This window comes from Segetibacter koreensis DSM 18137, assembly GCF_000374045.1.
Taxonomy (GTDB): Bacteria; Bacteroidota; Bacteroidia; order Chitinophagales; family Chitinophagaceae; genus Segetibacter; species Segetibacter koreensis.
This window is the reverse complement of the sequence record NZ_KB893320.1, coordinates 115,344-158,805: the sequence shown is the minus strand read 5'-3', so window position 1 is coordinate 158,805 and position 43,462 is coordinate 115,344. Positions and strand designations below refer to the sequence as shown.

35 protein-coding genes (1 of these 35 running past the window's edge) are annotated in these 43,462 nt (G+C 37.7%); 20 read left to right on the top strand and 15 right to left on the bottom strand.

Annotated features, from left to right (window positions below):
• The 3 genes from B154_RS33805 to B154_RS30055 all read right to left on the bottom strand — a co-directional run.
• Nucleotides 1–175 (bottom strand): phage integrase N-terminal SAM-like domain-containing protein (locus tag B154_RS33805; protein WP_425423104.1); only part of this gene is annotated, 175 nt, incomplete at its 3' end.
• 221 nt (nucleotides 176–396) lie between these two features.
• Nucleotides 397–747 carry a tyrosine-type recombinase/integrase gene (locus B154_RS33695; RefSeq protein WP_018613390.1) on the bottom strand — a complete coding sequence of 117 codons (351 nt, stop codon included), beginning with the start codon at nucleotides 745–747 and terminating at the stop codon, nucleotides 397–399.
• Between the two features lie 14 nt (nucleotides 748–761).
• A complete protein-coding gene (locus tag B154_RS30055; protein ID WP_051084289.1) occupies nucleotides 762–1,571 on the bottom strand; it encodes a phage integrase N-terminal SAM-like domain-containing protein in 810 nt (269 codons plus the stop codon).
• 1,580 nt (nucleotides 1,572–3,151) lie between these two features.
• Here B154_RS30055 and B154_RS0108460 point away from each other — a divergent pair.
• The gene (locus tag B154_RS0108460; protein ID WP_018613388.1) at nucleotides 3,152–6,685 is read left to right on the top strand and encodes a T9SS type B sorting domain-containing protein; all 3,534 of its coding nucleotides are present in this window, start codon (nucleotides 3,152–3,154) and stop codon (nucleotides 6,683–6,685) included.
• Here B154_RS0108460 and B154_RS0108455 read toward each other — a convergent pair.
• Nucleotides 6,669–7,184, bottom strand: coding sequence for a phage integrase N-terminal SAM-like domain-containing protein (locus tag B154_RS0108455; RefSeq protein ID WP_018613386.1), 516 nt, complete (start codon nucleotides 7,182–7,184; stop codon nucleotides 6,669–6,671). The genes B154_RS0108460 and B154_RS0108455 overlap by 17 nt on opposite strands.
• 240 nt (nucleotides 7,185–7,424) lie before the next feature.
• Here B154_RS0108455 and B154_RS0108450 point away from each other — a divergent pair, with 240 nt between their 5' ends.
• From B154_RS0108450 to B154_RS0108380, 13 genes are all read left to right on the top strand, one after another.
• Nucleotides 7,425–7,745 carry an ArsR/SmtB family transcription factor gene (locus B154_RS0108450; RefSeq protein WP_018613385.1) on the top strand — a complete coding sequence of 107 codons (321 nt, stop codon included), beginning with the start codon at nucleotides 7,425–7,427 and terminating at the stop codon, nucleotides 7,743–7,745.
• 1 nt (nucleotide 7,746) lies between these two features.
• Complete coding sequence (locus B154_RS0108445) at nucleotides 7,747–8,211, top strand: SRPBCC domain-containing protein (RefSeq protein WP_018613383.1); 465 nt, start codon at nucleotides 7,747–7,749, stop codon at nucleotides 8,209–8,211.
• Between the two features lie 6 nt (nucleotides 8,212–8,217).
• Nucleotides 8,218–8,604: a DoxX family protein gene (locus B154_RS0108440; RefSeq protein WP_018613381.1), complete on the top strand. Its 387-nt coding sequence runs from the start codon at nucleotides 8,218–8,220 to the stop codon at nucleotides 8,602–8,604.
• Between the two features lie 9 nt (nucleotides 8,605–8,613).
• Nucleotides 8,614–9,171: a DUF4256 domain-containing protein gene (locus B154_RS0108435; protein WP_245542568.1), complete on the top strand. Its 558-nt coding sequence runs from the start codon at nucleotides 8,614–8,616 to the stop codon at nucleotides 9,169–9,171.
• 22 nt (nucleotides 9,172–9,193) lie between these two features.
• Entirely contained in the window at nucleotides 9,194–10,057 is an 864-nt protein-coding gene (locus B154_RS0108430) for a class I SAM-dependent methyltransferase (protein WP_033411365.1), read from the top strand.
• Nucleotides 10,058–10,066: 9 nt separating this feature from the next.
• Complete coding sequence (locus B154_RS0108425; protein ID WP_245542567.1) at nucleotides 10,067–10,669, top strand: YdeI/OmpD-associated family protein; 603 nt, start codon at nucleotides 10,067–10,069, stop codon at nucleotides 10,667–10,669.
• A 350-nt stretch (nucleotides 10,670–11,019) separates the two neighbouring features.
• The gene (locus B154_RS0108415) at nucleotides 11,020–13,779 is read left to right on the top strand and encodes a DUF1553 domain-containing protein (protein WP_018613371.1); all 2,760 of its coding nucleotides are present in this window, start codon (nucleotides 11,020–11,022) and stop codon (nucleotides 13,777–13,779) included.
• Between the two features lie 152 nt (nucleotides 13,780–13,931).
• Complete coding sequence (locus tag B154_RS0108410) at nucleotides 13,932–15,437, top strand: DUF1501 domain-containing protein (RefSeq protein WP_018613370.1); 1,506 nt, start codon at nucleotides 13,932–13,934, stop codon at nucleotides 15,435–15,437.
• A 118-nt stretch (nucleotides 15,438–15,555) separates the two neighbouring features.
• Nucleotides 15,556–16,485, top strand: coding sequence for a sugar phosphate isomerase/epimerase family protein (locus tag B154_RS0108405; protein WP_018613368.1), 930 nt, complete (start codon nucleotides 15,556–15,558; stop codon nucleotides 16,483–16,485).
• Between the two features lie 790 nt (nucleotides 16,486–17,275).
• Nucleotides 17,276–20,467, top strand: a complete 3,192-nt coding sequence (locus tag B154_RS0108395; protein ID WP_018613363.1) for a SusC/RagA family TonB-linked outer membrane protein — start codon at nucleotides 17,276–17,278, stop codon at nucleotides 20,465–20,467.
• 22 nt (nucleotides 20,468–20,489) lie between these two features.
• A complete protein-coding gene (locus B154_RS0108390) occupies nucleotides 20,490–22,160 on the top strand; it encodes a RagB/SusD family nutrient uptake outer membrane protein (RefSeq protein WP_018613360.1) in 1,671 nt (556 codons plus the stop codon).
• A gap of 704 nt (nucleotides 22,161–22,864) precedes the next feature.
• The gene (locus B154_RS0108385) at nucleotides 22,865–24,025 is read left to right on the top strand and encodes a zinc-dependent alcohol dehydrogenase (protein ID WP_018613359.1); all 1,161 of its coding nucleotides are present in this window, start codon (nucleotides 22,865–22,867) and stop codon (nucleotides 24,023–24,025) included.
• A gap of 10 nt (nucleotides 24,026–24,035) precedes the next feature.
• On the top strand, nucleotides 24,036–24,584 hold the full coding sequence (locus tag B154_RS0108380; protein ID WP_018613357.1) for a hypothetical protein: 549 nt from the start codon (nucleotides 24,036–24,038) through the stop codon (nucleotides 24,582–24,584).
• A gap of 164 nt (nucleotides 24,585–24,748) precedes the next feature.
• On the opposite strand, the gene B154_RS0108375 is transcribed toward B154_RS0108380, so the two are convergent.
• A complete protein-coding gene (locus B154_RS0108375) occupies nucleotides 24,749–25,888 on the bottom strand; it encodes a hypothetical protein (RefSeq protein WP_018613354.1) in 1,140 nt (379 codons plus the stop codon).
• Nucleotides 25,889–26,046: 158 nt separating this feature from the next.
• Between B154_RS0108375 and B154_RS0108370 the strand changes: the two genes are divergently transcribed.
• Nucleotides 26,047–26,325 (top strand): hypothetical protein, encoded by a 279-nt coding sequence (locus B154_RS0108370; RefSeq protein ID WP_018613352.1) that lies wholly within the window; start codon nucleotides 26,047–26,049, stop codon nucleotides 26,323–26,325.
• A 236-nt stretch (nucleotides 26,326–26,561) separates the two neighbouring features.
• On the opposite strand, the gene B154_RS28035 is transcribed toward B154_RS0108370, so the two are convergent.
• From B154_RS28035 to ribD, 3 genes are all read right to left on the bottom strand, one after another.
• The gene (locus B154_RS28035; protein WP_018613349.1) at nucleotides 26,562–27,008 is read right to left on the bottom strand and encodes a four-helix bundle copper-binding protein; all 447 of its coding nucleotides are present in this window, start codon (nucleotides 27,006–27,008) and stop codon (nucleotides 26,562–26,564) included.
• A gap of 283 nt (nucleotides 27,009–27,291) precedes the next feature.
• Complete coding sequence (locus B154_RS0108360) at nucleotides 27,292–27,681, bottom strand: response regulator (RefSeq protein ID WP_071595267.1); 390 nt, start codon at nucleotides 27,679–27,681, stop codon at nucleotides 27,292–27,294.
• 236 nt (nucleotides 27,682–27,917) lie between these two features.
• Nucleotides 27,918–28,961, bottom strand: coding sequence for a bifunctional diaminohydroxyphosphoribosylaminopyrimidine deaminase/5-amino-6-(5-phosphoribosylamino)uracil reductase RibD (gene ribD, locus B154_RS0108355; protein ID WP_026260052.1), 1,044 nt, complete (start codon nucleotides 28,959–28,961; stop codon nucleotides 27,918–27,920).
• Nucleotides 28,962–29,001: 40 nt separating this feature from the next.
• Here ribD and prmC point away from each other — a divergent pair, with 40 nt between their 5' ends.
• On the top strand, nucleotides 29,002–29,865 hold the full coding sequence (gene prmC / locus B154_RS0108350; protein WP_018613343.1) for a peptide chain release factor N(5)-glutamine methyltransferase: 864 nt from the start codon (nucleotides 29,002–29,004) through the stop codon (nucleotides 29,863–29,865).
• A gap of 9 nt (nucleotides 29,866–29,874) precedes the next feature.
• On the opposite strand, the gene B154_RS0108345 is transcribed toward prmC, so the two are convergent.
• From B154_RS0108345 to B154_RS0108325, 5 genes are all read right to left on the bottom strand, one after another.
• Nucleotides 29,875–30,279, bottom strand: a complete 405-nt coding sequence (locus B154_RS0108345; protein WP_018613341.1) for an ExbD/TolR family protein — start codon at nucleotides 30,277–30,279, stop codon at nucleotides 29,875–29,877.
• 203 nt (nucleotides 30,280–30,482) lie between these two features.
• Nucleotides 30,483–31,184: a MotA/TolQ/ExbB proton channel family protein gene (locus B154_RS0108340; RefSeq protein ID WP_018613339.1), complete on the bottom strand. Its 702-nt coding sequence runs from the start codon at nucleotides 31,182–31,184 to the stop codon at nucleotides 30,483–30,485.
• A gap of 222 nt (nucleotides 31,185–31,406) precedes the next feature.
• Nucleotides 31,407–31,736, bottom strand: a complete 330-nt coding sequence (locus B154_RS0108335; RefSeq protein WP_026260051.1) for a HesB/IscA family protein — start codon at nucleotides 31,734–31,736, stop codon at nucleotides 31,407–31,409.
• A 75-nt stretch (nucleotides 31,737–31,811) separates the two neighbouring features.
• A complete protein-coding gene (gene iscU / locus B154_RS0108330; RefSeq protein WP_018613335.1) occupies nucleotides 31,812–32,231 on the bottom strand; it encodes a Fe-S cluster assembly scaffold IscU in 420 nt (139 codons plus the stop codon).
• A gap of 108 nt (nucleotides 32,232–32,339) precedes the next feature.
• Complete coding sequence (locus tag B154_RS0108325) at nucleotides 32,340–33,557, bottom strand: IscS subfamily cysteine desulfurase (protein ID WP_018613333.1); 1,218 nt, start codon at nucleotides 33,555–33,557, stop codon at nucleotides 32,340–32,342.
• A 134-nt stretch (nucleotides 33,558–33,691) separates the two neighbouring features.
• On the opposite strand from B154_RS0108325, the gene mce reads away from it, so the two are divergent.
• The 3 genes from mce to B154_RS0108310 all read left to right on the top strand — a co-directional run bounded on the left by mce (nucleotide 33,692) and on the right by B154_RS0108310 (nucleotide 37,236).
• The gene (gene mce, locus B154_RS0108320) at nucleotides 33,692–34,096 is read left to right on the top strand and encodes a methylmalonyl-CoA epimerase (RefSeq protein WP_018613331.1); all 405 of its coding nucleotides are present in this window, start codon (nucleotides 33,692–33,694) and stop codon (nucleotides 34,094–34,096) included.
• A gap of 212 nt (nucleotides 34,097–34,308) precedes the next feature.
• A complete protein-coding gene (locus tag B154_RS0108315) occupies nucleotides 34,309–36,027 on the top strand; it encodes a glycoside hydrolase family 26 protein (protein ID WP_018613330.1) in 1,719 nt (572 codons plus the stop codon).
• A 66-nt stretch (nucleotides 36,028–36,093) separates the two neighbouring features.
• Nucleotides 36,094–37,236, top strand: a complete 1,143-nt coding sequence (locus B154_RS0108310) for an acyltransferase family protein (protein ID WP_018613328.1) — start codon at nucleotides 36,094–36,096, stop codon at nucleotides 37,234–37,236.
• A gap of 554 nt (nucleotides 37,237–37,790) precedes the next feature.
• Here the strand turns inward: B154_RS0108310 and B154_RS32730 are convergent.
• Nucleotides 37,791–41,576, bottom strand: a complete 3,786-nt coding sequence (locus tag B154_RS32730; protein WP_018613326.1) for a glycosyltransferase — start codon at nucleotides 41,574–41,576, stop codon at nucleotides 37,791–37,793.
• Nucleotides 41,576–42,910, bottom strand: a complete 1,335-nt coding sequence (locus tag B154_RS0108300; RefSeq protein WP_018613324.1) for a glycoside hydrolase family 2 TIM barrel-domain containing protein — start codon at nucleotides 42,908–42,910, stop codon at nucleotides 41,576–41,578. The genes B154_RS32730 and B154_RS0108300 overlap by 1 nt, the downstream gene beginning before the upstream one ends.
• A gap of 426 nt (nucleotides 42,911–43,336) precedes the next feature.
• Here B154_RS0108300 and B154_RS30050 point away from each other — a divergent pair, with 426 nt between their 5' ends.
• A protein-coding gene (locus tag B154_RS30050; protein ID WP_211217470.1) for an NAD(P)-dependent oxidoreductase crosses the window boundary here: on the top strand, nucleotides 43,337–43,462 show its 5' portion. Its footprint extends 486 nt past the window's final position; the window shows 126 of its 612 coding nt (coding positions 1–126); it begins with the start codon at nucleotides 43,337–43,339; its stop codon lies off the right edge, out of view.

The window sequence follows — 43,462 nt, the reverse complement described above, 5'->3', positions numbered from 1 at the left end:
TGCATCCTAAAGTCTTAGCCAGGTAGAGAAGATACTCCATCAGCATATCTTCTGTAAAATCTGACGGACTTACCTCTGCATAGTAGACCAGCAAATAACGAAGCTCTGATAAATAATTACGAACTGTGTGAATACTGTAATGACCAAGAGATAAATACTGATCGGTCTTTTCCAGTGCCGCAAGTGCCCGCGGACTTAAAGTTTTTTTTCCATGATCTTTTAGTTTTAAATAAAAAGGTACAAAAAGATCATCATCGATTTCTCATCGCCTGAATAGGCGATGTTGGTTCAACACCTAAATTGCCGCAGGTGCTAAATTTTATTGATTTTCTATGTATCTGATTATCATCAGTATTGCTTTGGCTTTTTTCAATTGTAGTTGCGCCAATTGATTTTTTACCATTCTATTCCTCCTTTCTTCCACAGGTCATCCAAAGGGCTCACTATTGTAACTAATTGATCCTTTCTTACATGTAAATATCGCTGCGTCGTTTTAATATTAAAATGCCCTAAAATATCTTTTATATACATTACATCAATTCCCTTTTCAAGCAGATGAGTTGCAAAGCTATGCCTCAGCGCATGAAAGCTTACATCCTTTTTTATGCCTGCCCTTTCTTTGGCCATTCGAAAAACTTCCTGCGAACTACGAGGGGAATAAGCAATACCAGGTTGCACACTCTCGAATAGATATTTGACGGGCCTTGTTTTACTGCTTTTTATGTAAGCCCTTAAAATATCTAACAATACCGGGCTTAACCCTACATATCTGTCCTTTTTACTTTTGCCCCTTCTATAAACAACTGCATCCTGTCACTGTCTACGTGCTTTAACTGCAACTTCACTACCTCTGACACACGCAAGCCTGCACTATAAGCAGTAAACAATATCGCTTTATGTTTTAAATTGGTAAGAGCCCTAAACAAACCGCTCAGTTCATTTTCACCTAAAACCTTTGGTAGTATCAAAGGCATCTTAGGCCGCGGAAGCTCTATTAGCATTCTTTCTCGTCCCAATACCTGTTCAAAATAAAACTTTATTGCGTTGATACGGCTATTGGCAGTTGCCTCACTTAATTTATATCTGTCAAGGCAATAATACATATACCGTCTGATGTGTTCGCAAGTAAGGTTACTAACCGGTATCTTCTTTAATTCTTTCAGCAGTTGAAAAAACTCATTTTTGTAGGTGCGTATGGTAGACGGAGAGTAAGCTTTTAAAATCAAAGTTTCAATATAACGTTCGAAAGCTTCGATATTTTCTGTGCACAACTGGCTGAGTTCCGGCTTGTGACTGATTTTTCGCACAATCACTGGAAGTTGTTTTTTAGCAACTAACTGCTGCCTTAATTCACATAGGTCTAATACTGCAATTTCTTTGACCCTCTCTGCAAATAGTTGTACCAGTTCCTTAACGACAGGCAAGTGCCAGCTTTTATAAGTAGAACTATATTTTGCGCCGGGTATCTCTCTGATTAATTTGTTTATGCCGTCATTGTAATCATAAAATGCAAAAATTCTTTCTACATTTTTATGTGACCGCAGGGTTAACCGAACTATTATTTTTTGCATCCTATAGATGTAGGTTTTGCTCAAAATAGTCGTTTTTGAAAAACTAAGATCAGTGCAGAAATATCACCTTAACATATAGGAGCAATTATAAAACCTTTTTAATGCTATTTCATATACTTCATTTTATATTTATAGTAAGATAATTAATAAGTTACGGCTGCCTTTGTCCTGCTTTTTAACTATTATTAAAAAAAGATTAAAAACAATTTTTTGAAGTATAATTTATCCTTTTGTCTCTAGACATGCTTTCAGCACTCTCAGTCACATATGCAACTACAGAAAAATTTTTTCAGCTTAAGTAGAAAACGTCTTTTGTTGAGGAAAAAGTATTTTTCTGGTGACAAAAAATAATTTTAGGCACTGAAAGAATGTAATACGATATTGAAACTTGTATCAAATCAATGATCGCATTTTGATTGCAACTAACTCAGATAAAGACCTTCCAAATAATTTCTGTCTAGACTATAAAAAAGACTAAACTATCATTAGACGGTGAGTATTAATGTTTCTCAGTGCTGAACCTTATGCACGTACTTGAGGCAGGATGAGTGACTTGTCTTTTCTCAATCATCCTTACTATTTTTATTTCTGTTAGTGTTCATAATGCTCATTCAAAACTTATAAAACCACGCATATTTTGTATTCGCCATTTAACAGATATATAGTTCGATTTTATCCTGTCTGTTATTTAAAACTGACACTGTCTTATCCTAATTTTCTTTAAGCCCTGTTGTTGTAAGTTCTGATAGTCCCCTTGTTTGATCCACTCTTATCAATATTAGATACTTTCGTGCAAGTTGCTCAGGGAAGGACATTAAAGCCTGTAAAAGTTCGATTAAGGAAATCACTGTCTCTGTCAATTTGCTGAACGCAGCAATAGTTTGTCTAATAGAATGAAGATTTTTACAAATTTTATTAAAAGAGCGATGAGAGTCATAGCGAGAGCTTGGAGCTAATCACAAGATCCTTTTGATCAAGCCTTTTCACTTCAGCTTTTACGAAACCTTTTCGCTGAATCTGAAGTGGTATTAAAAGCGTCAATCATAAAACGCTTTAAGCCGCTCCAAGGGTTTTTATAAAATTGCAAAATTCGAAAAGTGGTTCGCCCAGGAGTTCCTCAGCTCCACAATTAAAAGGATAAGTGTTGTAAATCAATTACTTATCCTTTTGTTTTTATAGCAGTAGCAAAAATTAAAAAAAAAGTAATTGGTTTAACACAGTCTGTCATCATACTGCTTGCGTAGAAAGCTTCATCAGGTGGAATAATGTAACCAACCTATGGATGCTTTACGCATCTTTAAAATTACTTGCTTCCAGGCTACGCCTTATGTTGATTAATGCGAAAGGCACACATCATCGGTTACCAGAGGCTGAGGTGCTTTTCGATCGTGTGCCACTTTTATTAAAGCCATCGCCTTCCCCTTCTGGTAGGTTTTGTAAATCTCCCCCAACAGTCCTGACTATGTTCTTTCCTTAACATCTTTTAATTCCTGATTTTTTCTTTTGAAAAATAAGATTGCTAGTTATAATTCGTTATTGATATTATCATTTTCAAATTACAGGAGTTCTAATTCGTTATAGTGAAAAAACTAACATTTTTATCAGATTTAATAGTACTTAAAGTTTTATGGAATAGAATTATCTATCCACTTTTTTTCATTTCAATTCTTTTTTCAAATTTGTGCAATGCGCGGGCCGATATCTACGCTTTTTCACCATATTCTAAAACTCAGTCTACTGAATCAAATCATACGGAAAACACTCTTATCAATGTTTTTAAACCATCTTTCCGGCTGATTCAAAATGTTCTGTCTACCATAGCATTACGGGAAAATGCCAACTTGAACGATCAAACCATCTTTAGCAACCGAGGCAATAACGATGTGACAACTCCTGAAGATCAGCTGACAATTACTTCCGTAAAGCAAGTATCATCCTGCACCGAGTCATTAATAACAATTACAGGAACCAATTTTAGTGGTGTAACCAAAGTAAATTTTGGAGGAACGCCACCTAAATCATTTGTAGTACTATCTCCCACACTAATTAATGCAATCCTGAACAAGGGAGTGACAGGAGATGTAACTGTTACCGCCCAAGCCGAAACCGCAGTGTATAAGGGTTTTATTTATGTCGCTCCGGTAGCGCCTTCAATACATATTTCCGCTTCGTCAACTGCCATTTGTGCTGGCACACCGGTCGCTTTTACAGCTGCTGTTAACAATGGCGGTTCAAAGCCGACTTATCAATGGAAGCTTAATCGCCAGGCAATTGGCGTAGATAGCAACACGTATAGCTCATCTACCCTTAGTAATAACGATACAATTACGTGTGAAATCATTGGCGACGCATCTTGCTACAGCATTACAACTGTCACGAGCAATTTTATAAAAATGATAGTAAAGCCTACAGCAGAAGTAAAAGTTTTGGGAGATAGCTGCCTAGGTGACACGTTAACGGTAAGCAGCGACGTTACGCCTTCATCACTGGCCTGGGTGGTAAATGGCACGTCAGTAGTAGCGAGTGCAGAACTTGGCTTGAGTCGAAATGCGGTGACTGTTGCTGGGGGCAACGGAGCTGGAGACGCCCCAAATCAACTGAATAACCCGGACAGATTTTTTGTTGATAAAGAAGGCAACATTTATGTAGCAGATATGTCGAACAACCGAATCCAAAAATGGGCGCCTGGAGCCACATACGGCGTAACAGTTGCGGGAGGGAATGGTCCCGGCTCCGGGGCTAAACAATTTAATAAACCTACAGATGTAGCAATGGATAGTAAGGGAAATCTTTATATCACAGACCAGGGTAACAACAGAATTCAAAAGTGGGCTCCGGGGACTACTACCGGTACCACCTTTATTAGAATGTCATATTCTCCGACCTCGATATTTATAGATGCCTATGACTTTGTTTACGTTGCTGAACAGCAAATCGATCACATTATGGTGTATCCGCCAAACAGTCGTAGTAACGAAATCGGCAGCAATGCTGCCGGTTATAGGGGTAGTGTAGCAAATCCGCTAACTTTAAACGGTCCTACCGGAATATTTCCTGATGCTTCGGGTTTTATTTATATATGCGATACAAATAATGACCGGATACAAAAGTGGGCTCCCTATGGCCGTTATGGTGTTACCGTAGCAGGTGGTAACGGACATGGTTCTGCGCCAAATCAGCTCGCCAATCCCCTTGGAGTTTTTGTTGACAAAAATCGTAGTGTTTACATTGCCGATTACAATAATGCCCGCGTCCAAAAGTGGGGTTTGAATGCAACGAAAGGCGTTACTATAGCTGGCGGAAATGGCGCGGGAAATGGTGCAGATCAGCTAGACGGACCACAGGACGTTTGGGTTACCGCTAACGGCGACTTGTTAGTCTCAGATTTTCATAATCATAGAATTCAGAAATCTTCAAACTCGATCACTACAACTTATACTACACAGGCGGCAGGAGTATATACTGCCAAAGTTGCCCTTTCTAACGGATGTTCAGTTACATCAAACCCTGTGAGCGTAGTGGCTGCCAAAACACCCGTAGTAAGCATACGAACAGACACTACAACGGTATGTGCAGGCGCTAAAGTTACTTTTACTGCTGTCGCTGAAAATGGTGGCGATAATCCTTTATACCAGTGGAAAATAAACAATGTAAATATAGGGGCAAACAGTAGCAAAAGTTTTTTTTCTTCCAGCTCGCTTAAAACTGGAGATGTAGTTATTTGTGAAATGACAAGCAATGCAACTTCTTGTGTAACAGCAGAAACGGCGATGAGTAATAAGATAGTTATGGATGTAAAATCACCAGAGACAACGTCAATAATTATTAGCGCAAGTGACACTGTTATATGTCCGGGTGCGAGGGTAAATTTTACCGCAACTGCTACCAACGCAAGAGAAAAGGTTTTGTATGAATGGAGAGTAAACGATGTTATTCGTGGGACGGGGTCGCAGTCCGGTTTTTTAGTTAGCGACTTAAAAAATGGGGATGTTGTTAGTGCTAAAATAACCAGCTCCGGTTTTTGCGCAACGCAATTAACAGCAATAAGTAATGTTATTCCAATTCAGGTTATAACACCCCCGGTGTTATCAGTAACGCTTGTTGCCAGTGATTCTGCTATATGTGCCGGTGTGAATGTAAATTATACTGCAACTGCTATTAACGCCGGCGAAAAGGTTTTGTATGAATGTAAAGTAAACAATTTTAGCCGTGCCACGGGTACGCAGCCTAGTTTTTCAGTTAACGACTTAAAAGATGGTGATGTTGTAAGTGCCAAAATAACCGGCTCCGATTTTTGTGGAACGGAGTTAACAGCGGTAAGCAATGTTATTCCAATTCGGGTTATAACACCACCAGTCTTATCAGTAACGCTTAAAGCGAGCGATTCTGCTATATGTGCGGGTGCCACGGTAAATTTCACAGCAGTTACTATCAACGCAGGAACTAATCCAACTTATAATTGGAAAGTAAATAATACAATTATCCAAACAAGTAGCACTGTTTACGTTAATAGCTCAATAAACGATGGCGATGTTGTGAACGTTATTATAACACCCACACAGAAATGTGCAATGTCTCCTGTAGTGTCTAATACCCTGAAGATGGTAGTAGATCAAATTCCAACAGTTAAACCGAGGGCAGATACAACCATTCTTACGGGAAGCAGTGTAAGACTGCGGACTACAGTTACCGGAAATATCACAACTTATCTTTGGACGCCTTCTGCTACTATCGACAATAACATTATTGCAAGTCCGTTGGCAACCCCAACTAAAACTACAAAATATAAGGTCGTTGTTACCACGCCAGCAGGGTGTACTGCAGAAGGGAATGTGTTAATTACAACTATCGACGAGGTGACAATACCTAACGCTTTCTCCCCAAATAATGACGGAATAAACGATATTTGGAACATCACCGGGCTGTATTCTTATGCTGACTGCTCCATTGATGTGTTCAATCGAAATGGCCAACCGGTATTTCATTCATATAATTATAAAGACCCTTGGAATGGGACGTTCAATGGTTCGCCCTTACCAGTGGGCACGTATTATTACATCATTAAGTCAAAAAAATTTGGAACCAAAAGTGGTCCGGTTACTCTCTTACGGTAGTTAAAATTTCTTTTCGAGCATCCCTACCCTTCAGCATGAAGCCGATCCTTGCCTGGTACGTCAACGAAAAAGGATATGGAGATATTTCACCCGTTGTAAAAAGCAAAGGCATCTTAGGCCGCGGAAGCTCTATTAGCATTCTTTCTCGTCCCAATACCTGTTCAAAATATAACTTTATTGCGTTGATACGGCTATTAGCAGTTGCCTCACTTAATTTATACCTGTCGAGGCAATAATACATATACCGTCTGATATGTTTGCAAGTAAGGTTACTAACCGGTATCTTCTTTAATTCTTTCAGCAGTTGAAAAAACTCATTTTTGTAGGTGCGTATGGTAGATGGAGAGTAAGCTTTTAAAATCAAAGTTTCAATATAACGTTCGAAAGCTTCGATATTCTCTCTGCACAACTGGCTCAGTTCGCCTTTTGTTGACGAAAAGTATCTAGTCGTCCGAAAAATAATTTCCAGAAGTGAAATATGTAATAAAACGATAAGCATTAATTCAATAAGTTAAGCAGCTAGAAAGTTCCTGCTCGCAGTTTATTTCTTCTTTTTTGTTTTTCAGAAGAAAAATTAACCTATCAAAATGTTCAATTTCCTTCGCTAACCTTTAAAAAATAACGGCTGATACTCTTTCAGACTTACAAGTAACAACACAACAAAAATTCTTGAGAAAAATCAAAGAAAAATTTGCGTAGCCAAATAACTACAGTATTTTTGTAGTCAAATAGCTACACAATGAATTTAAGACGAGACGTATTTCAAGCCATAGCAGACCCAACCAGAAGAGCGATACTTCTGCTGGTTGCTTCACAATCGATGACAGCAGGTGCAATAGCCGCAAACTTTGACACGGCAAGACCCACTGTTTCAAAACACCTGCAAATACTTACCGAGTGCGAATTGCTTACACAAGAACAAAACGGCAGGGAGATTCACTATCATATTAATGCAAAAAAAATGAAAGAAGTAGCTGACTTTATTGAGCCCTTCCGACAAATGTGGGAAGACCGTTTCAACAAATTAGAAGCCCTTATGAAAAAACATAAACCTAAATAATATGGAACAAAAAACAAAAATTTATGCCGAAGACGGCAAACAGGAACTAGTGATTTCAAGGGAATTTGATTTGCCATTGGAATTGCTCTTTAAAGCATATGTGGAGCCCGATATTGTTGAACAATGGATGGGAACGAAAGTGTTGAAACTGGAAAACAAAAAGCATGGCAGTTATCAATTTGAAACAACCGATCCTAAAGGAAACAAATACGGTTTCAATGGTGTAATTCATGAGTTCATCCCGAACCAAAAGATCATACGGACATTTGAAATGGCGAATACACCTTTTGGTGTTCAGCTTGAGTTCTATGAATTTGAACAACTTACCGACGACACCAGCAAACTGATGATGCATGTAATATACGAATCGGTTTCACAAAGGGACCAGGTGCTGCAGTTGCCATTTGCAAAGGGCATAAACATGGCACATAACCGGATACAAGACATCTTAACCAAAGTAAAATGACCTGTCATGGAAAAGAGAAAATTAATGATCTATTGGGTAGCCACAGCGTTACTGGCTTTTGGCATGCTGGTGAGTGGCTTGCAACAAATATTTCATGCAAAAGCAATAGTTGATATCATTGCGCCTTTAGGTTATCCATCATATTTCCTTTACATCATTGGTGTTTGGAAAATACTTGGAGTAATAGCTATTTTAATTCCACGATATAAACTAGTTAAAGAATGGGCCTATGCAGGTTTATTTTTTGTTATGACGGGGGCGCTTGTTTCGCATCTGGCAAGCGGGGATGATAGCATAAAGGGAATTATTGGGTCATTTATGCAGACAATTTTTATTATTTTGTCATGGTATTTCAGACCTGCTGATAGAAAAATCCTCTTAGCGAACCAATAAATGCAAAGCATGAAAAAGGAACTGCTACCAAAGCAACACGAAGAACTAATCAGTACATTAAAAGCACGTTTTGAGAAAAACATGAGCCGCCATAAAGATATTGAATGGGCTACAATACAAGCAAAGCTTGATGCCAACACTGAAATACTGTGGACGCTAAATGAAATGGAAAGAACTGGCGGTGAACCAGATGTTATTGGTATTGATAAAAAAACAGGCAAATTCATTTTTTGTGATTGTTCAGCGGAAAGTCCTAAAGGCCGCAGAAGCTTTTGTTACGACCGTGAAGCGCTAGAGGCAAGGAAAGAATTTAAACCAGAAAATACCGCTATTGATATGGCTGCTGCTATGGGCATTGAGCTTTTAACGGAAGAACAATACCGGGAGCTGCAGCAACTCGGAAACTTTGATTTGAAAACATCGAGCTGGGTGAAAACGCCTACTGATATCAGGAAGCTCGGGGGCGCCCTCTTTTGTGATCGTCGCTACGACACTGTCTTCGTGTATCACAACGGTGCAGAATCTTACTATGCAGCGAGGGGATTTCGTGGTTCAGTAAAGCTTTAAATTTGTAAGCAACTGTTGACAAATGAATAGCACAATTCCGAAGCAGCAAAACAAAAAGATGACGGAACCTGATACTACCGCAGTAAGAACAGCTTTATGGAGAGCTCTGCACGCACAAGTAGACGCAAAGCCTCACATACTTGAAGATGAAATTGGCTTACAATTGATAGCTCCACCAGATGATTGGCAGCAGCGTCCTGATATGAAATTTACAAAACGCCTTCGCGCTTCTGTTATAGCTCGCGCCCGTTTTATTGAGGATTTAATTATTGAACAAAGCAGTCATGGAATTAGCCAGTATGTTATTCTTGGGGCAGGACTTGACACATTCGCACTACGCCGACCAGATATTGCTTCCAAGTTGCATGTATATGAAGTTGACCAACCTGGCACCTTGGCCTGGAAGCAACAACGATTAATTGAACTTGAATTTAGCGTTCCGAAATATTTACATTTTGTACCTGTTAGTTTTGAAACTTCTTCGTGGTGGGAACAGTTACTAAAAGCCGGATTTGATATTCGCAAAGCTGCAGTTATTGCCTGTACAGGCGTTAGTCTGTACCTTACAAAAGAAGCGATTACTTCTACGCTACATCAAATTGCGGCACTTGCGACAGGTTCAAAACTCGCTATGACTTTTTACTTACCGATCGAGCATCTTGATGAGGAAGATAAACCTATGCAAGAAATAGCAGAGAAAGGCGCTCGTGCGGCAGGAACTCCATTTATGAGCTTTTTTACGACAGACGAAATATTGACTTTGGCTCGCGAAGCAGGTTTTAAAGAAGCAAAAACAATATCAACAAAAGATATGGATTATTTTACGAACAGAACCGACGATCTTTTGCCTGCAAGCGGAGAAGTATTTTTATTGGCAACAACATAAAAAACAAGTTTGAAAAACATACAAGCAAACATCATGAATCCTAAGGTTGATTTCTTTTTTAATAAAGCCGAAAAGTGGCAGAAAGAATTTGAGTATTTGAGAATGATCGTTCTTGACTGTGGGCTAGCCGAAGAACTGAAGTGGGGTTGTCCTTGTTACACGTTTCAGGAAAGCAACATTGTTTTAATACATGGGTTTAAAGAATATTGTGCGCTCTTGTTTTTCAAAGGCGCGTTGTTAAATGATCCTAATGGTATTCTCATTCAACAAACGGAGAACGTACAGGCCCCACGACAGGCCCGGTTCACTACCCTTCAGGAAATCGTGGAAATGCAACCAATTTTGAAATCGTATATCTATGAAGCGATTGAAGTAGAAAAAGCAGGTTTGAAAGTGCCGTTGAAAAAGGCTACAGAATTCTCCATTCCAGAAGAATTTCAACATAAACTAGATGAAAGCCAGGCCTTAAAAATTGCTTTTGATGCATTAACACCCGGAAGGCAAAGAGCATACATTCTTCATTTTTCTGCACCAAAACAATCCAAAACCCGAGAGGCAAGGGTCGTAAAATATATGCAGCAAATTCTCGATGGAAAGGGACTAAATGATTAGAACCTTTGACGAGGAAACTACACCAAACTATACCAACCAGCAAATTGAACTCTTTCGTTAGATAAAGTCGATGAAATCAAAGTTTGCCTAAAATCAATTAAAACTTTAATATCGCCGTTGTCAAACAAATTTATTTACCATTTGAAATCATACTTTTTTTTAAGGCTTCCGTTAACATACCAATTATAGTAATATAATCCATCATAAACAATAAATCATCCATTGTCTTTCTTTTTTATACCCCTAGCTTTGGTGATTGCGGTTATTGTAACGTAAATTTTATGAGTAGTTTTGTTACTCCTAATTGAGATTTACGATTATTGCCGATCTCCAAACAAATATGCCATATAATGATGCGATTGCTATCATCAAAACTTCTATTTGTTGCCATATTAATTATTGTAACTGCCAGTTCATTTATATTTCTTACGCATGATTCTCATGTTGACTTTACAACCCAGGTAAAACCAATTATAAACCGAAGCTGCATTACATGTCATGGAGGTGTCAGGCAAAAAGGTGGATTTAGTTTATTGTTTCGGGATGAAGCTTTGGCAAAAACAGAATCAGGCAAACGGGGTATAGTTCCGGGTGATCCTAATAATAGTGAAATGATAAGACGCATCAATCTGAAAAACCCAGAAGAGAGGATGCCTTATAAACACGACCCATTAAGCAAAGACGAAATAGATATACTTACCAAATGGGTCAAAGAAGGCGCACCATGGGGAGAACATTGGGCGTACGTTCCTGTAAAAGAAATTGCAGTACCTCAACCAACCTCTTTTTTAGGTTTGATACATTCTAAAAGTGATTGGGCAAAAAATGCTATTGATAATTTTATAGAACAAAAACTCAACGAACAGGAATTAAAGCCTTCTTCAAAAGCAGATAAAAACACCTTGTTACGACGAGTAAGCCTTGATGTAATTGGTATGCCTGCTCCCAAACCCATTGCCGAAAAGTATTTGTCTGATAGTAGTGATAAAGCTTATCCCGAGCTGGTAGATTCCTTATTGGCTTTACCAAATTACGGTGAAAAATGGGCTTCTATGTGGCTGGATATTGCCCGCTATGCAGATAGCAAAGGTTATGAGCGAGATGACAGTCGCAATATCTGGAAATACCGCGACTGGCTCATCGCATCTTTTAATAACGACAAGCCCTATAATCAATTTTTAACCGAACAGATTGCAGGCGATCTTTTACCAGCCGCAACAGATGATGATTACATAGCTACCGCTTTTCACAGAAATACCATGACCAATGATGAAGGCGGCACTGATAATGAAGAGTTCAGAACATCGGCTGTTTTAGACAGGGTAAACACAACATGGCAGGGAATAATGGGTACAACCTTTGCGTGCGTGCAGTGTCACAGCCATCCTTACGACCCCTTCAAGCACGAAGATTATTATAAGTTCATGGCCTTTTTTAATGATACCAGGGACGAAGACACGCAGGCCGATTATCCCTTGCTGCGCGACTATAATGACACACTGCAACAAGAAGTTTCAAATGTTGTAAAATGGGTAAAAACAAATGTTTCTCTACAAAAAGCCAAAGAGGTAAATACATTTTTAAAAACATGGCAACCATCTTACAACTCATTGACTTGCGACAGTTTTTCGAATAGCGAGTTGAATGATACCAAATGGTTAGCCTTTCGGAACAAAGCAGTTTGCCGTTTAAAAAAAGTTGATTTGCAAGATAAAACCGAACTTATCTTTCGATACCAGGCTTATACTAAAGGCGGGGTATGGCAAATTCATATAGATGAGCCTGCCGGAGAAGTGATAGCGACCATTCCCTTACCTCTTACTAAAAATGGATGGACAATTACTAAAACGAACCTTTCTGCTGCCAATGGAACACATGATCTCTTTTTTACCTACATCAACAATAATTTAAAAAAACCTACTGACAATGGTGCTTTATTTGACTGGTTTTATTTTACTGAGGAATTTCCCGGCCAGGACAAACAAGGATATGCGGAAGTAAAAAACGAATTCTGGAAATTGTTGACCGCAAACGTTTCCGCCACCCCTGTTATGATGGATAATCCCACTGATATGCACAGGGCCTCCTTTGTATTTGAACGGGGCAACTGGCTGACCAAAGGTAAAATGGTGCAGCCTGATGTTCCAAAGTCATTAAATCCATTTCCTGCAAAAGCCCCCCGCAACCGACTTGGTTTAGCTATGTGGCTAACATCAACAGAAAATCCGCTGACTGCACGTACAATGGTGAACCGGGTATGGGAACAAATTTTTGGAACAGGCATAGCCGAAACGCTGGAAGATTTAGGATCACAAGGTATTGCACCGTCTCATGTTGAACTGCTAGACTGGCTTAGCTACCAGTTTATGCACGATGATAAGTGGCGCTTAAAAAAATTGCTACGCAAAATTTTATTAAGCGCCACCTATCAGCAGGATTCAAAAGTATCACAGGAATTATTACAAAAAGATCCATACAATAAATATTATGCGCGCGGGCCGAGAATTCGTTTATCAGCAGAGCAAGTGCGTGACCAGGCGTTATGCATCAGCGGGCTTATAAGCAGCAAAATGTATGGCCCCAGTGTTTATCCTTTTCAACCAAAAGGCATATGGCTCTCTCCCTGGAATGGCGCAGAGTGGACACAGAGCAAAGGTGAAGACCAGTATAGAAGGGCTGTTTATACATATTGGAAGCGTTCTGCTGCCTACCCGTCTATGCTTACTTTCGATGGTGTTTCACGCGAAGTGTGCACTGCCCGCCGTATACGAACCAATACTCCTTTGCAGGCACTCGCAACCTTAAATGATTCTGCTTATATAGATATTGCAAGGCATTTTGCTTTGAGAATGCAAAGTGGAGCAGCGCAGGATGTTACAAAACAAATAAGTACAGGATATACCCTTGCAACCAATCATGCTATTGACGACAAGCGGATAAAGGCACTAAAAAATTTATATTACGTTGCGTATAACAAATTTAAAAATGCCCCTGACAAGACTTGTGAAATGATAGGCGAAATGGGAGACAACACAAATGCTGAAACAGCAGCATTGACAGTAGTTGCTAATGCAATATTAAATTTAGACGAAGTGGTAACAAAGAACTAACTATCAATTATAGCAAAAAGAAGATTCTTTGGAACGAATTTCGGGAATTTGATCAAGCTTTCGTTGTGTCACTCACTTGTACGGTAACAATTCTATTCGCCAAACAAATAGAATGCATTTTTATTTTATAGTTAAGCTCATAAAAATAAATAATGACACAAAAGGAATTACATAATCAGCGGCTGGTAAAGGAAGCAGAAAAAGCCGTTTTACAAATGAAANCCCGCCGTCACTTCTTAAAGGAGAGTGCTATGGGTCTGGGCGCGTTGGCGCTTGGTTCGTTATTTGGCAGCTGCAGCAGTAAAACTTCTCACAACAGTGTCATATTTGATCCTGCACATCCCCTTTTGCCAAAACTGCCCCCATTTGCAGCTAAGGCAAAAAGTGTAATCTACTTACATATGGCTGGCGCACCGTCACAGTTAGAATTATTTGACTACAAACCTGAGCTAATGAAAATGGATGGCCAGGACTGTCCTCCATCACTTCTTGCAGGTAAGCGGTTTGCATTTATACGCGGAGTACCTAAAATGCTTGGCCCACAGGCAAAGTTTGAGCAACATGGCGAATGTCGTGCTTACGTAAGCGAGCACATGCCGCATTTAGCAACTATTGTTGATGAGTTAAGCTTTTTGAAAGCAGTAACTACCGACCAGTTTAATCATGGCCCTGCTCAATTATTTGTACATACCGGCTCACCAAGACTGGGAAGACCGAGCCTTGGCTCATGGGTAACGTACGGATTGGGAACAGAAAATCAAAACCTACCAGGATTTGTTGTTTTAACCAGTGGAGGGAAAAATCCCGATGCTGGCAAGAGCGTTTGGGGTAGTGGGTTTTTACCTAGTGTGTACCAGGGCGTTCAATGTAGAAGCGAAGGCGACCCTGTGTTGTTTATAAAAGATCCTAACGGTATGGATAGGGATGTAAGGAAAGCATCGATTGATGCAATTAATCAAGTAAATGAAGAAGAATACAAGCAATACAACGATCCCGAGATTTTATCAAGAATTTCTCAATACGAGATGGCGTATAAAATGCAAATAGCAGCGCCGGAAGTAATGAACATTAACAACGAGCCAGCATATATACACGAAATGTACGGAACGAAGCCAGGTGAGGCGTGTTTTGCAAACAACGTACTGCTTGCAAGAAAACTGGTTGAAAAAGGTGTTCGGTTTGTTCAGCTATTTGACTGGGGATGGGATAGTCATGGTACAGACTCAAGCCTCGCTATTGACATTGGCTTTATTAATAAGTGCCGTCAGGTTGACAAATGTATTACTGCATTAATACTAGATTTAAAGCAACGGGGTTTATTAGATGAAACACTGGTCGTTTGGGGAGGGGAATTTGGTCGGACCCCAATGATGGAAAACAGGGAAGGCAAACAAAACCCTTACAAAGGAAGGGACCATCATACAGAAGCATTTACTATGTGGATGGCTGGCGCAGGTATAAAAAAAGGTTTTAGCTATGGAGAAACAGATGAGATTGGTTATAGTGCTATAAGCGGTAAAGTCGAACCTTTTGATGTGCAGGCCACTATTCTTGACCAGCTTGGCTTTGACCATGAGAAGTTTACGTACGATTTCCAAGGAAGGCCTTTCCGGCTAACCGATACAAGAGGAAAAGTGATAAATGAAATTTTAGCATAAAAAGATTAACACACCTGTATACCAGAAACATTCAAAGCACATAGATAAAAATGACTTATTAAGATTAAACGAAGTACACTATTCTTAATAATGATTGTATTTGTTGAAAAAAAATCAAATGACAGTTAACCGAAGAAAATTTTTACAAACAACAACCTCTGCATCAACAGCATTACTGCTTTCATCATTAAATGTATTAGCCGCACCAATGTCAGCGACTGACAGTGACTCTAATTTTAAGCTTAAACTTCTGGCTACTAACTGGGGGTTTAATGGAACGCTGGATGAGTATTGCGCTAAGGTAAAAAAAGAAGGATATGATGGTATAGAAATTTGGTGGCCAACACAAAAGGCTGAACAGGATACGTTGTTTGCATTATTGATAAAATATCAATTAGAAGTTGGCTTTTTAACAGCGGGAAACGAAAGTAATTACAAAGATCATTTTGATACCTTTAAGAAAATGATTGATGCTGCGGCTCGCAATACAACGCAAAAACCATTATACATCAACTGCCATTCAGGCCGCGATTATTTTAGTTATAAAGATAACAGAACCTTTATTGACCATACCACTTTGCTGGCAAAACAAACAGGTATTAAAATTTGTCATGAAACGCACCGTTCGCGAATGTTATATTCAGCGCCGGTGGCAAGAAGATTTATAGAAACTCTCCCTTCACTACGAATCACATTTGATGTGTCGCACTGGTGTAATGTACATGAAACGTTGCTGCAAGATCAACAGGATACTGTTGGTATGACGCTACAAAGAGTCGACCACATTCACGCGCGGATTGGCCATCCTGAAGGGCCGCAGGTAAATGATCCACGGGCACCTGAATGGGACAATGCAGTAAAAGCTCATTTTAAGTGGTGGGATAAAGTAGCGGAAATAAAGAAAAATAAAGGAGAAGTATTAACGATCCTGACTGAGTTTGGACCTCCAGATTATATGCCAACTGAACCTTACTCAAGAAAACCCCTGTCTGATCAATGGGCTGTTAATGTATATATGATGCAATTATTAAGGAAGAGATATAGCTGATCGAGAGCTACCAGGCTCACTATTTTAAAAATAAATAAGGGTCGTAATTGTAAAAACCTAAAAATAATTCCGGCTGCAATATTGAATGTTTAACAAAACTTGACTTTTTCGCTGATTATATGTAGATAAAGAAATTACTAGAATTATTAAATTGTCTGACAGAAAATTTTAACTAAGGAATGCCCCTTTCAGGTAGCGAATACAGAAAAAAAACACTCATTAAAATCAGCAAAGACTTTCCCTGTAAAAAGTATTTATTTACAAGCTTTTCAATTTTAAGATTAATAAAATATTCCAAAGGTAAAAAGCCTATTGTTTTTTAAACAGATTAGAAAAAGATAAAAATCAATGTGCGCAAAGTAAAGGGAGATATATTACAATTAGATTATTTAGACATTGCTAAGATAAATTTTCCGCGGTATTACAATGGCTTTTTGTCCAGCAAGGCATTGTTCTCTTTTATAAATTCGTAAGCGATACATGGAAATGATAACGAAAAATTTAACTAGTTGACTAAGGAAGAATATTAACAATAAATGCATTAAAATAAACTTTTTCTTACAATTCTGAGCGTCATAATACCTACTGTTTTAAAAGTTAACCAGCAATAACAACTTAATATTTCAACGTAATATAATCCATCATAAACATTAAATCGTCCATTATCTTCCTTTTTTATACATATATATTTGATAGTAGCCATTATCGTACTATACATTTTACGAGCTGATTTTGTTGCTCATAAAAAATATCTAACGATTCTCACAATCTAAAAACCAAACGCGCCATTATGAAAAAACACACCCATCTGTATTATGTATGCAGCTTTAATTTGCTAACGCATATTCCCTATCTAACTTTCAAAAAAATCCTGCTTGTTTCACTCCTTTTAATTTCTTTTACCATTGCATCAGCACAAAATAAAGTGCATATTAGAGGTGTGGTAACTGATGAAAAAAATATTCCTTTAGCTAATTGCAGCGTTACTATAAAAGGAGCTGCTTCAGGTGTGAGCACTGACTCAAAAGGAGCCTTTGTCATAGATGCCAATAACTCAAAATCAGTATTGATTGTTTCTTATATAGGTTACATAACTCAAGAGGTTCCTGTTGGAAAAGGAAGCAACTTAAATATAAAGCTAACTGCTTCTTCCACTGCTTTGAACGATGTTGTGGTTGTAGCCTATGGCACCCAGAAGAAAACATCTGTTACAGCGGCAGTATCAACTATAAAAGGAGATGCAATTGCAGAGCAACCAGTAGCAAATATCAGCAACAGCATTGCAGGGCGGGTTACAGGAGTTATTGCTACACAAGGCAGTGGTGAACCGGGTACAGATGGTTCCAGGATTTTAATAAGGGGCATAAGCACTACCGGAAATACAGAACCTTTGGTAATAGTAGATGGAATACCCAGAAATTATACCCAATTAGATCCAAATAGTATTGCTTCAATAAGTATTTTAAAAGATGCTGCTGCAGTGGCGGCATATGGCATGGGGGGAGCAAATGGCGTAATTTTAATTACAACCAAAAAAGGGAAAACGAGTGCTCCAAGCTTGTCTTATTCTACCTACTCTGGTTTGCAAAATCCTACGCAGCTAACAAAATTTGTAAATGCTTATCAATATGCTACCTTGTTCAATGCAGCTAATGACAACGAGGGTACGCCCCACGCCTATTCGCAAGAGGACCTTCAAAAATTCAAAGACCACAGTGATCCTGATGGCCACCCTGATCACAACGTATTGAAGGAATTAATCCATCCAAATACTTTAATCATGAGTCACAATCTTTCTCTTTCAGGTGGAGGGGAAAGAATAAGATATTATACCGGAGTTGGTTTTCTCTCTCAAAATGGAGCATGGGGGCCAACAAACTATAAACGTTATAATCTGACAGCAAATATTGATGCAGATGTAACCGCCACCACTAAAGTAAGCCTATCCATAAATGGAAGAGTAGAAGACAGGCATTTTCCTGGTCGTTCTTCGAGCCCGTCTGTTGGCGATCTCAGCATTTTTAACCAGGCATTCAGAACTCCACCAATTGCACCCCTAACCTTCACAAACGGCTTATGGGGCGGATATATTGGACGGTCTGCATACGGAAATGTATATCACAGCGGCTATAATCAAACTACTGGTTATACTCTTTTGAATCAAATTTCTATAGAACAGCAGTTGCCATTTATTAAAGGTTTAAGTGTAAAAGGGGTAGTAAGTTATGATTTCAATCCTTTTAATCCAACTGATCCAAACAATCCTTCTGCTGCCATTACCTCTTTCAATAGGTCATGGCTTACTCCTATTCCTTATTACAGTTATGATCCTGCTACACACACATATCCTCTTGCAGGAACTGATGGCCCTGCAAAACCCACTTATTCAGTTTCCTACAATCAAAGCCAGGCATTTACTTACCAGGGATATATCACTTATCATAACACCTTTGGCAAACATGATCTTTCAGGGCTAATCGTTTTAGAGACGAGGAATACGAAATCATCCATTTTTGGCGCGGGCAGAGTTAATTACAATGTTACTGTCCCTGAATTAAATAATGGCAGTTCCAACTCCACCGATATTAGTAATTATGGCTATTCAGCGGAAGCAAAACAAAAATCAGCAGTATATAGAGTGACATATGGGTATAACAATAAATATTTGCTGGAGGCTTCAGGAAGGTATGATGGCAACTATTTTTTTGCTCCCGGTAATCGCTTCGGCTTTTTCCCGGCGTTTTCTGCAGGGTGGAGGGTGTCTGAAGAAGATTTTATTAAGAATAATCTACCTTGGATAACTAACTTAAAAATCCGGGGGTCATACGGAGAATCAGGGGCTCTTGCAGGTTCACCTTTTCAATACTTAAACTCCTATACTTTATACGGAAATGCATCTGTACTAAATGGAGTTACAACACAGGGTCTATATGAAAATGCGGAACCTAATCTTAATATTACATGGGAAAGAGCTAAAAAAACAGATATAGGCATGGAAGCCAACCTCTGGAACGGGCTTTTGACTATAGAAGCAGATTATTTTACAGAAAAAAGAACAGACATGTTGTTTGCGCCTACGATAACTGTACCTACGGAATATGGGGTTGGACTATCACAAGTAAATTCTGGTGCAATCAAAAATCATGGTATCGAATTAACAATTGGAACATCTCACCGGTTATCAAATGATCTTAATGTTAGTTTAAATGCAAATGTAACTTATGCGAGAAATACTTTATTGCAAGTATATGAAACTAAGGCAACTTATGATAATCCAAATCGACGTATCACCGGAAGACCACTTGGTACCCAATTTGGCTACCAGGCATTAGGTTATTTTAAGGCTGAAGATTTTGCTTCAGATGGAACATTGAAACCGGGCATCCCAACCCAGCCTTGGGGGCAGGTTCATCCAGGAGATTTGCGGTATGCAGATTTAACAGGGCCAGGAGGAAAACCGGATGGTAAAATAGATGACATGGATCAAAAACCTATTGGCCATCCAGCTATACCTGAAATCCTGTATGGATTTTCACCTCGTATTACTTTTAAAGGTTTTGATCTGACACTTTTGTTTCAGGGAGCAACGAGCAGAAATTTTTATTTAAGTGGCCAGGCCGTCTGGCCTTTTGTTAACTCAGCGTCCGCAGTTATAACTACCCTCGATTATTGGACTCCCACTCATACAGATGCTACAAATCCGAGAGTCACTACACAGCCTACTCAGAATAATACTCAAACTTCATCCTGGTGGATCCGCAATGGATCTTATTTAAGATTGAAAACAGGCGAACTTGGGTACACTATTCCAGTAAGTGTTATGAACCGGATTAAAATTCAGTCTATCCGTTTTTATGTTTCAGGACAAAACCTGTTAACATGGAGCGCAATCAAAAATTTTGATCCTGAAGTAAACGTAAGTACTGGTCAATATTATCCACAGCAAAGAGTTGTTTCATTGGGTCTTAATGTTACATTTTAATAAAATATTTTAAAGAAATAAGATGAAGAATATAAATATCAAAAACTGCAGCAGCTATGTGTTGCTAACCCTGTTAACGATAATGAGTTATTCCTGTAATAAATCATTAGACGAGACGCTGGACGTTACGCCTCATGATAGGCTGACAGATAATGCTGTTTTTTCAGATGCAAATACAGCAGATCTTTTTCTAAATGATATATATGGCCAGCTTCCTGATGGTAATAATATGTATGATCCTTTTGACAACTGGTCTGATAATTCTATTTGCGGTTTTAGCTGGCCCTTATCCAGAACAATTGGACAACAGGCAAACTATACACCGTCTACTTTAGCTTTCTGGACTGGTCTTCCTTATGATTGGAGTCAGAATTATATTAACATAAGAAAAACGAACTTATTTATAAATAAAATTGCTTCTTCTGGTTTCACCGATGACTACAAGAAAAAAAGGACAGCCGAAGCAAAATTTCTCCGGGCTTTTTTTTATCACCAGGTATGGATGGCTTATGGCGGAGCCGCCATCATTACAAAACCGGATAATTTAGCAAAGGGCGGGGATTCTATATTTCATTCAAGAAGTTCTTCAGATGAAACAGTAAAATTTATAACGGATGAACTAAGTGCGGCTTCCGCTGATTTGCCAGAAGTAAATGAGCCTGGAAGAGTTACTAAAGGCGCAGCTCTTACTTTAAAAGGCTGGTGCGAATTGTTTGCTCATAAGTTTGCTGAGTCTGCGGCAACTAATAAACAAATTATTGAGCAACTGGGAAATGGCAACGTATATGATCTATATCCCAACTATCAAGTTCTGTTTTTAAATGAAGGTAATAGTAATAAAGAAGGAATATTATATCGACAGTATATACCAAGAGTAAAAGGTGGAAGTATTGAAGGTGTAACCGGCCCTACGTTTACAAAAGGAGGTGTGGAAACAAGTTGGGGAGGTGTAAATCCTACGCAGAATTTGGTTGATGATTATGATATGGATAATGGGTTGCCAATTACTGATCCGGCTTCCGGCTACAATCCTCAACAACCTTATACTCACAGGGAAAAAAGATTTTACCAGTCAATTGTTTATGATGGGTCTTACTGGTATAACGATACTATTTATACGCGCCAGGGAATAGGTAGTCCTAACGAAATCGATTTGTCTGATCATAATGATGCCGGACAAACAGGTTATTACCTGCGTAAGCGACTTAGTGATAAAATAACACTAGGAGCAGATAATTGGGATGGCCACAGTAGCGGTCAAAATTATTATATTTTCCGGTATGCCGAAGTGTTGTTGAACTATGCCGAAGCACAAAATGAAGCGGTAGGTCCTGACCCTACTGTGTACGACGCTGTAAATAAAGTTAGGGCAAGATCAGAATTGATTGGTTTACCGGCAGGTTTAAGCCAGGACCAGATGCGACAAGCTATACGTAGGGAAAGGAGAGTGGAACTTGCATTTGAAGATAAAAGGTATTGGGATTTGATTCGCTGGCATATCGCTCACATAAATCTGAATAAGCAATTATATGGCATTTCCATCAAGGCCGGTTCAAACGGTAGTTTAATCTATACACCTGTGACGGTGCCCGGCGGTGATAGAAAATTTAATGCTGCAAGTAATTATTTATTTCCTATACCCCAAATTGCTATTGACCAAAACAAGGAACTGCTTCAAAACCCTGGATATTAATATTTAATTGCTATTAAAGCTGCGTTGAAGAAAAGAGGAAAAATCGTTATAAGCTGAGGTCATTTTAATTTCATAGGTTTAATATTCATTAACCTTCACAAAGAAAAGGATAAGCATATTAAAGGTAATTGCTTATCCTTTTCTTTTTCATATAGGCAGCAAAACTTATTCCTACAATCCTTTGCCCAGGATGATTTTAAAATATTTAAAACATTGTTCTATTATCAGTACCCAAGTTGTAGAATGAATTAACCAGGTTGGCTAACGGACATAACCAATGTTATTAACAAAATTAAAAGTTATGAATAAGTGAAGCATCTAATTCTAAGTTGTAGGTAAAACAGTATTACACCTCAAAGAATTGAAAAGTGTTGTCGTTTAAGCAATTAGTGGCTTTTGAACTTTCCTAAATAAAATAGTTAACTCAATTCTTTATTAATCATATTTGCTGCAACTCTTTGACTTGCGGAATCCCCTTTCTTCTATACTATATAAATTATAAAGGCACCCCAAAGAATGAAAGCAAATTTGCTAACAATCATGCTTCAGCATCCAACTCCTTGGGAATAAATTTTGCATCAAAACATTTTAATATTTATTCAAGTACCTACCGGTTATCACAATTGTTTCAAAAAAACTGGTAATTAAAACTTTCATTTCTAAAGCCGATTTCAAAACAATTCAAAAAAAGAAAGGAGGATTTTATGTTAGCAATGAATTTCCGTGGACCTTACAGGATACGTGCTGATCGTAACAAACCTTATCCTGAAATTAAGCATCCTTACGATGCTATTGTTCGTGTAACCCGTTCCTTAATCTGTGGGTCTGATCTTCACCTGTATCACGGACTGGTTCCTGATACCCGTGTCGGTATGACTTTTGGCCATGAATTCACCGGTATTGTAGAAGAAATCGGGTCAGGCGTACAAAAATTAAAAGTGGGCGACCATGTACTTGTGCCCTTCAACGTGGCGTGTGGCACGTGTCCGTTTTGCAAGCAGGAGTTGTATGGCAACTGCCATGAATCAAATCCGGAGGCAACAGCAGTAGGTGGCTTTTTTGGCTATGCTCATACCGGCGGCGGATACGATGGAGGCCAGGCAGAGTATGTTCGCGTGCCTTATGCTGATGTCAGCCCAATGATCATTCCGGCAGGTATGGATATCGAGGATGCTGTATTGCTAACTGATGTAGTTCCAACAGGTTACCAGGCAGCAGAAATGGGTGGTATACGAAAAGGAGATACTGTAGTGGTGTTCGGTGCGGGTCCTGTGGGAATCATGGCTGCAAGGTGCGCATGGTTATTTGGCGCTGGTCGTGTAATTGTCATCGATCATATTGATTATCGGCTAGAATTTGCAAGAAATTATTCTTATTGCGAAGCTTATAACTTTAAGGAGATGGATGATCCCGTTTTGTTTTTGAAAAAACAGACTGATTGGTTTGGTGCAGATGTATGTATCGATGCAGTAGGCTGTGATGCATCTGGTAGTGCTTTGCAAACTATCACCGGGAAAAAATTATTGCTGCAGGCAGGCGCAGCTACTGCACTTCACTGGGCAATAAATTCAGTTAAGAAAGGCGGCATTCTTTCCGTTGTTGGCGTTTATGGTCCCCCATTTAATCTTGTATCTATTGGCAGCTTAATGAACAAAGGCATTACGCTCAGAACCAATCAGACATCCGTTAAGCGTCTCCTTCCGAAGTTAATAGATCATGTTATGGCAGGACGATTGAACCCCAAAGGACTTATTTCACATCGAATTCCTTTGGAAGAAGTGTCAGATGCTTACCACATCTTTTCTGCTAAACGTGATAACTGTATAAAACCACTTCTAATTCCACCACACGCTAATATAGCATAAAACCCTTTTTATGGAAAACAATGCAGAACCAAATAAAGTGTATAGTATAGACAGAAGTATGGCAAATACTTCAAAAGCTCATATTCCGGGTTGGGGTATTGATGCTGATCCGGAAAATGATCCTACTTATCCCATGAAGCATTGGAATGGCGCCGACCATGAAAGACTGAACTATGAAAAGCCACCCCAGCAGCCAATAGACATGGAGGTATTGCACTCAGTAGAGCGGCCTGGTATAACCAGTGTTTTCGGAACATCTACTCCGCCCAGCGGCCTTAGTGGAATGATACGCCGTTACGCATTTAAATATAGTGAAGCAACTGCTACTCACTGGATGACTCTTATTTTAGCTGATCGTGTAAATGTAATTGAAGGCTACATTGATGACCTAAAGAACGGGCACGTTCCCAACCCTTTTATGGAACGAGGTTGGCATGGAGAGTGGAAATACAACCGTAAAGGTTTTGTACAAACAGTGGCAATAGGTGCGGCCGTCACAGCTTCGGTAATTTTATTACTAAATCTTAAAAATAAAAAGAAGGTAAAGCCTGTAGCCTGAAGCTCTCTTAAAAAACATGCGATGTAACTAAATGAAAAAATGTTCTATTATTCTTTTAAAAAACTATGGTTGCGATAAATAGCAGCCATAGTTTTTACAACTAAAGTTCAAGTACTTATACCTCCATGTGTATTCTTTTCCTGGTTGAAAACAGGCAGTGCATTTTACACTTCAGCCACTTCCTTTGCTACATCGGTTTCAATACGTGCTTCAGCATCCCGCTCCGCGTATCGCTTAATTGTTTTTAGTTGCACTGCTTCCATTATTCCATGAACTGGTGGATAAAATAAATTGCCCATAAACCATTCTTTCCATTTTGGTGACATGGTCATTTTGGCTCTTACAACCAAGTGACTCGCCTCTTCTCCAACAGGCTCCAATACAAATGACCACGAGCTTTTAAAAAAACCTTCTTCTGTTTTCAATTCTCCTCCGATAACAAAATACTTCTCATGTTCAATTTGGTAAACTTCAAAAAAACTATCTTTTTTAGGTGTTGCAGATAATTTATCGCCTACTTTTCTATCACTCCAATCTCCAACCAAATGATCAGTACTTCTAACACCACCATTATCCAACCAGTCGATACTATACCAACCTGCACGGTCACAGCCCAATTGCATAAGATATGGCCATACGAAAGACACAGGCGCTTCGATGTTTATATGATCTGTGTCTACAAATTTTGTATCCGGAATTATTTCATCACCAGCTAAACTTCTTGTATCCTCCGCAGGCAAAACAAGCGAACCTAGTTCTTTTTCCAACCGCTCCATGAGCGTATGTCTGATTAACTTTGAAAACGCTCCTATTACATGGTAGTATCGATTTAGTTTTTTCCAACTTTCATCATCTGTGGCGCTCGTGCGCAGTTCAAAACAAATAGTGCTGCCTCCTAAATATGGTTCAACAGTTATTGACCAGGCCACTTTTCCCCAACCAGCTTCATTAAAATCTCTGTATTCCTGAGGCTTTATTTCGACAAAAGGAATATCTATATGCCAGAATTTTCCTACAGCGCCAACAACAACTTCTTTCCCCGGCGTTTCATGCAAAACCAAAAAGCCTTTGCCATTCTCCTCTATTTCATCTATAAAGCCTATTTTTTTATCTCCAAAACGTGGCCTTTCTTCGTGAAAAAGATCAGTAACGGTACGAAGATTAAATAAAAAACGAACCCACGGAACTGACGACATATCATAATGGCGTGCCAGCTTCCATGCCACTCCTGGTTTCACCTTTACAAAGATTCGCTTAGTCTCTGTATGACGAGGATTTGGCAGGTAAGTTTGAATAGCTTTCATTACTAAAAATTGAAGTTATTAAAATGATAATTATTCAAAATTGAACATTACTAAAAAGTAAAAGAATGATGATAATCAGGCTGCAGTGTGAGACTTTGCACATTTGATATTGAGGGTGAGAAGGGCCTGTAGCCAAAGATGAACCTTTCAAAGCCAGAATGTTAGTATCTCTGTCTTACCGTAAACATGTCCAAAAAATTATTTTAACGACCATTGACCATGTTTTAAATGCTTTAGCAACTCCTTCAGCCAGCATTTATAGTGCTTCAGCCAAACGAAGATTTTTTGAAAGACTTTTATTTAATAAAAAAGAAATTGCGGCTTCACTAAATGGGAAAAAATATAAAGAAGCAGAGAATGACAGTAAAAAAATGGCCCCCCCTGTGGAAACAGAGCGGCCTCTAACGATTGCTTGCCATATGAAGACACAAAATTAAGGAAAATTAGTGTTTAAACATTTAAATAAAATGCAAATATTTTTATAAATCGCGGCTTATACCTGCTTGCGAGCTGGTTACTACTTCATTTACCGGACTACAATTTTCAATATTAGTAATCGAATTACTGATTTTCTTTCTGTAGATTATAAATAGAGAAAAGCGTCCTAATTACGCTAATTAAAATTTTCCACAGAAAAATAAAAAAGAAATAATTTTTTTGCCTGGAATAAAAATCAGCTGTTGCCAGTATCAAACGCCCCTACCGGTGCAGCACCACTTGAGCCATAGTCGCTATGCATCATTTCCGGGGGTACTGGTACCCTATTTTCGTCAGCAGCATTAGTATTACCATTTAAAATACTCCTGCATGCATCTGCACATTCCCGGCAAGCTTCCGCACATTCCTGGCAATGTTCTGTATTATGTTGGCTGCATTCTGCGGCACATGTGTCACAAATATCGGCACAAATCAGGCAAAGCTCTTTTGACTTTCTTCCGCCCATACTCATAACCTGTGCAGCTGCATAGCAAATGGCAGCACATTCCATATCGAGTTGTATGCAACCCGCCATCATTTTGATATTTTCTTCCTGCGTGCAGGATGAAGCACAATGATTACAAATAGCTGCACATTTTAAGCAGGCTTCAATACAACTTTTGTATGTGTGATAACCGGTCATAATAAAATTATTTTATATTAAATACCTATTTCAATTCAAAAACCAAACCAGTGGTAAAAGGTAAAAAAGGAATATTGCATTAATAATAACAGCTACAAGAAAAGTGCTAGACGCTTAAAAATGTTGTTCCGCGGGTGCAAGAGCGGTTACATTATAGAGTTCCTTAAAACTTTAGTAGTATAGCCAATCAAGATGTGAGGGTTTGTTGAAGTTAATAACAATTGATTGACCATTTGGCAAACTGGAGTAGAGGTTTGCTGTATTCTTTACAATCCAGTCGATCCTAAATGACATTGCACAGCCCGTTTTCTTGCACCAGATCTTTTAATTCTTCAATTTTACTTTTGAGTTGTTCCATTGTTGCCGGTTTTACCATATAGCAATCAGCACCAAAATTTGCATCGGTATTTGTCATAGCATTTCTTGGCATAGAAGATAACATTATAACAGGTATTCTTTTTCCCGGTAATTTTTTTAAATAAGATACTATTTCAATACCCGAAACATTTGGAAGCAACATATCTGTTATTACCATGTCCGGCGATTCACGATCAATAGTCTCAATCGCCTGTTTTCCATCTTTGGTACAAATAACGTCGTGTTCCAGCCTTTTCAGCATCGTGGTTAGTACGATCATCATAATTGGATCATCTTCGCAAACTAATAATTTCACAAATAATCTTTAGATAATAACGATATTAATTTCATTTTATTTTAAAATGAAATTACAAAATTCTATACTATGTATCTCTTACATTTATGTAAAAAGTTCAGCTGTTATTTCGTTTACTTTTTCTATTGGGAAATACCTAAGGAATATAGAGTTGAATTAAAAGCCCGATCGATATGTAACAGGGCCATTTTAGATGTTTCAAACTAATTAGAGATTCAAATATCAGGGTATTACGATTATAAGTTACTAGCGTAAAAGGAAATGACATCTGTCGATACCTTTTCAGAAGTAAGCAGGTGATGATCTGACAGTACAGGAGCTTCTAATCCCTTATCAATTATTAGTAGCTCATTTTCAATTACACGTGCCTCATCCCATAACTTTTCTTCAACAAATGACTGCAACAGTGTTGTTCCTCCCTCTACTAATATGCTTTGAATGTGCAGGTCATAGCAAGATTTCAAAATGGCTCTAACACTAAAAGTATCCTGATCTATTTTATAATAAAGCAAGTTCCCATCATCCTCGTGTTTCATGGAATTAAAGATGACGGTTTTTTGTTTTTTATCAAAAATCTGTAAATAGGATGGTAATCTTAAATTCATATCTACCACCAATCTTATAGGGTCATGACCAGTCCAGTTGCGAGTATTTAATGAAGGATTGTCATACAAAGCAGTATTTGTTCCTATCATAATTCCGGCTTCCATACTTCTCCATTTGTGTACCAGCCGGTTGCTAAAATCATTACTTATAAAAACCCTTGAAAAATCATTGTTCGCAATTTTTCGGTTCTTACTTTGAGCCCATTTTAAGATAATGTAAGGCCGTTTTTTTATATGAAAAGTAAAAAATCTTTTGTTCATCTCTTTACATTCACTTTCTAAAACTCCTTTAATTACCTCAATACCTGCTTTTTCAAGCTTTTCAATTCCCTTTCCATCTACCTGCTCAAAAGGGTCTCTGCACCCTACAACTACAGTTGGTATTTTGTGCCTGATGATTAAGTCCGCACAAGGTGGAGTTTTGCCATAGTGAGCGCAAGGTTCTAAAGAAACATAAATAATAGATTTTTCAATTAGATGCCGATCTTCTTCTTTTACGCTATTAATGCAATTAACCTCGGCATGCGCCTGCCCATATTGCCGGTGATACCCCTCCCCTATTATCCTGTCCTCATAAACAAGGACAGAGCCAACCATAGGATTTGGCGCTACATAACCTGCCCCCAGTCTTGCCAGCTCTATGCAGCGATGCATGTATAATTCATGTTGATTCATCCTGCTTCAAAAGTAATTTAAAAAAATAGTAGCATTGCAAATGACTATTCAATTTGCTTACAAGCAATTACTGGCTCGACTGTATGAAATCTATGACAGTAGAGAGGCGGCAAATATTGCCGATTGGGTAATAGAAAATGTTACAGGCCAACGAAAGATTGACCGTATTATTTATAAAGATTTACCTGTAAGTGAAGCGCAACAATTACAATTAGCAAAACTTGCCGAAGAATTACTACAGCATAAACCAGTGCAATATGTTTTAGGTGAAGCATGGTTTGCGGATATGAAACTAATGGTAAATAAAAGTGTTTTAATTCCAAGGCCAGAAACGGAAGAGCTGGTGGAATGGATGTCGGAGGATATAAAAAAGTCAGGTGATACAGAAATTTTATTGGTAGATGTAGGTACCGGAAGTGGGTGTATTGCGATTGCAATGAAGAAAAAACTACCAGGTTTAAAAGTTTCCGCTATTGATGTTTCAAAAGATGCTTTGGAAGTAGCTAAATTAAATTCGCTAAAACAAAAAACAAATGTTGAATTTCTTCACCTTGACTTTCTCAATGAGAATGAATGGAACAATCTCAATAAATATGATATAATTGCCAGCAATCCTCCTTATATAAAAGAAAGCGAAGCAGCAGAGATGCAGAAGAATGTATTGCAGTATGAGCCTCATCTTGCATTATTTGTTCCCAATGAAAATGCACTTACTTTTTACGAAGCAATTGCAAGATTTAGCCGTGAACATTTAAAACCAAATGGAAGCGTATATGTTGAAATTAATGAGGCTTTAGGAGATCAGGTGGTTAAGGTTTTTGCAAAAAACGGGCTTTCAGAAATTATACTTAAAAAAGACTTGCAGGGAAAAGACAGAATGGTAAAAGCAACGCGAGCCAGTTAAGAAACTTACCTATTTCGCCCCGCTATTATCTACAGCCATCACTGGCGTAGCGCCTAATTTTTTTATTACCTGCATTACTTTTATAGCAGTACCAAGATGAGAAGTACTGTCGCCGTTAATAACAACGGAAGGTTTATCTGTTTCTTTTGCAAGAAAAGTTTTCAATTCTGTTTCTAACTGGTCCATACCCACTTTTCTCTGGCCCAGATACAAATTCTGATCTTTATCAACAGTTATCACTACTGTCTGCTTTGACTTGGTATCACTTTTGGCTTTGGGATTAGACACCTTAATTACATTAGGATTTGCCAATGTAGACACAATCAGGAAAAACAATAAAAGGATAAACAATATATCATTTAATGCACCGGTGTGCACTTCTGGGTGAGTTCTTAACCTGTTACGAATATTCATTGAACTAACTACAATTTTTTAAATATTATGCCTTTTCTATCCTTTTATTAAGCAACATTTTTATATCCTTTTATCAAAAAGCAAAAAAAAGATATAAAGCCAAACGGAGCGTTGCGACGATGTATAGCCAGAGTATTGATGCTTGCAAAACTATTTCTCTTTTTACAAAATCTACCTCAAGCCAATACTAAGTGTCTTTATCCTTATCGCGTAGGTTCTTGCAACACGTCTATAAAATCAGAACTTGCCACTTCCATTCTGTTGGCTGTTTTATCTATCTGGGTCGTTAGAAAATTGTGCCCCACATAAGCAATCAACCCAATGATAAGACCTGTCGCAGAAGTTACCATTTTTGTATATATACCACCGGCAATCGTGTTGAGGGTGTACTCCCCCGTGCTTGCAATACCATAAAACAATTGCACCATGCCCACAATAGTTCCGAGAAAGCCAAACATAGGTGCTATACCTGCAATAAGCGATAGTATATTTAGGTTTCGTTCCATTTTATACATCTCAAGCTTACCAACATTTTCCATGCTTTTTTCAATAGCGTCAATTGGTTTGCCGATACGTTGCAAACCTTTATCGATAATTCGCGCTACAGGATTGTTGGTGTTCCTGGCCAGGTTACGGGCCGCGGAAAGATTCCCCGTCATGATGTTATCTCGAATCATCTTCATAAAATTCCCCTCTATATTGCTTGCTTTTCTTATAGCAATCAGCCTTTCGAAAAAGACAAATATGGCGACTACCAATAACAGGTAGAGAGGATACATTATAAAGCCTCCTTTAGCCAATAATCCCCACAGTGAAATTTGTTCTGCTGCTGGCTGCGCGGCCGTTGCGGCCACAGTTGAGTCTGCTACTTGTTGCGTTCCAATCTGAAGTAATATCCAGGTCATTTCGTGTATAAATTGTTTTAGGCGTGTAAAAGTAATTAAACGATTACAAGTTGCTGTTTCTGATTATAAAAAATGTTAAAGAACAGGTAGACGAATGTAATTGCTTTACCAACAAAATGCTGCTTGGTAGCCTGTTAAAGTTTTGCAATGCTTTATTCAAAGATTGCCCAGCACAAAAAAAGCCGGCACATCTGTCCGGCTTCTCCTGAAATATTTATTATTTTATACTGCGAAGCTTTCACCGCAGCCACAACTGCGGCTTGCGTTAGGATTGCTAAAATAAAAACCCTTTCCATTTAATCCATCAGAAAAATCGAGAGTTGTATTTACGAGGTAGAGAAAGCTTTTTAAATCCGTGACCACCTTTATTCCATTGTCCTCAAACTCCTGGTCCATCGGCTTTTTTTCATTATCAAAATCAAGCTTGTAACTCAATCCTGAGCAACCACCACCAACCACTGACACCCGCAAAAAGTATTCTTGATCTTTTATATCGGCATCTTTCATAAGGTTGTACACCTTAGCTTTAGCCTTATCACTTACGTAAATCATATTTAAATAACTTTTAGTCTTAACCTCAGGCTGCACGCTTATCTTTTTAAAAGCGGCAGCTAAAAGCTTTACTGCTTAGTGCACAATGCTTTCTTCAAACTTAATTTGTTCAAGACCATTTTTTACGCGGTAGTCATTAATTGCAGCCTTAATTGCATCTTCAGCGAGAACAGAACAATGGATCTTTACGGGAGGAAGGTTTAATTCTTCCACAATATCCATATTGTCTATTGCTATTGCCTGGTCTACAGTTTTTCCTTTTAGCCACTCAGTAGCCAAAGAAGAAGAAGCAATTGCCGAACCGCAGCCAAAAGTTTTAAACTTAGCATCCTTAATTACACCGGTCTCATTGTCCACTTCTATTTGCAAGCGCATTACGTCTCCGCACTCGGGTGCGCCAACAAGGCCAGTACCAACACTTTTGCTGGACTTGTCTAACGTACCAACATTTTTAGGATTTTGATAGTGATCAATTACTTTATCTGAGTATGCCATGCTATATTATTTGAAGATTTTTAAATATATTAATAAGAAAAGGAATAATGTTATTTTTCTGGGTTGATCTCAAAAACCAAAGTTTTGAAATTTTTAAAGGCTTACTTTTTAATGAGCAGCCCACTCGATTGAATTAAGGTCTATCCCTTCTTTATACATTTCCCACAACGGGCTCATTTCACGTAATTTTAATACAGTATTTCTTACCTGCTCTATTGTATAATCAATCTGCTCTTCTGTTGTAAACCTGCCTAATCCAAAACGAAGAGAACTATGGGCGAGGTCATCACCTAAACCTAAAGCTTTTAAAACATAGCTTGGTTCAAGAGATGCAGAAGTACATGCTGAGCCTGAACTCAGCGCAATATTTTTATTGAAACCCATCAACAACCCTTCACCTTCTACATGCTTAAAAGAGATGTTGGTTACATGTGGAAGACGGTGTTCACGGTTTCCATTTACATAAGCTTCTTCTATTTTCAACAGTTCAGTTTCAAGTTTGTCTCTTAATTTACCCAGACGTTTTGCATCACCCTCCATTTCAAGGCGGGCGAGTTCTGCTGCTTTACCAAAACCAACAATTCCGGGAACGTTTAAGGTGCCGCTACGCATTCCTCTTTCGTGTCCACCGCCATCCAACTGCGCAGTAACTTTAACACGAGGATTTTTACGACGGACGTACAAAGCACCAATTCCTTTTGGGCCGTACATTTTATGAGCAGTAAAAGCCATTAAATCAATACCATCTTTTTGTACATCTACAGGAATTTTACCAACAGCCTGTACTGCATCTGTAAAAACCAGCACACCATGTTTTTTTGCAATTGCGCTTATTTCCTTAATCGGCTGAACCACACCAATTTCATTATTTGCATACATGATTGCAACTAAGATAGTAGTAGGTTTTATAGCTGCTTCAAGTTCTGATAAATCAATTAAACCATCAGCCTTTACCTGCAGGTATGTAACCTCACCGCCAAGTTTTTCTATATGCTTGCAGGTATCTAAAACAGCTTTATGTTCTGTAGTAGCTGTAATTATATGGTTGCCTTTGGCGGCATACATTTCAAACACACCTTTTATTGCCAGGTTATCTGCTTCTGTAGCGCCGCTGGTAAAAATGATTTCTTTAGGGTCTGCTCCTACCAATTTTGCTACCTGCTCTCTTGCATAATCAACTGCCTCTTCTGCAGCCCAGCCAAAGGGATGATTACGACTGGCAGCATTTCCAAAATTTTCTGTGAAATAAGGAATCATTGCCTCAACTACACGGGGATCGCAGGGCGTAGTAGCATTATTATCTAAATAAACCGGTAATTTCAACATAGTTCTCTGTTTTCTTCTTTTCAGTATTATTTACAAAAGTAACACAATAACAGGGATAAATTTGTGTGTGAAAGGTCGTCTCGTTCTTTTTCCACAATTCGTAACAAGAGACACATGTTATTTAAATATTTATTATGAAAAAAGTTGAACATATTGGAATTGCAGTAAAAAGTTTATCAACTTCCATCCCTCTTTTTACAAAAATTTTGAATACATCTTGTTACAAAACAGAGGAAGTGGAAAGTGAAAAAGTAAAAACAGCTTTTTTTAAAAATGGAGACACCAAGGTAGAATTATTGGAAAGCACACAGCCCGATGGAATAATTGCACGCTTTATAGAAAGAAAAGGAGAAGGCATGCATCATATAGCTTTTGAGGTAGAGGATATTGAGAAAGAAGTTGTGCGGCTGAAACAGGAAGGTTTTATTTTTTTAAATGAAATACCTAAAAAAGGTGCGGATAATAAAATTGTGTGCTTTTTGCATCCAAAGGAAACAAATGGCATATTAATGGAGATTTGCCAGGAGATTATAACATAACAGACTTTTGCAATCTTTTTTACAACTAACTCGTCTTTTACAACAATAGTTTACATTTTATTCTTTTCACAAATTGAAAAAAAGTATACTATTACTTTTTGCATTACGTTTTGAAATTATAGTTACAAGACGATTTTTGTTAAAAATTCATTTTCTATAAAACCTATTATTTATATTCTTTCCCGCGGAGAGAATTAGTTATTCATAATATAATGAAGAGCAAACCACTATTCTATATACTCATTTCAATAATTGTCTGCTTTGCAATTATTGCTCTTTTTCATTTTAGCAAATCATTTTACGCAAAAGACAAGCCGGATGAAATTTATGAAACTCCTTCCCAACCCATTTTTGGCATCTATGACCGGCACCAACGAATGTCAAATGAAAAAGCAAGTGATTTAAAACATTTTGTTATCAAATGGAATAATGCATCAGAAGAGTCTTCAATCTCAAAACAGTTACCCACCATTTTAAAACAGAATGCAGATGTTCTTTTAACAATAGAAATGTGGTCTAAAATAGGTGAAGCATATTCATCTCACGGCATTTTGCAGGGAATGGTAAATGGAGATTATGACAAAAAAGTGAAAAAATTCTGTAAAGATCTATCAGCAAGTCAAAGTAATATTTACCTGCGCTGGAATCCTGAAATGGAAGTTCCAATAACAAAATACCAGTGGCAAAGCCAATCATATTATTTATACATAAACGCGTTTCGGCATTTTGCAGATTTATGTAAAAAAATTTCGCCAAAGGTTAAAATTGTGTGGGGACCGTCTGGTTATGCTGGCTCCCTGGAGTTTTATCCAGGTTCTGATATAGTAGACGTTGCAAGTATAACTTTAAATCACCCGCCCGGTTCGCTATCTACTAAATATCCCGCAGAAGCATCTGTTCCAACACAAATAAAACGAAAACTGCACAGGTTGAGATTTATTGATAAACCTGTATTTATCCTTGGCTCGGCAGAAGTAAAAAAAGATTCATTTCAACAGAAATGGCTTGATATAGCTATACAGGATATACAAAAAGATACAGCTGTAATTTACTCCCAAAACAATTTTGGCAGTGAAAATAGTGATACAATACAAAAAGCTAATTCTGCACTACAGCTTGGGCTATATGACCCAAAACAACAACTTATACATCAGCCTCTGGTAACTGTAGAGCACATTTTTGCGGACTGGGGAAATATACAGGATGGAACGTTTAAAAAGATTTTTAATGATGTCATTTCGAGAAATCACGATGTAATAGTCACTATAGAGCCCTGGAAATCTAAAAATCTTCCAAATGACAAAGATGTTTTAAATAATACTTTAAAAGGCAGTTACGACGGTGTAATTAAGGAATTGTATAACGTTATTTCTAATATAAATCACATGGTCTATCTGCGTTGGGCGCACGAGATGGAAATACCGGTGGAAAGGTACGCCTGGCAAAACCAGGATCCTGTTACTTACATTAAGGCCTATAGATATGTAATGACTTTTAATAAAAATAAAGCAAAAAACATTCGCAATGTTTGGGGACCGACAGGGGATCGTGGAGCGTTGGACTGGTGGCCGGGCAACGATGTTGTCGATTACATAAGCCTTGCGATATACGGGTTGCCTAATAAAGATATTACAGATCATAACAAGCAAGAGACATTCAGCACAATTTTTAAACGCAAATACAACAGAATGCGTTTTGTAAACAAGCCTATTTTTATTACTGAATTCGGCGTTAAAGGCCCTCAATCATATAAAAGAAAATGGCTGGATGACGCTGCTGCTACCATCAATAAAAACCCGCAGATTGTTGGGGTCTGTTATTTTAATTTTTCTGATGTACCGAAAGCGTGGGGAAAGATAGAACCACCCGACTGGAGTATCACTAAAGAAACTTTTTTACATTTTACAGAACAATTAGAGCATGTAAAATAAATATTAGACACAAAAACTGACCCCATAATTGTACTCACAAAATAGCACTGGAAATAACTTTAAAACATGAATCGGCCGTTACTGATAAATCCTCAAATAGGCATCAACAATTTTGACATTATTCGCTTTCTTTTAGCCAGCGCTGTCATTTTTTGTCACTGCTTTGTTATGTATTATGGATATGAACCATTTACAAAGAGTGAACCATTTATGGTACTCAGCCAGGGACAAATAAGTATCGGAAGTGTCGCAGTTGATTTCTTCTTTATTATAAGTGGATTTTTAATTGTAAGAAGTTTCGAATACTCCAAAACCAATATTGAATATCTGAAAAAAAGAATTTTAAGAATTTATCCCGGATTTATTGTTGCTTTTTTAATAAGTATTCTGTTTGCAGGTTTTGTTGGTGAATTACGTAATACTGGTACAAACAATTATTGGCAATATTTAGGGAACCTACACAAAAAACAAGAGTTGGTTCATCTATTTACCTTACAATCGCCAAATGAAAAATGGTATTTTAAAAACATGCCACAGGTTGGTGTCAACAATTCATTGTGGACCATTCAATTCGAATTTATCTGTTATTTACTGGTACCGGTAATTGCTTTTTTAGGCTTTTTCAAGAAAAAATTTTTATTTATTGTTTCTTTTTTAGTGGTATACGTAATACTCTACTTACAGTTAAAAGGTTGGATTTTACCTTTTAAAGAAAGTAACAATTTATTTTTAGGCAATACCTATCATCTTCCGCGGTTCACAACTTATTTCTTATCAGGCGCCTGTTTTTATATTTTCAGGGCAAAAATTTTTAAAAGCAATTTTTTTGCGATTTTATCTTTTGCTGCCATTGCTTTTTCTTTTGTTTGGGTTAAATGTGTTGACCAGGTTTTACCGGTAGCAGGCAGTTATTTATTGTTTTATACAGCTTATCATCCTGCTTTACAGTTTTCAAAATTCAGCAAAAGAGGAGACTATTCCTATGGCCTTTATTTATATGGCTGGCCAATTCAACAGGTAGTAATGTATTTTTTAGCTATACATTTAAATCCTTTCCGATTCTTTTTTATCGCGTATCCTCTCGTACTAGCTTTTGCTTATTTTAGCTGGCATTTTATTGAAAAAAGATGCCTTCATTTTAAAACAAGAAAACCCTCGCCTGTTATTTCAATCAATCATCCTTCGATACTAACAGAGGGGGTGAATTAATTGTAATAACTTTATTTACTAAAGAAGAAGTTATTGTAGGAGAAAAATTGCAGGAACAAGAAGCGTTATTTCAAATATTACAATTCGCCTTGTGTTTGTTTGCCGACTTTACCTGCCATTACCTTTCGAGAGTTTGCTGATTGTTCGAAGAACAAGCTTTGATATTTGACGCGAAGCATTAGGCAAAGGGAATTACTTGGTCAATACTTTTAGAAACACTGTGAAGATTGGTGTAATAAACTTAGTATTTGAAGCTTTGAACATGCGCTTTGCTTCAAAAAAACTACCATCTAATGCAATTTATCTTAGAGACGCTGGATGACGTTTCAAAAATTACCTTGAAGATCTCTTAACATTATTCATTCCCAATTTATAAGTTTGTTCAATTATTAAAAACAATTGTAGTTTTTTTATTGTACAGTTTCGCCTGTTCTCACAACAGTTATAACTACAAAGAGTTATCAATTTTTTGTTGATAACTCTTTGTAGATTGTATATGCTCGCACCTTAATTTTTGGCACCCAACAACACTCACATAACGCCCGCGCTTACGATTATTCTAAAGGGGTATTTAACGTAGAGAGAGCGGTAGTGATAACATTTCCTCTACCGGCTGTCAGGTACAATTTATAATTTGTCGGATTATCAGGCACCTGGAAAGTGATGTTTTTTCCTCTGCCAATGTCTTTCATAGATATTCCATTTCCAAAATTATCATTTTTAACAAGATACCAGCGAAATTTAAGATGCGCCCTCGCCGAGTCTACCAATTGCCATTCATCGCTTTTATTTACAAGCGCGTTAAAGGTTACATCTATATTAGGAAGAATAGTAGTAGCCGGGCGAAGGATTTTAATTTTAGGCATAACTACCGAAGGAGTATATGTAGTAGTCCATCGCTGACGTAGCTGGTAAAGAGAAAACTTATCAAAGCCTGCTTTATCTTTAAGACCGTCTAGAGTAACAAAGTTCTTCATTTCCTGATCTTGCCAGTCTGCAATAAAAGCACCGGCATTATTTGCAGGAAGATTTAAATAGGCAACAGCGTCTGCTTTACTGAAAAAATATGGTACTTTTAACCGGCTTATATTTTCTACACCGGTCGATTTTTCATTTAAAACCAATCCATAAGAGTCAATCTCAGGAATACGGGAATGAAGCAAATCTGTAACGCCTAACAAATTGTCTCCAACTTCTACATCTATCGTAACAGGTCTTGTTGGGTCAGCTTTTTTAATTTCCAGAACCAAATTTCTTAACCATGATATATAAGCCTCCTGGTGGTAGAGCAACTCGGGTTTGTAATAAAAATAATAAAGCTTTTGCAGCACAGCATTCGCAATATTCCAATCCCTTATCCTATCATATTTTTTTAAATCATTTACTGTTTTTAATATACTGGCAGTAAGACCTTTCAGTTCCTTTTTATTAGTCTTAAAATCCAATTGGTCATTTACCCAGCACTCGTAGTGTACGTTCATATTCGCCTCATTCGCGGCATCTAAAAGCTTATGAACATAATGAGTTGATCCGCAAATTTTGACAGTGTTAATCCCAATTTGCTTCATTTCTGCAAAATCTTTGAGAAATTCATTTTTTGCAAAAGGATGATTGTTTTCATACCAATATTGACCTTTGGTATAATTAACTCCTTTTGTTCCGGAAAATTTATCAGTTGTACCTGTTAACTGCTTATTAAATGAAACTATTTCATTGGTAAGGAAGGGAAGTTCATTGGCACTTGTATTGCCGCGACTTTTGCTAATGAGTGCTAACACACTATCAGGATTTTGAAGTTGCCAATCCAGTTTTTGTCCATTTATTCCTGACGGTAAATTCAGGTCTATTCCTGAGTTAAAAAAGACAGTTGCTTTAATTTCAGGAAATTTAATTTTTAAAGACCTGAACGCATTTTTAAACCAGGCGTTTTGCCTTCCTTCTGATTTTAAAGAACCCATTTCCGCTAACATAACAGGAAGACCAGAATTAAAAACAGGGTTTCTATGAAAAGGATAGTACAGCTCTTGCATCGAAAACCATTTTTTAGAACTCTCATAAGACCCATAATTCAGATTGGTAACACCCAGCCAGTCAACATAATCTTTTCCGGGAAAATAAGAATCAATTGCTTCTGGCTTCCATGGATTCCAAACCCAAATCACATTATCTGCACCATTTTTTACAAAAAAATCATGTACATATCGCCAGGCATTTTTAAAATCTTCCGGAGTATTTTCACCTTTTGGCGACCAGGGATAAAATGGATTATCTGCTTCGTGAGCAAAGCGTAAAAAGACAGGTCTGTTTAGATTTTTTACTTCTGCCGCAAATTGACCCAGGTAAGTATCAAAAACGCCATTAGCTATGCTAGAAAGTACTCTTTTTTCTTTGCCCGGCTCACTCAGTTGTGTTGATTTTTTAAACAAGCTCTCCCAAGGCTCCCAGGTGATCATAGGAACAGAACCGTTTTTATATACCGAGTCTAGAGTTTTTCCGGGAAGATGACATTTACTTTCATCTCCCCATGGTATATAAAAGGAAACAATATCAAAATGAGTTTTATACTTATCCTGGTATTCTTTGACTGAATTAACAGAAGTTGTACCATCAGGCTGCGACGGAAAAAATATACCAGAAAGAAAAAAATCTTTTTTGTTCATTATCCTGGTTACGTTCAATTGATTTTCAGATATTGTACGAAAACAATAAAAAGTTAAACATAATATTACGACACCCAATAGTAAAGCTATACTTCTTCCACCGGTATAAACCCAGTCTCTCATTCTCCAAAACCTCTTTTTTACTGCCGTTGTGTAGTGCATTGAAGTAGTTATCAGGCCAAGACGTTCTTTATGTTTTCGAAACTCATTTTGCCTGCTTGCAGCTACATTGAAGGCCATAACTATACAATTGATTCCTGCTAACCCGGCCATAAAATAGGTATAAGGACTTGAGTCAATATACAAACCAATTACTATCGCTATTAAAGATATCGCCAGAACAACGAGATTAGGAATGTTTAAAGGCCAGTTATTTGCTTCATTTCCATCTTTAGGAGTGGGATTATAGGGCACCGGTTTTCTGATAAGGGTAAAAAAGAAGCCAAGAATAAATATCCACCATGTTCCCATCATCAGTAATCCTCCAACCAGGTGAAAACCTCTTTCCTCATCTTCCATCACCCAGCGTTGTACATAATGTCTTATTATAATAATTGCCGCTATCAGAGGAAAACCAATCAGACCAAATGTCAGTAAATTAATTTTTATCGGGCTTACATTTAATAAAAGTGATGCAACCGGAATTAAGAAATTAAGCAGAAAAATAATTCCTGACAGGTAATGCAGCGGAATGACCCCGTAATGCAGTTTTTGTTGCCAGGTAAATTTTTTGAAAAGCTTTGGATATGATGTTACGAGCAATTCAAATACGCCGCGCGACCATTTTAACTGCTGCTTAAAATAAGCAGATAATGTAGAAGGTACTAATCCACGGGCAAGCACTACCGGTACATATACTGATTTCCATCCCGCTGCATGAAGCTGCATGGCAGTATGCATATCTTCTGCAAGTCCCGCAGCATGACCGCCAATAGAATCAAGTGCAGTCCGGCGGAAGGTACAGTTTGCACCAATAGCCAACACAGTTCCATATTTATTCATGGTCATCATCATAGGGCCATAAAAATGATAAGTCTGTTGCGCTGCGCCCCTGGCGATCAATCCCTCATTATGATTTTTATATGCCTGCACTATTTGTACAAAACCAATCGCAGGATTATTAAAGTGGGAAACTATGGGATCGAGAAAATCAGGAAAAGGAACATGATCGGGATCTAAAACTACACAAAGTTCACCTGAAGATTGTTGTAAGGCGTTATTTATATTTCCGGCCTTTGCATTTATCTTTTTTGTACGGGTAACGTGGTTAACCCCAAGTCTTTTACAAACTTCTTTTACATATGGATCATCAGCTTCATCGCACAAATAGGTTTTGTGAGGATAGGTTATTTTCTGTATTGCCTCCAACGTTTCCACTATCATTTCATAAGGCTCTCCTGCACAGAAGGTCGTAAAAATATCGACTGAATACGTCTTTATCTGAGGTGGGGTTGGGGGAACAGTTATATAAAAATAATGTATCCACTCGTGCACGATTTTAAGACAAGTAAATACAAAGGTTATTATCAGCAACCAATAAAGTGGAGCATACCCAATAACCGATTGATCAAATAAGGTGTATAGAAAAAATAACATGCAAATTAATCCTGTCACAATCATAACCCGTATTGTGAGGAGTTCTTTGCGTGATGGTGGTTTTACTGTTTCTGGTGTTTTCATTATTTTATGACATAAAATGGTGTATTACAAGTTGCAAAATTTCCATACTTGTCGAAAATTGTTGCAAATAACCTGTACGGTCCTTCTTGTAATGGTGCTGAAAAAGTTGCATTTAAATTTTTACAATCGAAAAATAAACTATCGATAGGAGTAAGTTTTTTAAGATTCTTTACATTATCTTTTCTGTACCAGTCTTCATGATACAGTTCCCATTTAACAGATGTTATACTGCTATCGGTTTTAGCCATGTGTAATTCTGCATTAGCAATTTTGCCGGGCTTATAAATAATGTTATCCAACGCCCCTTTCCTATCTACAAGCATATAATTTATCCGGGGAGCAGTATGCGCAGGCCATTTTCCCGTCCAGATGTATTGCATTACCCCTACTGCTTCAGACGTGGCCCCGTTTTCGTAAAACATGCTGTACCAGGTGTGAGTATACTCCTGCTTCTGCCCCCAGTAGAAAACAAAAGAACCTAACATACGGGGGTCATCTACAGGAAGTTCATTCTTATATATTTGCAGGTACTGCTCGGCTTTTTTACTGCTTGTACTTTCAATATATGATTCCCACTCGGTCTTATCTCGATTGGGTCGCCACGGACCTTTCACTCCCCATTCCAGTATTAAATACGGCTCTTTCCAAAACCAGGAGAAATCTTTCAAATCATTTTTTAACGTTCGCAGTCCCCCAAATGAATTAATAGAAATTACATCAGTTTTTGTTCGAAGCTTGATATTGTAAATATTGCTGCGACGCACATCAATAACGGTGGTTGTAACAGGATGGTCAGGATCTGCCTCGTGTATCATATCAACCAAATTGTTGTATGCATTGAAGAAATGATTGTATTTAAAGTTTAATTTAAAATCCAATTCATTACCAACACACCACATTAAGACAGCAGGGTGACTCTTATACTTTTCAATTATTTTTTTATATGCCCTGAACTGTCCCCGCACTTTGGCTGTATCATCATAAAAATCATTCATATTCTTATTGTCAGCCATATCCAGTCCTACTACCACTGCCACATTGTTGGCTTCTGCCTCATCTAAAATAGATCCGATGTTTGCTGAATCATATGTTCTTATCGTATTGCCACCAATTTCATTTAGTTTTTTCAGATAAGTAAAGCCTGATGCACCTTTGATAACATATGGCTTTCCATTTCTTATCAGAGTAAATTTTCCGTCTTTCTCTTCAATAAATACTTTATGATGTTTATCATTTATTGTATGGTTAGTACAACTGGACAGTAAGAACAGAATAAAACATTCCACAACAAGAAGTAAGCTTCCCGATTTAAACAAAAATCCTTTATTTATCATTTATTAAAAAAATAGTTATAAGTATAAAACGGACCCTATACAAGAGTTCGATTAATAACGCCATTACTTTAAAAGTTATTATACTTTTTATTTGCTCAGTTAGAAAAAGTCATAATACAATCCAGAAGATATTGGTAAGAATTTATCTTATTAGAGTTATAATTTTTAATGTAACAGTAAGTATTACAACTACTTAAGAAATAATTTTGACAGCGATTTGCAATATTCGAACCAAAAATTGATAAAGCGGGTATAGTTATTTTAATAGAATTTTAATGTGATGAAAAAAGAACAAATACATTTTAGTAAGTGATAATATATAAGTACGTAGAGAATGTATAGTAATTAAGCGTATTGCAGGAAGAAAGTTGGGAAAAAATAGAAAAAATTAAAATAGAGCTAAAATTGCCGGTAAAATTTTTTACGATGTCAAATTTAAAAATTGGATGGGCCGGATTGGGAAATATGGCAAAAAACCTTCTTAAAGCAGGTTTTAATGTAACGGTATATAATCGCACAAAAGAAAAAGAACTAATTGAGTCAGGCACCAAA

Bases quoted from the DNA above. Each gene is read 5' to 3' on its own strand.
- B154_RS28035 (WP_018613349.1), bottom strand. From the start codon at position 27,008: ATGACCGGTTATCACACATACAAAAGTTGTATTGAAGCCTGCTTAAAA.
- iscU (WP_018613335.1), bottom strand. From the start codon at position 32,231: ATGGCATACTCAGATAAAGTAATTGATCACTATCAAAATCCTAAAAAT.
- B154_RS0108325 (WP_018613333.1), bottom strand. From the start codon at position 33,557: ATGTTGAAATTACCGGTTTATTTAGATAATAATGCTACTACGCCCTGC.
- B154_RS0108380 (WP_018613357.1), top strand. From the start codon at position 24,036: ATGGAAAACAATGCAGAACCAAATAAAGTGTATAGTATAGACAGAAGT.
- B154_RS0108335 (WP_026260051.1), bottom strand. From the start codon at position 31,736: ATGATTTACGTAAGTGATAAGGCTAAAGCTAAGGTGTACAACCTTATG.
- B154_RS0108345 (WP_018613341.1), bottom strand. From the start codon at position 30,279: ATGAATATTCGTAACAGGTTAAGAACTCACCCAGAAGTGCACACCGGT.
- B154_RS32730 (WP_018613326.1), bottom strand. From the start codon at position 41,576: ATGAAAACACCAGAAACAGTAAAACCACCATCACGCAAAGAACTCCTC.
- B154_RS0108450 (WP_018613385.1), top strand. From the start codon at position 7,425: ATGAATTTAAGACGAGACGTATTTCAAGCCATAGCAGACCCAACCAGA.
- B154_RS0108435 (WP_245542568.1), top strand. From the start codon at position 8,614: ATGAAAAAGGAACTGCTACCAAAGCAACACGAAGAACTAATCAGTACA.
- B154_RS0108300 (WP_018613324.1), bottom strand. From the start codon at position 42,910: ATGATAAATAAAGGATTTTTGTTTAAATCGGGAAGCTTACTTCTTGTT.
- B154_RS0108405 (WP_018613368.1), top strand. From the start codon at position 15,556: ATGACAGTTAACCGAAGAAAATTTTTACAAACAACAACCTCTGCATCA.
- ribD (WP_026260052.1), bottom strand. From the start codon at position 28,961: ATGAATCAACATGAATTATACATGCATCGCTGCATAGAGCTGGCAAGA.
- B154_RS0108385 (WP_018613359.1), top strand. From the start codon at position 22,865: ATGTTAGCAATGAATTTCCGTGGACCTTACAGGATACGTGCTGATCGT.
- prmC (WP_018613343.1), top strand. From the start codon at position 29,002: ATGACTATTCAATTTGCTTACAAGCAATTACTGGCTCGACTGTATGAA.
- B154_RS0108390 (WP_018613360.1), top strand. From the start codon at position 20,490: ATGAAGAATATAAATATCAAAAACTGCAGCAGCTATGTGTTGCTAACC.
- B154_RS0108395 (WP_018613363.1), top strand. From the start codon at position 17,276: ATGAAAAAACACACCCATCTGTATTATGTATGCAGCTTTAATTTGCTA.
- B154_RS0108315 (WP_018613330.1), top strand. From the start codon at position 34,309: ATGAAGAGCAAACCACTATTCTATATACTCATTTCAATAATTGTCTGC.
- B154_RS0108440 (WP_018613381.1), top strand. From the start codon at position 8,218: ATGGAAAAGAGAAAATTAATGATCTATTGGGTAGCCACAGCGTTACTG.
- mce (WP_018613331.1), top strand. From the start codon at position 33,692: ATGAAAAAAGTTGAACATATTGGAATTGCAGTAAAAAGTTTATCAACT.
- B154_RS0108310 (WP_018613328.1), top strand. From the start codon at position 36,094: ATGAATCGGCCGTTACTGATAAATCCTCAAATAGGCATCAACAATTTT.
- B154_RS0108370 (WP_018613352.1), top strand. From the start codon at position 26,047: ATGTTAGTATCTCTGTCTTACCGTAAACATGTCCAAAAAATTATTTTA.
- B154_RS0108415 (WP_018613371.1), top strand. From the start codon at position 11,020: ATGATGCGATTGCTATCATCAAAACTTCTATTTGTTGCCATATTAATT.
- B154_RS0108445 (WP_018613383.1), top strand. From the start codon at position 7,747: ATGGAACAAAAAACAAAAATTTATGCCGAAGACGGCAAACAGGAACTA.
- B154_RS30055 (WP_051084289.1), bottom strand. From the start codon at position 1,571: ATGCAAAAAATAATAGTTCGGTTAACCCTGCGGTCACATAAAAATGTA.
- B154_RS0108430 (WP_033411365.1), top strand. From the start codon at position 9,194: ATGAATAGCACAATTCCGAAGCAGCAAAACAAAAAGATGACGGAACCT.
- B154_RS0108375 (WP_018613354.1), bottom strand. From the start codon at position 25,888: ATGAAAGCTATTCAAACTTACCTGCCAAATCCTCGTCATACAGAGACT.
- B154_RS0108455 (WP_018613386.1), bottom strand. From the start codon at position 7,184: ATGCTTATCGTTTTATTACATATTTCACTTCTGGAAATTATTTTTCGG.
- B154_RS0108340 (WP_018613339.1), bottom strand. From the start codon at position 31,184: ATGACCTGGATATTACTTCAGATTGGAACGCAACAAGTAGCAGACTCA.